The sequence below is a fragment of the Pseudomonas sp. S44 genome (assembly GCF_016624805.1).
In the GTDB taxonomy this organism is placed as follows: domain Bacteria; phylum Pseudomonadota; class Gammaproteobacteria; order Pseudomonadales; family Pseudomonadaceae; genus Aquipseudomonas; species Aquipseudomonas machongensis.
The window spans coordinates 1-51,676 of record NZ_JACVTY010000037.1; the positions used below are offsets into that span (position 1 = coordinate 1).

The following is a 51,676-nucleotide window of genomic DNA, read 5'->3' on the forward strand; positions in this document are numbered from 1 at the left end:
CGCGAAAAAGACACCGCGCTGCCTGGCACGGGCTACGCCCGTGTTCGCGGGGCAAGTCGCAGCGGCGAACCGCCGCTCCCACAGGGATTGGGCTGGCTTCTAGATTTTGAGCCAGACAGTTGCTCCACACGCACTCAGAACCCGATAAAGGCGTAGTACACCGGCGCTTCGCCGGTCGTCAGCAGCCCATGCCCCTGCAGCCCGTCGGCCAGTTCGGCATCTTGCACATGGACAGTCCATGGCACGTGCGCTTGATCGCTCACCTGATCCAACGCCGCGAGAAACGCCTGCATGTCTGGCAGCCAGGCGGTAAAACCGTTGCCCTTGAGCGCGCTGGTGGTCATGCCCAGCGCCTGGCAGACGGCAACCTTGGCGGCGATGTCGTCGCGGTCGGCCTGGCGCGAGGCTTCGATCAGTGCGGCCAGTTGCGGGTCGACGGCCCTGTTGCCGACGATCAGTTGCGGGCCTTGTTGCCAGGCTTCGGGTGGGCAATCCTTGGCTTCGACGCGCAGAGGCAGGTGCGGGTTGACCTCGGCCGGATAGATACGACAGACCAGCGGGCGTGTTTCATAGATGCCGCACAGGTTGTTGGCATCCAGGTTGCGACAGCGCCCTGGATTGAAGGCCGCGAAGGTCACGGAGACCCGCACCTCTGCACTCCCGCAAGGCACGGCGAGCGAACGGCGCAGCACATGATCGCGTTGCTCGACCGGCATGCCCGGTCCATCGGTGATGAAGCCTTCGATCAGCACCACGACCTGACCGCCACTGGCAGCCCACTGGCGGGACTCGGCGAGCGTGAGGGGTACGTGGTGGCCGGTGCAGCACTTGCCGCAGCCGGTGCAGGCGAAACGAATGCCGTCGCTCACTTGGCGCCTGGCTTCCATTCGGTGACGTAGGCTTGCTGCTGGGCGCGGTCGTACAAGCACAGTTCGGTGCCTGTCTGGTTCTTCATGGATTTTGGCTTGTACACGCCTTCGATCAGCAGGGCGCTGTAGGCGGTGCGGTCGTCGAATTCGGCGGGCTTGCCCAGGGCGTGGGCGTCCTTGAACTGGCTGGCGGCCAGGCAGCGCTTGACCATCTGCTGGCGGTACTCGTTCCAGGCGTCGGGGCTGGAGGCCTGGGCAAGACCACTGGTCATGGCGAGGGCAATCAGGGCAATGCGAAGAAGGGTCATAAGCGGTACCGGCAAGAAAACCTCGGAAGGGGAGTGATTATGCCCGAGTCCTCCCCACCATCAAGTGAAGGCATTGTGTCGCCAGATGTATCAGCGCTCGGCGAACCCGACCGCTCGCGCCGCGACGACGAGGCAGTCGGTCAGCTCGGGCGAGGAGAACTTGGTGAGAATCGCGTTGGCGCCTGCGACCTTGGCTTTTTCGGCGCTCATGGCGCTGTCCAGCGAGGTGTGCAGCAGCACGTAGAGGTGCTTGAAGTCCGGGGTCTCGCGCACGGTGCGGGTGAAGGCGTAGCCGTCCATCTCGGACATTTCGATGTCCGACACCACGATGTTGATTTCCTGGGCGGTGCCCTGCAGCTCCAGCAGGACGTTGATCGCATCCTTGGCGCTGCGCGCGGTATGGCATTCGACGCCGAGGTGGCGAAGGGTGTGCACCGATTGCTGCAGCGCCACCTGGCTGTCGTCCACCACCAGGATGTTGGCGGCGGCCAGCAGGCTGGCGTCTTCTGCGCTGAGCTCGCCGGGATGCGTTTCAGGTTCCGGCGGGGCGATGCCGTGGATGACTTTCTCGATGTCCAGCACCTGTACCAGCGTATTGTCGACCCGGGTCACGCCGGTGATGAAGGAGCGGTTGCCCGAGCCGTAGGGCGGTGGCTTGATGTCGGTGCTCAGGCAATGGACGATGCGGCTGACCGCCTGCACGTGCAGGCCCTGGCGGGTGCGGCTGATGTCGGTGACGATCAGGCAGCCACCGTCCGGGTCGGCCAACGGCATTTCGCCGATCGCCCGCGACAGGTCGATCACCGACAGCGAGTTGCCGCGCAGGGTCGCTACGCCTTTGACGTGGGGATGCGACTCGGGAAGCTTGGTCAGGGGCGGACAGGGGATGATCTCGCTGACCTTGAGCAGGTTGATAGCCATCAGCTTGCCGCTGCGCAGGGTGAACAGCAGCAGGGACAGCGAGTCCGCGCGGGCATTTTGCGTGGCCATGGATAACCTTCGGGCATGTCGGAAAAGGGAGTGGATGCCGGGTTATCGGCCTTTGCCGTTCAGGCTTTAGGCAAAAAAAGAGGGCCTCGCGGCCCTCGAAAGATTACCAGTTGTAACGCACACCCAGGTTCACTCCCCACGGTTGTTCGATGTTGTTGCCTTTCATGTAGTCGAAGCCTGCATTCACCTGCACGGTGTCGGTCACCTGCGCGGCCACACCGGCACCGAGTTCGATGCGGCTGCCCGAGAGGTCGTTGTCGAACTTGTTGCCGTTGACCTTGACCTGATTGTTGCGGGCGAACTCGTGGGCTGCTGCGACCTTCACGTAGGGCTGCACGAAGCCGCCTTTATCCAGAGGGAAGGTACGGCCGACATGGCTACCGACCTTGCCCAGCAAGGAATCGGCATTGGCGGCGCTGGCGCGCATGCCGTTGTCCAGGTTGTAGCTGGCACCGTCGACCCACAGCGTCGACACCTGGGTATAAGGTTCGACGAACCAGCCGTCGTCCAGCTTGATGTGCTTGCCCACTTCGACCGAGGCGCCAATGCCGTTGTTGTTGTATTCGCCCTTGGCCTTGCGGCCATCGCTCATGCGCACGTCAGATGTGTTCTGGAAGCGGTTGGCCTTGATCAATGCATCGACGTACAGGCCATCGTCCGCCAACCAGGTGCTGTAAACACCGATATGGAAGCTGTCGACCTTGCCGCTGGTGCCACCGGACAGGTCCAGGTCAGAGCGGCTGTAGCCACCGGTCACCCCCAGCAGCCACTGGCCGCTGCTCGACGGCAGCGGCGCGTCGGCACCGAACGAAATGCCCTGCTGTACCTGGTCATAGGCGGCACCGGCGCCGGCAGACACCTTGTACTTGTTGCCGTAGGTGCGCATCCAGCCGCCACTCTGGGTGTTGCCGTTGCGCAGTTCACCCATGCGCGAGCGCAGGGTGGTTGCTTCGCCGTACCATACGGTAGGTGCGGCGCTGAACAGACCGGTGACTGTGCGTGTGCCTGGGGTGGTGGTATCGCCCTTGCGCACCAGGAACCAGTCGTCGCCGCGCTGTTCCAGTTCGTAGGCGAAGGTACCGAAGTCCACTTGGCCGCCGATCAGGTCGAACTGCGAGGTGCTGCCCTCGCCGGTGTGCACGACCTGATGGTCGATCACTGCGGCGTTCGGATCGGTGCCGGTGTTTTCCACCAGCAGGTGATGCTCACCGCTGGCCTTGCCGCTGACATCGACGAGGTCGCCCTGGCCGGTACTCAGGTCGGCGCCGAGGACAAAGGTGCCCGAACCGGACAGCTCGCCGAGTTCAAGACGGTTGAGGCCTGCGCTGCCTTCGACGCCGCGCAGGTTCACGGTTCCGCCCTCGAGGTTCAGCTTGTCGACACTGGAGTCACCGGTCAGGGTCCAGATCGAGGTGCCGTCCAGAGCCAGTGAACTGGCGTTGGTGATGGTGCCAGTGAGGCTGGCGTGGTTGGCCAGGGCCAGGTCAAGATGAGAACCATCGCCCACCACGATGTTTCCATCGAGCTGGCTGTTGTTCACCGACACATCGGCAGTGGCCTGGTCTGCCACTTCCAGAATGACACCGTTGCCACCGATCAAGACCGAGCCGTTGTCGATCTGGATATTGACCTTCTCCTCTGTCCGATCCCTCGTCACCTTGATAGCGCTGCCTTCACGCCCGATGACGGTAGACCTGTCGAGTAAAAGATTGGACTCCTTGTTGGCCGCGCCAGTGGTCGCAGAAAAAATCACGATGCCATTGTTGTCGCCGCTGACCACGCTGTTTTCACGAATCCTGGCGTTCGCGCCTGCCACTACTACGCCAACACCTCCAGGGATCAGGTCCGCCCCTGGGGTTCCGGCCAGACCTTCCACTTGCGTATTGCTCAAATCCAGCAGGGCGTCGTTGGTTACATTGATCCCTCTGGCTATTCCCGAAACGAAACTGTTGCTGATGCGGGCACTCGAGGCTTGTTCAAAACCCGAGAGACGTATGCCGAAGGCCTGAGCGTTAGGGCGCGCAGGATCGAGCTTGGCGATGATGCTGCTGGCGTCGATGACGGTATGGCTGTTGTAGAGCGTGATTGCGTTACTACCAACAGCGTTTACGCTGGCACCGTCGATATTCACCTGAGCATGATTGAATGCCGTGATGGCGGCAGTGGATGCTCCGGGTCGTACGCTGAGGGTCGCACCCACGTGGACGAGGTAGGAATATTCTGGAAAACCAGGGCTGACAATGAAGCGAGTCCCTGCCGGGACACTCCATTGTTCAGCTGTTGATACCAGGGGAACTATTGCCAGGCCTAGCGTGGCGAGGCGCAGTGATACAACAGTGGGCTTCATGATGAGACTCGGCCGGAATTGAAGGGCCGATATTTAATGCGTACGGATACCTGGAGGGATGCAGGGTAATTCCCTTGGGGGCCAGGAAAAATCCTACAGCGACCACTGGTTTCGCATTAAAGAGCCTCACCAGCTGAAGCGTACCCCTATGTTCACGCCCCAAGGCTGCTCGATGTTCTTGCCGTTGCTGTAGTCGAAGTCCGCATGGGCCTGCAGTGCTCCACTGAGCGTGGCAGCTATACCTACGCCAAGCTCTGCGCGTCCACCGGACAGGTCGTCATGGAAGGTGGCGTTGTTTACCTTGATTTTATTGTTGCGAGCGAATTCGCGTACGGCTGCGACTTTGACGTAGGGCTGGACGAAACCTCCGGATTCCAGTGGCAGCGTGCGCCCCAGGTGGGTACCCACCTTGCCGAGCAGCGAGTTCGCTTTGTTGTTTCTGGCACGCAGGTCATTGTCGAGACTGTAGTTCTCACCGTCGACCCACAAGGCAGACACCTGCGTATAGGGTTCGACGAACCAGTTGTCGGCGAGCTTGATGTGGCGGCCGGCTTCTACCGAGCCTCCCATGCCGTAGTTGGAATAGTCGCCTTTGGCCTTCTCGCCATCGTTCATGCGAACGTCTGCTTTGTTTTCGAAGCGGTTGGCCTTGAGTACGGCATCGACATAGTAGCCGCCGTCGGTCAGCCAGGTGCTGTAGAGGCCCAGGTAATAGCTGTTGACACGACCATTGCTGCCCAGGCGCATGCTCAGTTCAGAATCGCTGTAGCCGCCCATCACACCGACCAGCCATTGCCCATTCTGGCTGGGCAGGGCGGTGTCCGCGCCAATCGATATGCCTTGCTGGGTCTGCTGGTAATCGACCTGATCGGCCGTCGAGATCCGGTAACGATTCGCATAGCTGCGTGCCCATACCCCGCCCTGATTGCCGCCTTGGCGCAACTCACCCAGGCGGCTGCGCAGCGTGCTCAGCTCCCCATACCAGACCGTTGGCGCTGCACTGAACACGGCGATGGCTGTTTGCGCGCTGGGCGAGATGATCGGCGTCTGGGCTTGCACCAGATACCAGTCGGTATCACGTTGCTCCAGAAGGTAGGAGTAGGCGCCGACATCCACGGTGCCGGTTTGGCTGAGAACGGCGAAGCGCGCATCTCCTCCTTCGGTATGCACGACACGTTGCGGCAAATCGCCCTGTACGGGCTCGGCACCGGTATTCTGGATCAGAAGCCCGTGCTGCCCTTGAGCCTGCCCCTGGATATTCACCAGATCGCTCAGGTGCCCTGCCAGGTCGGTACCCAGAACGAAGGTGCCCGAGCCCTGAAGGCTGGTGGCCGTCAAGGTGTGGAAGGGGCCCTGAGCGGGGCGCAGGTCGACGGTTCCACCGTTGAGGGTCAGGGCTCCGACACTTGAATCATCGATCACGGCCAAGCGGGATGAAGCATCCAGCGTGGTCTGGGAAACATTGCGCACGGTACCGGTGAACAGCGAGCCGTTGGTCAGGTTCAGCACACCGGGTGTTTGCGCATCCTGGATCATCTCGCCGGTCATGCGGCTGTTGTCAAGCGACACGCTGGCTGCATTGCTGACCGTACCGTCCAGTGTCGAGGCGTTGCGCAGGACGACTTCGGTCTGACTTCCTGCCGCAGAGATGACGTTTCCACTCACGCTACTGGCATCCAGGCTCAGGCTGCGCACGTTGTTGATATTGCCATTGAAACGCGAGCCGGCTGCCAAATCCGCGGTTGCGCTCGAGCCTAGGGGCTGGTTCAAGTTGCCGTCGACTGAGCTGGCGTCGAGTTGCAAGCTGCTGAGGTTGTTCAAGTCGCCTGTCAATTGTGCGGCGTTGATCATCCTTAGATCGGCGAGCCCACCTTGGGCAACTTGGATATTGCCCGTCAGCGTGCTCGCGTCGATCAAAATGTCTGCCTGAGCCACCCTGCCTGCCAGGTCGCCTGGTAATCCCACCTCGATCAGGGTCTGGTTGGCGGCAATCAGCGTCGATCCATTCGCGATGACGATCTCGGCGGACATGGCTTGAGCGCTCTGGTTGCTGACCACGATTGCACTGCCGTCCTGCGATGTCAGGCTGGAATTGTCCAACTCCAGGCGTGGCGCTGTATTGTCGCCCCCCGAACCGAATAGGCCTGCGCCACGATTGGTGCCCGTGGCGTTGCTGTTACGCAGGATCGCCTCGCCACCGACCAGCGTGATGCCCAGTCCATTACCCGCTACTGTACTGCCAACCACCCCTGAACCGATGATCGTCGAGTCGATGAGCGTAGCGCTGCTACCTCCCGACACGTTGAGGCCTCGGCCTGTGCCTGAAATCGTGGAGTTGGTCACCAGCACCGTCGAGCCCGGGGCTACGGCGCCTACTCCTCTGATGACCGAAAGACCTGTATCGCCCGTCGAACTCAAAGTGGAGTCCTTGATTGTTCCCGTGGACTCGGTGAGCACCACACCTCGTTGTGCGCCGCCTGTTACCGACGCTCCGTCCAAGGTCACCGTGGAGCCGGGTAGCGCAACGACACTCAACGTGGCGCCGCCAGGCGTCACCGAGAGTGCTGCGGCGTTAAGGGTCCAGGTTTCGGGGGGAGAGCCCGCACCGACTGTCGCGCTGCTGCCCGGCGCCAGACTCGCCGCCAGGGATAAAGGACTGATTGCAAGAAGCAGCAAGACCGATGGCGAGCGATAAGAAACGTGCTTTTCGATACAGTCCTTCCTCATGTGACTAGCTCCCTAGGTGCATGCATGAGTGCCCAATCCTTTGCAGCGATGCCGTGGCGTTACTGTAGACCACGTTGCGTTTTGTGCACCTGTTAAATTTGCTAGGTTACAGACGAGGCTTGCTTCATCAATATGGATCTCGCAAGTCATCCCGACGCCCTGCCATGGCGCTGTTGAGGTTTTCCGTCGGCTTAATATTGATGGTGCTTGATCCATATCAAGCACGTGCGAGAGGAATCTTTATGAACAGTAAAGTCACGATTGCTACCACCAGTAGAAAACACAGCGGTATTCGCATTCTCGCGTTGCCGGAATTGACCGTTCCCGCGCGTGATGCAACGCGCGGAATTATTCCCATTATTGAACTTGATAACGACTTGGAGGTGAAGGTTCCCAAAAGTAGCGATCTACGACCAGGTGACTTTATTCGCTTGTTCAACGCCGGAACCTGGTTCGGCGATGAATTGGAAATTACTCAGGCGGATCTCGATGACCCCACGCTCACCGAGTTCACGTTAATTTATCCTCAGAGTGAATTCCCCGCGCCAGGAACTGATGTCACCGTTGCACTGGACTACGGTATCTATGATCCCTTTTCCGAAAATGGGCAGCCCTCTCAGCGTGTAGTGAATACCCGTTTTGACCGTCGGGCAGCGGGAGGTGCGCAGTTACCGCCCATTGCCTTCACCGAGGAGCAACTTAGTGGTATTACCGAAGCGGACATGGTTGCTGATGTGCTGCCACTTGTAATTAGCCCCTATCACTACGGCGAAGCCGAAGACAAGATAGAACTTTGGCTGGGCACCTCTGCCGATGAAAGCTCCGGTACTTGGTTGGTGCCCACATTCGAGGTCACCAATCCCACCTTGAATGTGCGCGTAGAAATTACTCGCCAAGAGCTGGAAGACGCGGGAGATGGTCTGCGCTACTTTGCTTATCGCGTCACTGATTGGGCAGGCAACATCAGTGGGATTTCAAGCACCACTCCAATCGAGGTGTTCCTCCAGTTGCCTGCGTTGGATGCACCACTTGTACCGGAAGCCGACGATGGGCTGATCACCTACAATGATGCCAATCCCAGCGTCGGCGTCGCTATCCCCACCTATGACGGCGCCTCGGCGGGCGATTCTATCGTACTGAGCTGGGGGGCAGCGAGATTGGCGCCCTATGTCCTCACTCCAGCCGATGCGATCAACGATCCGCTGGTCACCCTGGAAGTGCCATATGCGATCGTCAGGCAGGAAGGCGATGGCAACATCAACGTCCGGTACCAGATGAGCCGCGCAGGGCAGCCCCCGATTACCTCTGGCGATACTCCTGTAGAGGTGAATCTGACCACCCCTGGCGGACCTGACCCCGACCCGAATCCGGAGCTGCCGGAGCACGGGAACATCAAGGCGCCAACGATCAAATGCGGGACCAGCCCTGATAACACGATCACGCCGGGAGATTTTGGCAAAGATGCCGTGGCCATCATCACGCGTCCAGGCGTTGACAACAAGCCGATCTGGCTGGTGGATGATGTGATTCAGTTGCACTGGCAGAATATTTCCAATCCGGAACTTACGCCCGTTACCGTCACGGTGAGCAATGAGCCGGCGAATATCAATTACCCGATTCCGTTCACCGGTGTTATCGATCAAACCGGATCTGGCGAGTTCGATGTGTACTTTACCCTCACTCGGGAATTACCTGCCAGTCCCAACCCTGTACCGGTAACGGTTCGTTCGCCGATTCAGCGTGTCAGAGTGACTGCCGGTGCTGAATTACCGGGCGATGGTAACCCGCTGAATCAGGCGAGTTTCCCTGATGCAAACTCGCGGAATATCATCACGCGCGCTGTCGGTATGGCAGGCACCGTGTTCCGTATTCCATTGGCCGGTGTCTCCAATATCGAACTGACGAAGAATCCAAGGGTAAGCTACGATTTCGTGGGTATCGAGACACCGTTAAACCAGGTGACTCCGCCACCACCGCCTTTCACACCGATCGAAGCATCGCGTATCAAGATGGCGGGTGTTGCCCTGACACAGAGTGACTTGGACACTGGTTATATTGATGTGCCGCTGCCGTACAGCCTCACGTACTATATCTGTCGAAATGGGGCCATTGTCGATTACACCATCGAAAACGATATCGGCCCAACTCAAGCCAGCCAAGGATATGTCTATTTTGCGCTGAATCAGGGGGGCGGGACCTGCACACTGCCTTGAGCTAAGCGCGGTGACTGTTTCTTCCCAATACAGCATTCATTGTAAGGTTGAATACGAAATGAACCAGATTTTAAAGATAGCTCCCCTGCCACCGATCAACTTCACCGACGATCAGCGCCAAGGGATTACAGACGAACTTTTGCAAGACGACAAGTTGTGGGTGAAAATCAACCCTTATTTTGGCGGCCAATCCGGCGATACGGTCGAGTTGTGGCTGGGCGATAGCCAGAATTCTGGGCGTTATTTGCAACCCGTCTATACCGTCGATGATCCTGCCGAGTTTACCGAGGTGGCATTTACGCGTGCCGAATTGCTTGAGCACAACCAAACACGCGCCTTTTTCGGATACCGCATCAACGAGAGGGAGCGGTCGTCGCTGGTCGGTATCAACATCGACCTGAGTTAACGCCCAACCTATGATGCAGGATGATCGTGTCCGGCCGCCGCTGCGTCCGGACGCGATCATCCGTGTGTCAGCGTACCCCCAGTCGGCGCGCCAGCCGACTCAAGTTGGCGCGGTCGATACCCAGTTCCCGAGCGGCCGCAGCCCAATTGTCTTCATGGCGCAACAGACACTCCTCTATGAGCTGGCGCTGATAGGCGTCCATCGCTTCGCGCAGCCCCCCTTCAGGCAATGGCAACGCTTTTATCCCCGCGATATCAGGTGAGTGTTCCTTGATGGCTGACGCAATGTGCAGGTCCAGGTCGACTGCGTCCAGGGTGAGTATGCGTGGACGTTGTGGATGCCGACCCAACGCCTTGAGCGCGGAGCGGCCAATGAGGTGCTCCAGTTCGCGTACGTTGCCTGGCCAGTCGTAGGCCAGCAACGCTGCCTGGGCCTCTGCGCTCAAACGCAGGCTGTCCAGGCCCAGCCGAGAGCGATTCTGCTCGAGGAAGAAACCGGCGAGCAGCAGTACGTCTCTGCCTCGCTCGCGCAACGGCGGTACCTGTAGCGGGTAAACGCTGAGGCGATGGTAGAGATCGGCGCGAAAATGCCCGTTGCGCACCTCGCTGGCGAGGTCTCGGTTAGTGGCGGCGATCAGGCGCACATCGACCCTGTGTTCTTGATCCGAACCCAGGCGCTGCAACTGGCCGCTTTGCAGAACCCTCAGCAGTTTGGCCTGCACTGACAGAGGCAGTTCGCCCACCTCATCGAGAAACAGCGTTGCGCCGTCGGCCAGTTCGAACTTGCCACGGCGCTCACTGTGCGCGCCGGTGAAGGCGCCTTTGACGTGACCGAACAGCTCGCTTTCCACCAAGGCTTCGGGCAGTGCGGCGCAGTTGAGGCTGACCAGCGGTTTGTCCGCACGTTTGCTGGCCTGGTGCAGCGCCAGTGCGACCAGTTCCTTGCCGACACCCGTCTGCCCGGTGACCAATACGGTCAGGTCGCTGCCCGCCACCAGGCGAATTTCTTCCAGCAAGTGCTTGTGCGCAGGGCTTTGGCCAATCAGTTCCCTGTGCTGATCGTTGACCTGTCGATAAACCTCGGCGCGTTGTTGCTCGGTTTCCACGCGCAAGGCCAGGTTCTCGATGCGTTCGGCCACGGTCACAGTGGCGGCAGCCAGGCTGGCGAAGGCCTGCAAGGCATCCAGTTCAAGGCTCTGGAACTGGCCCGGAGTAAGGGCATCGAGGGTCAGCAAACCCCATGGGCGCTCGTCGACCATCAGCGGGCAGCCCATGCAGTCGTGAACCTCCAGGCCTGCTTCGAGGGTGTTGACCAACCCATCGTAGGGGTCCGGCAGTTCGGAGTCGCTGGCAAAGCGAGTCGGCTGCGATCGGCTTAGCAATATCTGGAAGCGAGGGTGTTCGCTGACCTTGAAGCGTCGCCCCAGGGTGTCTGTGGATAAACCGTCGACGGCAAGCGGTACCAGCCACTCGCCATCCAGGCGCAGCAAGGCAGCGGCATCGCAGGGCAGCAAGCTGCGCATGGCTTGCAACAGACGGCGATAGCGCTCCTGGTCAGGCAGGTCGCGAGAGAGGTCGCTGACCAAGGGGAGGAGGGCGGTGAGCAGGGGTTTTGCGAACATGCGGGCGTCCTGGAGCGGCGTCTGGGGCATACGGTCGCGAGTTGTCTGCTTGACGTCAAGATCTGCCTGCCGCGTGACATGAGGTTACTCGGCATTCTTACCTGGTAAATCTGTCAGGTTACGCCCTCGTCGGTAGTGGATAGAGTTGGACGACACCTTATGCCACCCGTCCCGTCTGACGGGTAAGGCAACGGCTGGGTATCCTTTCAATCGGGCGAAGGTATTTTTCCAATGACCAAACAAGAGATATTTCTCAGCAAATTTCCTGTTTCAACCATGGCAGATGCATTGCACCCACTGGTTATCACGGATATGGACTCTGGTGGCCTACCGCGCGATGGCTTGGGTTGGAGTGAGTTGTTCGATCCTACCCGTGTCGTGTCGATGTCAGCCAAACTGCCGGACGTCGTTCGAGTGGGCGATGAAGTCAGCCTTTTCTGGACATCTGTCAAACCTTCCACGCAACCACCTCAAGCCCCTCCGACAGAGGAGCCGGTGCAGTTCTACCTATTGGATGCAGAAACCGAGGCGCGGGGCTGGTTGAGCTTTGGCGTGGTACGCGATGACCTGAATCTACCGGTAGACGATGATATTCCTTACCCATACTTCGGTTACGTCTTCTATAGGCTGTATGACCCGCTCGCCGATGAAACACGCTACTCGGAGTATCGGGAGGTGCTGATCGATCTTCGTGTGCCTGGAGGGCTCGATCCCAGGCCAGGATCTCCGGCCAATGAAAACCTTGTCGCGCCTATAGTGACGCCCTCCACGATCGACTCCCCTACCACCCCCGTGAGGGTTACGATCGAGGCATGGGATTTCATGCAGCCGGATGACCAGATCACACTGGTCTGGAACGGTGCTCGTCATGTCGGGAACCGCCTGGTCGCGGGTGATGTGGGTAAGCCATGGGTGATCAACGTTCCCGCTGAGTTGATCAGGGAGGGTGGGAGCGGTGAAAACCTGCTGGTGTATTACGAAATCCGTGATCGGGTGCAGAACTACTCGCGTCCCTCCCCGCCTACTTACGTGAAGGTCGAAGACCCCAACGCACTCGAGGCCCCTGAAGTGGAGGGAGCGGAGAATCCACCCTACAAATTGGACCTGGCAGCGTTGGACGGTGACGATGTGACCATCTACCTACCTGACTACGAGGGGTACGCGAGAGGGGATTCCGTCACCATGCACTGGGTTGGGCTAAGTGCCGAAGCCGATGGTAAGCAGGTGCCGTATGATTGGCCGGCCAGAACGATCAATGGGACCAGGGACAAGATCTTCATTCTGCCGTATATCTACGCGGCCCTCGTGGTGAACGGTCTCGCTACCGTGTATTACGAGTCCACACCTGCTGCCGGCGGTAATGCCAGACCCTCACGTCGGCGCTCGATCATCATCGTCGGTGAGGGCATTGCGTTGCAGCCCCCGGTTCTGCTCGAAGCGGTAGGTGACGAGATTGATCTGACCAGCCTGAGCGCCGAGGAGGTCCATGTGCGAGTGCCCGTTTACCCAGGGCAACGGGTAGGGGATGTAGTTACGCTGTTCTGGACTGGCAAGGTCGGTAACGGCGGTGGCATGACCTGGCAAACCGACCTGACGGTTCCCGTCGGTGGCGAAAAAGTCGAGCTTGTGTTCGAGGTGTCGTTGCCTTACCTGAGCCCATTGGTCGACGGTACCCTCACCTTGAGTTATTCGGTGCATACCCCCGAGTTCGATATCAGGCGATCCTCGCCCGAGAACGTCTACAACGTTGTGGACAGTGGGGCAGCCAATTTGCCGGCACCGACCTGCGCCCAGGTAGAAGGCAGTGGTGCCGGTGCGTCGATGCCCTCGGGTACCGAGAATGCAATCATCGAGATCCCGGAAAGTGCAAGTCTGCGTGTGAACGATGCAGTCACGCTGCATTGGGAAGCGGCTTCTGGGGGTACCCCGCCAGCTTACACCGAGACCAAGACGTTCACGGGATTCCCATTCAGCTTCACTGTGGGCAACGCGGTGATCAAGTCTTTTGAAGATTTTGATGTGTCGGTGACCTACTCGGTTCAGCGAGCTGCTGCGTGATCGATGTGTCATGAGGGGCGGGCCGTTGAGCCAGGGATCACTCACAGGCTCAACGGCTTGGTCATTTTGACTATTGCAGTCATTATGACTTCAATTGATTCAGGTCATATTGACTTCATTGATATCAAGTTGTTGATTTAAAAGAATTTAATTGTTGGCATTGTAATTGCGATTGGCTGGGTAGTCATTCGAAGCCCAAAGCTCAGGAGTCACTGCAATGCTCAATGCCGACCAACGTGCAATCATCAAGGCTACCGTCCCGCTGCTCGAGAGCGGTGGCGAGGCGCTGACCACTCACTTCTACAAAATGATGCTCAGCGAGTATCCCGAAGTGCGTCCGCTGTTCAACCAGGCGCATCAGGCCAGCGGTGACCAGCCTCGTGCGCTGGCCAACGGCGTGCTCATGTATGCCCGTCATATCGACCGGCTGGAACAACTGGGTGGCCTGGTTGGCCAGATCATCAACAAGCATGTGGCCTTGCAGATCCTGCCCGAACATTACCCGATCGTTGGCAGTTGCCTGCTGCGTGCCATCGAGGAAGTGCTGGGCAAGGACATCGCCACCCCGGAAGTGATCGCTGCCTGGGGCGCGGCCTATGGCCAGCTGGCCGATATTCTTATCGGTGCCGAAGAGGGCCTGTACAAGGCCAAGGAAGAGGCTGACGGCGGCTGGCGTGGTGCCCGGGATTTTCGTGTGGTGCGTCGTGAGCAGGAAAGCAGCGAGATCGTCTCGTTCTACTTCGCCCCCATCGATGGCAAGCCGGTACTCAAGGCCGAGCCTGGTCAGTACATCGGCCTGCAGTTGTTTATCGACGGTGCCGAACAGCGCCGCAACTATTCGCTCTCGGCATTGTGCGATGGCGAACAGTACCGCATCAGTGTCAAGCGCGAGGCCGGGGGCAAGGTGTCGAACCATCTGCACGATCAACTGCAGGTCGGCGACACGCTCAAGCTGTTCCCGCCGTCTGGCGACTTCACCCTGGCACCTGGCGACAAGCCGCTGGTGCTGATCAGTGGTGGTGTCGGCATCACCCCGACCCTGGCGATGCTCGAGGCTGCGCTGAAGACCGAGCGTCCGGTGCACTTCATCCACTGCGCACGCAACGGTTCGGTGCATGCTTTCCGTGACTGGATCGACAGCCTGGCGGCGCAGCATCCGCAACTGCAACGCTTCTATTGCTATGCCGAGGACGACGGCAGCCGTGACGCCAATGCGGTCGGCCTGCTGACCCAGGATCTGCTGGCCGAGTGGCTGCCGCGAGCGCGTGACGTGGATGCCTACTTCCTTGGACCAAAGGGCTTCATGGCGGCGATCCGTCGTCACCTCAAGGCCCTGGGGGTTCCGGATGCGCAGAGCCGCTACGAGTTCTTCGGGCCGGCGGCTGCTCTGGAATGATCTACTGACCAGGCTGGCGTCTTCGCGGGCAAGCCCGCGAAGGGGTTGGCCTGTCCATATATAAGGAAGGATGAACAGCGCCCCTCAGCTTTCATCTTTAATCCTCCTTTAATCACTGTATCCTTCACTCCCGGGTGTCGAGGGGCTGGTCCCTGCGCGACGCCCGGGCAGCCGCTTTTTTTACCGGCCAAGGTTGAACCGATGTTGCCAACGCCGGTCACAGCATCTCCGGATAGCCCTGCGCAGCGCTGTCTCGCCGCTTCCTCGACACGCTAAGAGACCATCCCTGCGTGTAGACTTGCGCCCAGGCAGGCGGAACACGCTGCCACCTATCCATCCAAGGAATCGGCAATGAACGAACAAACCCTGCGCCTGAATCGGGAACGGCGCTTCCTCGTGCTGTTGGGGGTAATCTGCCTCTCGCTGATCGGCGGCGCGCTGTACATGCAGGTCGTGCTAGGCGAGGCACCTTGCCCGTTATGTATCCTGCAGCGCTATGCCTTGCTGCTGATCGCGCTGTTCGCGTTCATTGCCGCAGCCATGCCCGGACGACGGAGCCTGACCTTCTTCGAGGCGTTGGTCGTGCTCAGCGCAATTGGCGGAATCGTTGCGGCCGGCAACCATGTGTATATACTCGCCAACCCGTACGCCAGTTGCGGCGTCGATGTACTGCAGCCGATAGTCGACGACCTGCCCCTGGCGCGGCTCTGGCCCCTGGCATTCCAGGTCGACGGTTTCTGCACCACACCGTACCCGCCCATCCTGGGTCTGTCGCTGGCGCAATGGGCGCTGGTGGCGTTCGTCCTCACTGCCATCCTGGTGCCGCTGGGCATCTATCGGAATCGGCGCCGGGCTTAGACAAAAGTCCCGATTTGATGCAGGTCTATTGCACGGTGAGATAACCGGCAAAATTTCCCCAGAGACTGATCCTGATCAACGTTGAGCCCTTGTAATACAAGGGTTTCAGGGCTATCAAGCCGGGTGCGACAAACTGTCGCGAAGTTGATTTTTCAGGCAGGATTATTACAAATCCTGTAAAAGACTGTTGCTCAATAAGTCATAGTCAAGGGGGGGCGACCTATCTACAATCGCCCCCAATTTCCGTTCGGCACTGCTTGCGAGTCGCAGGATTGAAGGAAGCCCCAGCGCTCCTTTTGCTGACTTCGACAAGTTTCGCCCAACGGCGATCCGGGCGGACACCCCTCCGCGTTTTCCCGCACCAAATGGAATTGGTCTGAAGTACAGGCCTTTAGCCTAAGAAAACCCCAAGCTCGTCCATACGCTCAACGCCCAGATCCAGCAGTCGGATCCCAGGCAGGCGCGGGTTCGAGCTCGAAATGCTAACGCTTGGCAGGACGAAGTGTTGGCGAACAAAACACATTGCATTGAAGCAAGCTGATCTAGAGGTCGTGAGATGAGTAAAAAGCGTTACCCCAGACTGTTTGGCATATTGCCCTTTTTAGGCATGCTTTTACTCAGTGGGTGCAACTGGACCCTGCTCGACCCGAAGGGCCAGGTCGGCATTGAGCAAAAGAACCTGATCCTCATCGCTACCGGCCTGATGCTGCTGGTCGTGGTGCCAGTCATCATCATGACCCTGGTCTTCGCCTGGAAGTACCGCGCTTCCAACAAGGCTGCCACCTACACCCCCGACTGGTCGCACTCGACCAAGATCGAAGCTGCGGTGTGGATCATCCCGATCCTGATCATCATCGCCCTGGGCTACGTCACCTACCACTCCACCCACAAGCTCGACCCTTATCGTCCGCTGGATTCCGATGTGAAGCCGGTGCAGATCGACGTGGTCGCCCTGGACTGGAAATGGCTGTTCATCTACCCGGAGCAGGGCATTGCCACGGTCAACAAGATCGTCTTCCCGGCTAACACCCCGGTCAACTTCCGCGTGACCTCCGACGCCGTGATGAACTCGTTCTTCATCCCTGCGCTGGGCGGCCAGATCTACGCGATGGCCGGCATGACCACCAAGCTGCACCTGATCGCCAACGAAAATGGCGAGTTCGACGGTATTTCCGCGAACTACAGCGGTGCTGGCTTCACCGGTATGAAATTCAAGGCAACCGCCACTTCGCAAGCCGACTTCGATGCATGGGTCGCGCAAGTGAAGGCTTCGCCGAAGAAGCTGGACAAGGCCGAATACGACGCCTTGGCCAAACCAAGCGAAAACAACCCAGTCGAGCTGTACAGCGAGGCTTCGCCTGACACGTTCCAGCTCATCGTCGACAAGTACGAAGGCATGAACCGTGGTCGTCCGAGCCACGAAGAAGCAGGCAGCAAAGACCTGGCCACTACCAAGGGTGTGGAAACGAGTATGCAACCAGCTGCCGGTGCAGAGGAGTAAGAGATGTTCGGTAAATTAAGCCTGGAGGCGATTCCCTATCACGAGCCGATAGTCATGGTGACGCTTGCCATTGTCGCGCTCGGGGGCCTCGCCGTCGTTGGTGCCCTCACCTATTTCCGCAAGTGGTCCTACTTGTGGACCGAGTGGCTGACCACGGTCGACCACAAGAAGATCGGGGTGATGTACATCATCGTCGCGATGGTCATGCTGCTGCGCGGCTTCGCCGACGCCATCATGATGCGTACCCAGTTGGCTGCCGCGACCGGCGGCTCCGAAGGCTACCTGCCGCCTGAACACTATGACCAGATCTTCACCGCCCACGGTGTGATCATGATCATCTTCATGGCGATGCCGTTCTTCACCGGCCTGATGAACCTGGCCCTGCCTCTGCAGATCGGTGCACGTGACGTTGCCTTCCCGTTCCTGAACTCCCTGAGCTTCTACCTGCTGCTGGCAGGCGTGCTGCTGGTCAACATCTCGCTGGGCGTCGGCGAATTCGCCAAGACCGGTTGGGTTGCCTATCCGCCACTGTCGGGGATCCAGTACAGTCCGGGCGTAGGGGTTGACTACTACATCTGGGCGCTACAGCTATCAGGCTTGGGTACGACACTCACAGGCGTGAACTTCCTGGTCACCGTCCTGAAGATGCGCGCACCTGGCATGAAGCTGATGGACATGCCGATCTTCACCTGGACCTGCACCTGGGCCAACGTGCTGATCGTCGCTTCCTTCCCGATCCTGACCGCCGCACTCGCCCTGCTGACCGTTGACCGTTATCTGGACTTCCACATCTTCACCAACGAGCTTGGTGGGAACCCGATGATGTACGTCAACCTGTTCTGGGCCTGGGGTCACCCTGAGGTGTACATCCTGATCCTGCCGGCGTTCGGCGTGTTCTCGGAAGTCACCTCGACCTTCTCCAGCAAGCGTCTGTTCGGCCACCACGCGATGATCTACGCATCGGGTGCCATTGCCGTACTGGGCTTCGCGGTCTGGCTGCACCACTTCTTCACCATGGGTGCAGGCGCCAGCGTCAACACCTTCTTCGGCCTGGCGACGATGCTGATCTCCATTCCGACCGGTGTGAAGCTGTTCAACTGGCTGTTCACCATGTACCAGGGTCGCGTGCGTTTCACTCCGCCGATGCTCTGGACCCTGGGCTTCATGGTCACCTTCTCCATTGGTGGCATGACCGGCGTACTGCTGGCCGTTCCAGGTGCTGACTTCGTGCTGCACAACAGCCTGTTCGTTATCGCCCACTTCCACAACGTGATCATCGGCGGTGCGGTGTTCGGCTACATTGCCGGCTTCGCCTTCTGGTTCCCGAAAGCCTTCGGTTTCACCCTCAACGAGAAGTGGGGCAAGGCGGCATTCTGGTTCTGGCTGTCCGGTTTCTACGTGGCCTTCATGCCGCTGTACGCGCTGGGCTTCATGGGCATGACCCGTCGTCTGAACCACTCCGACAACCCACTGTGGGAACCCTACCTGTACGTGGCCGTGGTCGGTGCGGTGCTGATCCTGTTCGGTATCGCCTGCCAGCTGATCCAGCTGTACGTATCGGTTCGCGACCGCAACCAGAACCTGGACGTCACCGGCGATCCATGGGGTGGCCGTACCCTGGAATGGTCGACTTCGTCGCCACCTCCGTTCTACAACTTCGCCCACATGCCCGAGAAGGTCGGCCTGGACGCCTGGCAAGAAGCCAAGGAAGCCGGTGTCGCCTACAAGGTGCCGGCCAAGTACGAAGCGATCCACATGCCGAACAACACCGCTACCGGTCTGTTCATGGGTCTGTTCCTGACCATCTTCGGCTTCGCTTTCATCTGGCACATCTGGTGGCTGGTGGGTGCGAGCCTGGTAGCAACCATCGCGGTCTTCGTTCGCCACGCTGCGCGTGACGACCAGGGCTACATGGTCCCTGCCGAAGAAGTGGCGCGCATCGAAGGCGAACGCCAGCGGGCCCTGCAGCTTGCCGGTGTACCTACCGGTGGCGCACGTGTCGAAACCTTTGAACGGGTGTAATCAATGTCCAGTCAAGTAATTCACGGCGATGCACATGGTCACGACCATGGGCACGACGATCACCACCACGACTCGGGCCAGATGACCGTCTTCGGTTTCTGGCTGTACCTGATGACCGACTGCATCCTGTTTGCGTCGCTCTTCGCCACCTACGCGGTGCTGTCCGGCAGTTTTGCCGGCGGCCCGTCGGGTCATGACATCTTCCAGCTCGACTTCGTGCTGGTCGAAACCGCATTCCTGCTGCTGTCCTCGATCACCTTCGGCTTCGCCATGCTGAAGATGTTCGCCGGTAACAAGGCAGGCGTACTGGGCTGGTTGGCAGTGACCTTCCTGTTCGGTGCAGGCTTCATCGCGATGGAAATCTACGAGTTCCATCACCTGATCGTTGAAGGCTACGGCCCGCAGCGCAGTGGCTTCCTGTCGGCGTTCTTCGCGCTGGTCGGTACCCACGGCCTGCACGTGACCTCGGGTCTGATCTGGATGGCCATCCTGATGTACCAGATCAACAAGCACGGCATCACGCCGACTGCCAAGACCCGCATGAGCTGCCTGAGCCTGTTCTGGCACTTCCTGGACGTGGTCTGGATCTGCGTCTTCACCGTCGTCTACCTGCTGGGGGTTCTGTAATGGCTAACGCACACGACACTCACCACGAAGGTAACCACGGCAGCGTGAAGTCCTACATGATCGGCTTCATCCTGTCGATCATCCTGACCGCGATCCCGTTCGGCCTGGTGATGTATCCGACCCTGCCGAAGAACCTGACCGTCCTGATCGTGGTGGCCATGGCCGTCATCCAGGTCGTGGTGCACCTGGTGTACTTCCTGCACATGGACCGCTCGAAAGAGCAGCGTTCCACTGTCTCGACGTTCCTGTTCACCGCTCTGGTAATCGCACTGCTGGTAGGCCTGTCGCTGTGGATCATGTTCAGCATCCACTACGAAATGTTGGCCAAGTGAGGTAAGACTGCATGTCCGTGAAGCACTTTATCCAAATCACCAAACCGGGGATCATTTTCGGTAACGTGCTTTCCGTGGCAGGCGGTTTCTTCCTTGCCGCGAAGGGCCATGTGGACTTCGCCCTGTTCCTGGCGGTGGTGGTAGGTACTTCGCTCGTGGTTGCGTCCGGTTGCGTGTTCAACAACTGCATCGACCGTGACATCGACCAGAAGATGGAACGTACCAAGAACCGCGTCATGGTCCAGGGCGGCATGTCGCTGCCCCTCGCACTGATCTACGCCACCCTGCTTGGGGTGGCGGGCTTCAGCCTGCTGTATGTCCAGGCCAACCCGCTGTCGGCGTTCTGCGCGCTGATCGGCTTCGTGGTCTACGTCGGCTTCTACAGCCTGTGGCTCAAGCGCAAATCGGTGCACGGCACCCTGGTCGGCAGCCTGTCCGGTGCCATGCCTCCGGTGATCGGCTATTGCGCAGTGAGCAACAGCTTCGACCTGGCAGCGGTCACGCTGCTGGTGATGTTCAGCTTGTGGCAGATGCCGCACAGCTTTGCCATCGCCATCTTCCGCTTCAAGGATTACAGCGCTGCCAACATCCCGGTCCTGCCGGTGGCTCGCGGTATCCTGGCGGCGAAGAAGCAGATCGTGCTGTACGTGCTGGCCTTCGTGCTCGCCACGCTGATGCTGACGCTGGGTGGGTACGCCGGTCTGGGTTACCTTGCCGTTGCGGCTGCCATGGGTCTGTACTGGTTGTACATGGCCTGGGGTGGCTACAAGGCCGAGGACGACAGCAAGTGGGCACGCAAGGTGTTCGGCTTCTCCATCCTGACCGTTACCGCGCTGAGCGTGATGATGTCGGTGGACAGCCAGACCGCTGCCGACGTGCTGATGACCTACGCACGCTGAAGCCTTCGCGTTTTACAAGAACCCGGCCTTTGGCCGGGTTTTTTGTTGGCAGATTTTCCGTCTGCGTGCAGGCGTTCGAACACACTAGTTTGGGCCTCCAAACCATCAGGAGGCATCCAAATGAGTGTTTTTACCGTCTATTTCTGTGGCACCGGGTCCCATCGTTTCGATGACAAGAACCCCAACTTCTGGAATGGTGAGCTGATCGCCACGCTGGCGAGCAATCACTCCGGCAGGGAATTCGTCGATTGGATCACAGTCGATGGCCCAGGCAGTGGCAATCTGCAGGACGATGCCCTGTTCGTCGATGACGGCGACTACTACAAAGTGACCGGCACCCTGTTCGGCAAGGGTTGGGATGAGAATGTGCAGCACGCCCTGCAGGTCATCAAGGGCAAGAGTACCTGGGCCCGCACCAAGCTCACCGAGCAGCAATACCAGAACCTGAAGAGTGCAGGCATTCCCATTCCTGATGCCGAGGCCGGCGGCTCGTGGTTCTGGCGCACTTACGACTACGGCGATCGCGCGGTGACTCCTCAGGCCTTGCAGGAGCAGTTGATCAAGCAACTGCGCAAACCGCTGATCCCGACCACGGTCAACCTGGTGGGGTGGAGCAGGGGCGGAATCAGTTGTCACATGCTTGCCAACGCCATGGCGCAAGACCCGGAGCTGTGCGATGTAAAGGTCAACATCTTTGCCATCGATCCGGTGCCCGGCGTGGGTAACGTGCAGTCTGAGCGTGTGCAACTGGGAGCCAACGTGAAGGAGTATGTGGGGTTCTACGCACGAGACGAGCGATCCAAAGGTTTCGCCTGTGTGGTGCCTGTCACTGCATACGGTACGCGTATGAGCGTTCTCCCGATGCCGGGCCGTCATGCAACGCTGGTGGGCAATGCTTCGATAGACGGCGCAGGTTCCGGCAAGGCACTGCCTGAACCGGGGATGATCGTGCGGCACTTCGCCGAGGTTTGCCTGAAGCGTTGGGGGGTAACGCTGGACAAGTGTCTGGATTTGAGCGATGCGGCGCTGATGACCTACCACAAGACCATCGACGCGAACGATGAGCTCTACCGCGCCATGCGCAAGAAGTCCTATACCGTACTGACCGAAGGCACTGCCGATGAACGTATGGTTCACCGCGGCAGCATTGCCACGGAGTTCACCCAGGTGCGTGGCGAGCACATGGACCCCAGCGATGGGTTGAGCATCCAGCGCTTCGACTTGAACGCCTACAAGGCTTTGCGCTGAGTTACACGCTTACCCGCCAACGAGCGAGTCTCGCTGGCGGGCTGCCAATCTGTCGGTAGCCCCTTTACAACGCCAGGGCAACCAGACTATTTTCTGCCTCGGCCACCGCAGTGGCCAACGTCGCTCGGACGGTTCCGGGCGCTTACGTCTCTCGAGGAAAGCATGGCCAACCCAGGTTCGCCGCGCCGCTTTGCGCGCATCGATCGTCTCCCCCCCTACGTCTTCAACATCACTGCCGAGCTCAAGATGGCGGCACGCCGTCGCGGCGAAGACATCATCGACCTGAGCATGGGCAACCCGGATGGCGCGACTCCGCCACATATCGTCGAGAAGCTGGTGCAGGTCGCCCAGCGTGAAGATACCCACGGCTACTCCACCTCGCGCGGCATCCCGCGCCTGCGCCGCGCCATCTCCAACTGGTACAAGGAACGCTACGAGGTCGAGATCGACCCGGACAGCGAAGCCATCGTCACCATCGGCTCGAAAGAGGGCCTCGCGCACCTGATGCTAGCCACCCTCGACCATGGCGACACGGTGCTGGTGCCCAACCCAAGCTACCCGATTCACATCTACGGGGCGGTGATTGCCGGTGCTCAGGTTCGCTCGGTGCCGCTGGTACCGGGCGTGGACTTCTTCAATGAGCTGGAGCGGGCGATCCGCGAATCGATCCCCAAGCCGAAGATGATGATCCTGGGCTTCCCATCCAACCCGACGGCGCAGTGCGTGGAGTTGGACTTCTTCGAGCGTGTGGTCGCCCTGGCCAAGCAGTACGACGTGCTGGTGGTGCACGACCTCGCTTACGCCGATATCGTCTACGACGGCTGGAAGGCCCCCTCGATCATGCAGGTGCCCGGCGCCAAGGATATCGCGGTGGAATTCTTCACCCTGTCCAAGAGCTACAACATGGCGGGCTGGCGGATCGGTTTCATGGTCGGTAACCCCGAGCTGGTCAGCGCCCTGGCGCGGATCAAGAGCTACCACGACTACGGCACCTTCACTCCGCTGCAAGTGGCGGCGATCGCTGCGCTGGAAGGCGACCAGCAGTGTGTGCGCGACATCGCGGAGCAGTACCGGCAGCGCCGCAACCTGTTGGTCAAGGGGCTGCATGAGCTGGGCTGGATGGTCGAGAACCCGAAAGCCTCGATGTACGTCTGGGCCAAGATCCCCGAAGCTTATGCGCACCTCGGCTCGCTGGAGTTCTCCAAGAAGTTGCTGGCCGAGGCCAAGGTCTGTGTCTCGCCCGGTATCGGTTTCGGCGACTATGGCGATGACCATGTGCGTTTTGCCCTGATCGAAAACCAGGATCGCATCCGCCAGGCCATCCGCGGCATTCGTCAGATGTTCCGCGCCGACGGCCTGACCAGCAAGTAAGCCCCAGGCTCAAGCCGCAAGCAGGTCTGCGATGGCAGGCCGTTTGCGGCTTGACCTGCCGCTGGCAGCATGGCGCTCGAAGGTCGCGACCAGCGGCCGTCTTTTTTTCATTTCCCCTCTATCCAGCCGCTCGTGCTTGGATTAAAAATGGCGCCGCGAGCGCCCGCTCGATAACAACAACTTCCCTTCCTGGCCATCATGTCCGAACAGAACCCTTGCCTGACCTGCGGCGCCTGCTGCGGCTACTTTCGTGTGTCTTTCTTCTGGGGTGAATGCCAGTCTTCGGGCGGGTTGGTGCCCGACGATCTGGTGGTGCAGATCAATCCGACCCGCGTGGCGATGATCGGCACAGACGCCAAGCCTTGCCGCTGTATCAGCCTGGACGGCGAGATCGGCAACAAGGTCGGGTGCACCATCTACGAGAATCGTTCCACCCCCTGCCGCGAGTTCGACGCTTCATGGGAGAACGGGGTGCACAATCCCAGCTGTGATGACGCCCGTGCCGCCTATGGCCTGCCACCACTGACACCTCCCGGTGCCAACGAGCCGCACTGGCCTGACGATGGGGCAGAGGTCGCGTGAAAGTGAACGGCCGGATCATTTGCGAAACGGCCAAGCCCATCACGTTTTGCCTGCCGGACACGACCGTTCGTCGGTTGGATCCAAGCGGCGCACCGCTGCAGCCCGCGAAATACGGGCTGCCTTGAAAAAGTATTAACACCATTTGACCGCCCCGGCGGAGCCTCACGCCTGCTCGCCAGCGGCTACACATTCCCAACAAGGAATCATGTAGCCATTGGTCAGGTGTTTCGTCGTCGCGTGTTCGACTAGCCGGCAACATTGCAGTGCGCGCGTTCAAGGACCGAACCACCTGATCCACGAAGGAGCTCTCCGTGGACAGAAGCGTCGCCTCCGTTTTGCCTACCCGTCTCTCCCATTTGTCGCTCGCTGTGAGCCTGGCTGTCGGAGGGCTGGCCTTCGGTCTTTCGAGCGAGCAGGCCCTGGCCGTGTGCAGCGCGGCCGGGTCCATCGTCACTTGCAGCGGTGCTGCCAACCCGCTGGCCCCGAGCTATACCAATGGCGGTAGCGGCCTGACGGTCAACGTGAACCCTGGCGCCAGCCTGGGTACCCTGCTGGGCGTGGGAGGCACGTCGCTGTCGCTGTCGGGCAACAACAATACGTTGAACAACTCCGGCACCATCGACCCTACGTTGCTGGGGTTGTTGAGCATCCAGTCCAGTGCTGTGCTGATCGGCAATACTGGTACCGGCAGCACGCTCAACATCAACAACAGTGCCACGGGGGTGATCAAGGGCACGGGTGCCTTGCTTGGCGCCAACCTTCTTAACCTGACAGGCATGGCGCTGGACGCGCGCAATGGTTTGGGCGGTACCACTACCATCACCAACGCCGGCAGCATCGGTTCCTCGGCGTTGCTTGGCCTCACGCTGCTCAGCGAGGACACGCCGGTCATCGCTGTGACCGGCGGGAGTACGGTTAACTTCACCAACACCGGCACCATCCTTGGACGGGCAGCGTTCGAGGCTTCTGCTGCGGGCAACACCTTCACCAACGCCGGCACCTTGACCGGCAGCTTGTCGATGGGGGCCAACAGCACCAACCGCTTCAATGCCATTACCGGTTCGAGTGTCGGTGCCGGGCTTGGTGTCAGCGTTGCACTGCTGGTCACCAGCAATCCCAATCTGGGTTTCGCAGCCGCCGGCAAGATCGATGGCGGTGCCGGTGGCAACAACACCCTGGCCTTGCAGAATGCCATTGGTGGCGGTAGCGGAACCACCGGCTCCGGCACGATCAACGCCAACAACTACATCAACTTCAACCGCCTTATCGTCGACAGCGGCACCTGGAGCCTGATCGGCCAGGTGCTCAACGGCACCACCCAGACCACCCTCAATGGCGGTTTGATCAACTTCGACAATGCCAGCGCCTTTGGTACCGGCGGCATCACCGTCAACGGTGGCGGGCTTGCCGGTACCGTCGCAGGTCTGAGTCTGGCCAACGCCCTGACGCTCAACGCCGGCATCAACGTCGGCGGTGCTACCGACATGACCCTCAATGGGGTCATCTCCGGTGTTGGCGGCTTGACCAAGACTGGCGCCGGCCTGCTCACCCTTGGTGCCACCAACACCTATAGCGGTGGTACCACCCTGGCCGCTGGCGGCCTCAACCTGACCAGCGCTGCGGCGCTCGGCAGTGGTGCGCTCACCGTCAGTGGCGCGGGCAGCCTGCAAGGCAGCGTGCCACTGGTATTGAACAATGCCGTGGCGCTGAACGCGGCGCTGACCTTGCCCGGCAGCAACGCCCTGACCCTCGGGGGCGTGCTCAGCGGCACGGGCTCGCTGGTCAAGAGCGGCACCAGTAACCTGACCCTCAACGGCGCCAATACCTTCTCCGGCGGCACCAGCCTCGGCGGCGGCACGCTCACCCTCGGCAACAGCGCTGCCCTGGGCATTGGCGCGCTGACCCTGACCGGCAGCGGCGTGCTGGACACCACGGCCGCCATGACGCTGGCCAACGCGGTCAACCTCGGTGCCAACGCCCTGACCCTGACGGGCAACAACGCCCTTACGCTGGGCGGCGTGATCGCCGGCGCGGGTGGCAGCTTGATCAAGAACGGCGCCGCCGACCTGAACCTGAACGGCACCAACACCTTCAGCGGTGGCACCACGCTCAATGCCGGCAAGCTCACCGTCGGCGCCAATGCCGCGCTCGGCACCGGCGCCCTGACCCTGGGCGGCAATGCCAGCCTCGACGCCAGCACCGCAGTCAGCCTGGGTAACGCAATCAACCTCGGCGCCAACACCCTCAACCTGTTGGGCACCAGCGCCACTACCCTGGGCGGGGTGATCAGCGGCACCGGTGTGCTGGTCAAGAACGGCGCCGCCGACCTGGCGCTCAACGGCAACAACACCTTCAGCGGCGGCCTGACCCTCAACACCGGCAAGCTCACCGTGGGTAACAACAACGCCCTGGGCGGTGGTGCCCTGACCCTGGGTGGCAACGCCAGCCTCGATGCCAGCACCGGGGTCAGCCTGGGCAATGCCATCAGCCTGGGCGCCAATACCCTCAACCTGCTGGGTACCAGCGCTACCACCTTGGGTGGAGTGATCAGCGGCACTGGCGCGCTGGTCAAGAACGGCGCCGCCGGCCTGACCCTCAACGGCGCCAACACCTTCAGCGGTGGCACCACCCTCAACGCCGGGGTGCTGACCGTCGGTAACAACAACGCCCTGGGCACCGGTGCTTTCAGCCTGGGCGGCAATGCCAGCCTCGACGCGGGCGTGGCGGTCAACCTGGGCAACGCCATCAACCTGGCGGGCAACACCCTGAGCGTGGTGGGTAGCAACGCCACCACCCTGGGCGGTGTGATCAGCGGCACCGGTGCATTGGTCAAGAATGGCGCCAGCAACCTCACCCTCGGTGGCACCAATACCTTCACAGGTGGCCTGACCCTCAACGCTGGCACCTTGACCCTGGCCAGTGCCGCGGCGCTGGGCACCGGCGCGCTCACCGTGGGCGGTGCATCCACACTCGCCAACAGCGCGGCGATGACCCTGAACAATGGCGTCAACCTCGGCGCCAACCTGACCCTGGCCGGCGCCAACAACCTGAGCCTTGCAGGCAACCTGAGCGGTACCGGTGGCCTGATCAAGAACGGGGCGAGCACCCTGACCCTGAGCGGCAACAACACCCAGAGCGGTGCCACCGCGCTCAACGCCGGCACCCTGGTGGTCGGCAGCGCCACTGCCCTGGGCACCGGCGCACTCAACGCCGCCGCCAACACCACGCTGGATTCGTCGGTCGCCGGGCTGACCCTGGGCAACGCGCTTAACCTGGCCGGCAACCTCAACCTCGCCGGCAGCAACGACCTGACCCTGGGAGGCGTGATCGCCGGTGTCGGTGGCCTGACCAAGAACGGCAGCGCTACCCTGACCCTCAACGGTGCCAATACCCAGATCGGCGCCACCAACCTCAACGCCGGTACCCTTGTGGTCGGCAGCAACACGGCCTTGGGCTCTGGCGCGCTGAATGCCGCTGCCGGTACCCACCTGGACGCCAACGCCGCAGTCAACCTCGGCAACGCCGTGAACCTGGCCGGTGCCCTGACCCTCGACGGCACCGCCAACCTCGGCCTTGGTGGCGTGATCGCCGGTGCCGGTAGTCTGGTCAAGAACGGTGCCGCCACGCTGACGCTTTCCGGTCCCAACACCTACCTGGGCGGCACGACCCTCAATGCCGGTGGACTGGTGCTGGGCAATGGCGCCGCACTGGGCGCCGGCAAGCTGACCGTGGCGGGGGCCGGTAGCCTGGATACCTCGGCTGCGCTGACCGTTGGCAACGCCGTCACCCTGGATGCCGACCTCACCCTGGCTGGCAGCAACAACCTCAACCTCACCGGTCTGGTCGACGGCACCGGCCGGCTGATCAAGAACGGCACCAGCACGCTCACCCTCGGCGGGCTGAACACCTATGCCGGTGGCACGCTGCTCAACGGTGGCGCCCTGGTGCTGGGCAATGGCAGTGCCATCGGCACCGGCGACCTCACCGTCGGTGGCGCCGCGAGCCTGGACAGCAGCGCTGCACTGAGCCTGGGCAATAACATTGGCCTGAACGCCGACCTTACCCTCACCGGCAGTAACGCGCTGACCCTCGGCGGTGTGGTCAGTGGGGCAGGGCAGTTGGTCAAGAACGGCAGCGCCACTGTGACCTTGAACGGGGCGAACACCTATGCCGGTGGCACCACGCTCAACGCGGGTGGCCTGGTGATAGGCAATGGCAATGCCCTGGGGACCGGCGCCCTGACCGTGGCCGGCGCCGCCAGCCTGGACAACAGCGCGGTCGCTACCCTGGGCAACGACATCGCGCTCAACGCCAACCTGACCCTCGGCGGCAGCAACGACCTGACCCTTGGCGGCATCATCAGCGGCACCGGAGGCTTGATCAAGAATGGCCTGGCCGACCTCACGCTGACCGGCAACAACACCTTCAGCGGCGCCGTCGACTTGCTCGGCGGCACCCTGACCACCGTTGGTACCGGTGCGCTGGGCAACGCCTCGGCGGTCAATGTCGGCGCTGGCGCCAACCTCAACCTTGGGGCCAGCACCACGGTCGGCGGGTTGAGCGGTGCCGGCGCGGTGAGCGTGGCGGGGGGCAGTGACCTGACGGTCGGCGGCAACAACCTCAACAGCGTGTTCAGCGGCGCCCTGGCCGGTAGCGGTGGCCTGATCAAGACTGGCACCGGTGCTCTGGAACTGTCCGGCGTGAACGTGCTTGGCGGCGCCACCACGGTCAATGGCGGCCTGCTCAATGTCAGCGGTTCGCTCGCCAGCTCCGGCGTACAGGTCAATGTCGGCGCCAGCCTGGGCGGCACCGGCAGCGTGATCGGCCCTGTGGACATCGCCAACGGGGCGCACCTGGTGGCCAACAGCGGCGCGACCCTCAACACCGGTGCGCTGACCCTGCACAGCGGCTCGATCCTCGACTTCGGCCTCGGCTCGCCCTCCACGGGCGGCACTGCCTTGGTCAACGTCAACGGCAACCTGACCCTCGACGGCACCCTCAACGTCACCGATCTGGGTGGTTTCGGCACCGGTATCTATCGGCTGTTCGACTACACCGGCGCGCTGGTCGACAACGGCCTGGTCGTCGGCGCGTTGCCGGGTAGCGTACTGCCGGGCGATGTCCAGGTGCAGACCGCCATCGGCGCGCAGATCAACCTGCTGGTGGGCGGTGCCACCGGCACCGTGCAGTTCTGGGACGGTGCGCAAAGCGTGCCGAACGGCGTCATCGACGGTGGCGCCGGCACCTGGGATGGCAGCAATACCAACTGGACCGATATCAACGGTGTGCTCAACGGCAGCTGGGCCAGCGATTTCGCCGTGTTCCAGGGCACCGCTGGCGATGTCAACGTGGTGGGCACCCAGGCTGCCACCGGTCTGCAATTCGTCACCAACGGCTATCGCCTGATCGGTACCGGTGGCCTGAACCTGGTCAATGGCAGCAACGGTGCATTCGCCGTGCGTGTCGATCCGGGCGCTACTGCGACGATCAACGTCGGCCTCTCCGGCAGCGGCCAACTGGCCAAGCTCGACACCGGAACCCTGGTGCTGAACGGCGCCAACAGCTACACCGGTGGGACCTTGCTCAACGGCGGCACCCTGGTGGTAGGCACCAATACCGCCCTGGGTACTGGCGCGGTCAGCGCCGCAACGGGCACCACGCTAGACAGCAACACCGCAGTCACCCTTGGCAACGCCCTGGCCCTGAGCGGCGCCCTGACCATCGCTGGCAGTGCCGACCTCGGCCTGTCTGGCGTGGTTTCGGGCGCCGGCAGTCTGGTCAAGAACGGCGGGGCCAACCTGACGCTGGGCAGCGCCAACACCTACAGCGGCGGCACCACCCTTGCCGCTGGCACCCTGACCCTGGGTAACGACCTGGCCCTCGGCACGGGCGGCCTGAACGTCACTGGCGCCTCCAGCCTCGCCACCACGGGTAACGCGGCGTTGGCCAACACCGTTGCGCTGAACGCCAACCTGACCGTGCCAGGCACTGGCAACCTCACGCTCAACGGCGCACTCAGCGGCACCGGTGGGCTGATCAAGAACGGCACTGGCGTGCTCACCCTGAACGGCAGCAACAGCCAGCAGGGTGTTACCAGCCTCAATGGCGGCACCCTGGTGGTTGGCAGCAACACCGCCCTGGGCACTGGCACGCTGAATGCCGCGGCTGGCACAACCCTGAGTGCAGGCGCCAACGTGACCCTGGCCAATGCGCTCAACCTGGCGGGCAACCTCACCATCGCCGGCGCGCAGGACCTGGTGCTGGGCGGCAACATCAATGGCGTCGGCGGCCTGATCAAGACCGGCAGCGGCACACTGACCCTCAATGGCACCAATGGCAACCTGGGCAACACCAACCTCAACGCCGGCACCTTGGTGCTCGGCAGCGCAAGCGCGCTCGGCCTCGGCCAGCTCAACGCGGCTGCGGGCACCACCCTGGACAGCAACTCGGCGCTCAATATCGGCAACACCGTCAATCTGGGCGGCAACCTCACCATCGCCGGCAGCAGCGACCTGGGCCTGGGTGGGCTGGTCACGGGCGTTGGCAGCCTGACCAAGAATGGTGCCAGCAACCTCACCTTGAGTGGCCCCAACACTCTGTCTGGTGGCGTGACGCTCAACGCCGGCACCCTGACCCTGGGCAATAACTCGGCCCTGGGAGTCGGCACCCTGACCGTCGGCGGCGCCAGTAACCTGGCCACCACCAGCCCCCTGGTCTTGGCCAATCAGGTCACGCTCAACGACACTCTGACCCTGCCCAGCAACAACGACCTGGCCCTGAACGGCGTGATCAGCGGTACCGGCGGGCTGACCAAGACCGGCACCGGCAACCTGACCCTCGGTGCCGCCAACACCTATCAAGGCACCACCACTCTCGGCGCTGGCACCCTGACCCTGGGCAACGACAGCGCGCTGGGCGCGGGCAACCTCTCGGTGACCGGCAACAGCACCCTGGCCACCACCGGCGTCCTGCAAGTGGCCAACGCCATTGGCCTGGGAACCGGTGCCACTCTGGGCGTCAACAACGCCCAGACCCTGACGCTCGGCGGTATCATCAGCGGCGGCGGCAGCCTGAACAAGACTGGCACTGGCCAACTGGTGCTCAACGGCGCCAACAACTACACCGGCGGCACCTCGCTGCAGGCGGGCAGCCTGCTGCTGGGTAACGCCAGCGCCCTGGGCAGTGGCGCCCTGAACGTCACCGGCGCTGCGGCCCTGGACGCCAGCCAGGCCCTGGCGCTGGTCAACGCGATCAACCTGAGCGGTGGCAACCTCACCCTCGGCGGCAGCCAGGCTCTCACCCTCAACGGCGTGGTTTCCGGCACCAACGGCCTGGTGAAGAACGGCGCCGCTAGCCTGACCCTCAATGGCAACAACACCTACAGCGGCGGCACTACTCTCAATGCCGGCACGCTGACCGTCGGCAGCAGCACCGCGCTGGGCACCGGGGATCTGAGCACAGGCGCCAATACCTCCCTCGATGCCAGCGTGAGCGCCGCACTGGCCAACAATGTGCACCTGGGTGGCACGCTCAACCTGCCAGGCACCGCCGACCTGACCCTCAACGGCGTGGTCGACGGTGTCGGTGGCCTGAACAAGGCTGGCGCCAGTACCCTGACCCTCAATGGCGCCAACAGCTACCTGGGCGGCACCACCCTGGGCGCCGGGCAACTGGTGGTGGGTAACGACAACGCGCTGGGGCAGGGCGCCCTTACCGTCGCGGGGGCCTCGACCCTGAGCAGCGGGGTCGCCAGCACCACATTGGCCAATAACGTCACCCTCAACGCTGGCCTCACCGTCGCCGGCACCAACGACCTGACCCTCAACGGAGTGATCAACGGGACCGCCGGGTTGACCAAGAACGGCAGCGGCAACCTCACGCTCAACGGTAACAACGGCTACCAAGGCGGCACCCAGCTCAATGCCGGGCGCCTGACCCTCGGCAGCAGCGGCGCCCTGGGCACGGGCGCCCTCGACGTGACCGCCGACGCCACCCTGGCCAACAGCGCGTCGATGGCCCTGGGCAACACCATCGCCCTGAGCAACGGCGCCAACCTGACCGTCGACGCCGCCAATGCCCTGATCCTCAGTGGCGACCTGGGCGGCACAGGTAACCTGGTCAAGGCCGGTGCCGACGACCTGACCCTGGTCGGCGTCAAGACCTTCACCGGCAACGTCGATATCCAGGCCGGCTCGCTCACTACGCTCGGCAGCGGCGTGCTGGCCAACGTCGACACCCTCAACGTCGGCGCCAGTGGCCAGCTCAACCTCAATGGCAACACCAGCCTTGGTGCCCTCACCGGCAGCGGCAACGTCGATGTCGGCGTTGGCAGCACCCTGAGCCTGGGCAGCAACAACGTCAGTACGACCTTCGCGGGTGCCCTCAATGGCTCGGGCGGCCTGGCCAAAGATGGCACCGGTACCCTGACCCTCACCGGTACCAGCAATCTGGCTGACAACACGCAGGTCAACGCTGGCACCCTGAAAGTCGATGGCAGCCTGGGCAGTAACCTGCTGACCGTCGCCAGCGGCGCAACCCTCACCGGCAGCGGCTCTGCCAATGCCTCGGTGGTGATCGACAACGGCGGCCACCTGGCAGGCCAGAGCGGCGCCACCCTGGGCCTCGGTTCGCTGGTGCTCAACAGCGGATCGATCGTCGATGTCGGCCTGGCTTCGCCAGGCACTGGCGGCACCGCGCTGTTCAATGTCGGCGGCAACCTGACCCTCGACGGCACCCTCAACGTCAGCAATATCGGTGGCTTCGGCAACGGCGTATACCGCTTGTTCGACTACGCCGGTGCGCTGACCGACAACGGCCTGGACTTCGGCACCCTGCCGCTGGGCGTTAGCCTTGGCGATGTGTCGCTGCAGACCGCCCTGGCCAACCAGATCAACCTGCTGGTCAGCTCCAGCGGCCTGAACATCCAGTTCTGGGACGGCAGCCAGACTGCCCCGAACGGCCAGGTCGATGGTGGCACCGGCGTGTGGAACGCCGGCAACACCAACTGGACCGACCTCAACGGCACCGTCAACACCACCTGGGGCAGCACCTTCGCGGTCTTCCAGGGCACGGCAGGTGACGTCACCGTCGACGGCAGCCAGAGCGTCAATGGCATGCAGTTCGTCAGCAACGGCTATCGCCTGCTGGCCGGGACCGCCGGCCTGCTCGACCTGGTCAACGGCAGCGGTGGCGATACCAGCGTGCGGGTCGATCCCGGCGTGATCGCGACCCTCGATGTTGGCCTGGGTGGTGTCGGCAAACTGAACAAGCTCGACACCGGCACCCTGGTGCTCAACGGCAACAACAGCTACAGCGGCGGCACCCAGCTCAGTGGCGGCACTCTGGTCCTGGGCAGCAATACCGCGATCGGCACCGGCCTGCTGGACACTGCCAGTGGCACCACCCTGGACACCAACAAGAGCGTGAGCCTGGCCAATGCGATCACCCTCGCCGGCCCGCTGAACCTGACCGGCAACAACGACCTGGCGCTCACTGGCAACATCGGCGGCGCCGGCAGCCTGGTCAAGGCTGGTAATGCGCAACTGGCCTTGTCCGGCAACAACAGCTACAGCGGCGGCACGGCGCTGAACGGCGGCACGCTGGTGGTAGGTTCCAACACTGCCCTGGGTACCGGCGTGCTCAGTGCGGCGGCAGGCACCAGCCTGGACAGCAGCCAGGCCGTGACGCTGGCCAACAACGTCAACGTCGCCGGCAATCTCAACGTGCTCGGCAGCAATGACTTGAGTCTTGGCGGCACCGTCGCCGGCGCTGGCCGTCTGATCAAGTCCGGCATCGCGCGGTTCAGCCTGCTGGGTGCCAATACCTTCAGCGGCGGCACCGAGCTGCAGGCCGGCACCCTTGTGGTCGGCAACAACGGCGCGCTCGGCACTGGTGGCCTCGACGTGACCGGCAACGCCAACCTCGACAGCAACACTGCGGTGACGCTGGCCAATCCGGTCAATGTCACCGGCGTCCTCAACGTGCTGGGCAGCAACGACTTGCAACTGGCCGGTGTGCTCAGTGGCAACGGCGTGCTGAACAAGAACGGCCTGGCCGACCTCACCCTGTCGGGCAACAACACCTTCAGCGGTATCCTCAATATCCTCTCCGGCAGCCTGAGCACCATCGGCACCACCGCGCTGGGCACCCAGAGCGAGTTGAACGTCAGTACCGGCGCGAGCCTCAACCTCGATGGCAACACCACCCTGGGCGAGATCGGTGGCACCGGCGCGATCCAGATTGCTGCAGGCAACAGCCTCAACGTCGAAGGCGGCGTGTTCGATGGCAACATCAGCGGCACCGGCACGCTCAACAAACTCGGCACCGGCACCCTGGCCCTGAGCAGCAGCAACAGCCATACCGGCAATACCAACGTGCAGGCCGGTGGCTTGAAGGTGGATGGATCGCTCGCCAGCAGCGCGGTCAACGTTGCCAGTGGTGCGACGCTGTCGGGCGCGGGCAACCTCGGTGGGGCGGTGACGGTCGCCAGCGGCGGTAGCCTCGCTGCCGCCAGCGGCGCGACCCTGAACGCGAGCAATCTGGCGCTGGATGCCGGTTCGAACTTCAACGCCGCGCTTGGCACGCCGACCGGCGGCAATTCGCCGCTGGTCAACGTCGCCAACAACCTGACCCTCGGTGGCACGCTCAACGTCACCGACATCGGCGGCTTCGGTGCAGGCGTCTACCGCCTGTTCGCCTACGGCGGCAGTCTGATCAACAACGGCCTGGCCTTTGGCACCACGCCCGTTCCAGTGACCGACCTCACCGTGCAGACCGCCGTGGCCAATCAGGTCAACCTGGTGGTTGGTGGTGCCAGCAACGTGCTGTTCTGGGACGGTAGCAACACCGTCGCAAACGGTGTGATCGAGGGTGGCAGCGGTGTCTGGGATGCCACCAACAGCAACTGGACCGATGCCAACGGCGTACTCAACAGCACCTGGAACGACACCTTCGCAGTCTTCCAAGGCACTGCCGGGACCGTCACCGTCAACGGCAGCCACAGCATCACTGGCCTGCAATTCATCACCGATGGCTACGTGCTCAACGCAGGTGCAGGCGGCGAACTGCTCACCAGCACCAGCGGCACTACCAACCTGCGGGTCGATAGCGGCGTCACGGCAACCCTCAACGTTGCCCTCAACGGCACCGGCAACGTCGCCAAGTACGATGCCGGCACCCTGGTGCTCAACGCTGCCAACGGCTACAGCGGCGGTACCGCGCTCAACGGCGGCACCCTGGTGGTCGGCAACGACAGTGCGCTGGGCAGCGGCACGCTGACCGCCGCAGCGGGCACCACCCTGGACAGCAACACTGCCGTCACCCTGGCCAACGCCGCAGTCCTCAACGGCGCACTGGCCATCGGCGGCAGCAACGCGCTGACCCTCAACGGCGATATCAGCGGTGCTGGCGGGCTGGTCAAGAATGGCGCAGGCCTGCTGACCCTGGGCGGCAGCAACAGCTACAGCGGCGGCACCCAGATCAACGCGGGCAGCGTGGTCGGCAACACCACCAGCCTGCAGGGTGCGATCCTCAACAACGCGGCGCTGACCTTCGAGCAGAACGCCAACGGCAGCTACACCGGCAACCTCACTGGCAGCGGTACGTTGACCAAGAACGGCAGTGGTGAACTGCTGCTGACCGGTGTCAACGGCTTGACCGGTGCCACCACCGTCAATGCCGGCAGCTTGCTGGTCAACGGACGCCTGGACAGCGCCACGGTACAGGTCGCTACCGGCGCTCGCCTGGGCGGCAGCGGCACCTATGCCGGGGCTGTGCAGATCGCCGACGGCGCCACCCTGGCCGCGGGCCAGAGCAGCACACCGTTGACGGTAGGCAGCCTGAACCTGAGCTCCGGCAGCGCCCTGGACTTCTCGCTCGGGGCGCCAGCGGCGTCCACTACGGTAGTCAAGGTCGACGGCAACCTGGTGCTCGACGGTACGCTGAACATCACCAATGCCGGCGGCTTCGGCACCGGCGTCTACCAACTGTTCAACTATGGCGGCGCACTGACCAACAACGGTCTGGTCTTCGGCGCCATCCCCGGCAGCGTGGCACTGGGTGACCTGAGCCTGCAGACCGCCATCGCCAACCAGATCAACCTGGTGGTGCAAGGGGCGGGCGACCAGTTGCAGTTCTGGAACGGTGGCAAGACCAACCCGGATGGCAGCATCGGCGGCGGCAGCGGCACCTGGGGCCCTGGTACCAACTGGACCAACTCCAACGGCACCACTGGCGAAACCTGGAGCGATGCCTTCGCTGTGTTCGGTGGCCAACCTGGCACCGTCACCGTGGTCGGCAACCAGTCCTTCAGCGGCATGCAGTTCCTCAGCGACGGCTACCAGGTGGTGCCGGGCACAGGCGGCAGCCTGACCCCGGTCAACGGTGCCGATGGCAGCCTGGCCCCGGTACGGGTCAACGCAGGTGCCAGCGCCGTGATCAGCGCGCCACTGGTAGGCACTGGCGGTATCGAAAAACTCGACGCTGGCACGCTGTTGCTGACCGGAGCCAACACCTACACCGGTGGCACCATTGTCAGCGGCGGTACCTTGGGCGGTAACACCACCAGCCTGCAGGGCAACATCACCAACAACGCCAACCTGGTGTTCGCGCAGGGTACCAACGGCACCTTCAACGGCATCCTCAGCGGTACCGGCACCACCACCAAGCAAGGGGCGGGCAGCCTGTTGCTGACTGGCAACCAGCCGTTCAGCGGGGCCTTCAACGTCAACCAGGGCACGCTTCAAGTCGGCAATGCCGACAACCCGGGCACCAACCTTGGCGCCCAGGTCACCGTGGCCAACGGCGCGGCGCTCACCGGCAACGGTACCGTCGCCAGCCTGACCAACCACGGCACCGTGCTGCCAGGGCCTGCGGGCAACCTCAATGTCAGCGGCAACTTCACCAACGCCAGCGACGGCAATCTGGTCATCGACCTGGGCACCGCGCCGGTGAACTACCTGAATGTCGGCGGCACGGCCAACCTGGGCGGCAGCCTGACGGTGGCCAACCTCGCCGGTGGCAACGGGCAGTACACCGTGGTCAGTGCAGCTGGCGGCATCAACGGCACCTTCGCCAGCAACAACCTGATGAACTCGGCATTCCTCAACAGCTCGCTCGACTACGGCGCCAACCAGGTGACCCTGTCGGTCAGCCGCAACGGCAACGCGTTCGCCGATGTCGCGGCCTCCAGCAACCAGCGTGGTGTCGCCACGGCCCTGGAAAGCGCCGGTGCGCCGACCAGCCTGCGCGACAACATCCTGCCGCTGGACCGTCAGGCCGCGCAGTCGGCGTTTGACAGCCTGTCCGGGGAAATCCACGCCAGCACCGCGACCGTGCTGATCGAGGATTCGCGCTACATCCGCGATGCGGTCAACGACCGTATGCGTCAACCGGATTGCAGCCGCGAGGACGATCCACGCCGCACCCTGGCGCCGACCGCCAACCAGCAGCTGACCAGCGAAGGTTGCCAGGGCCAGGCCGTGGGCTGGATCCGCGCCATTGGCGGCTGGGGTGAATACGACGGCAGCAGCAGCCATGCCAGCGTCGACCGTGACCTGTCGGGCTTCATGCTCGGTGTCGACCGCGCCCTGGACGATCAGTGGAAAGTCGGTATCGCTGCCGGATACACCCGCAGCAGCATCGATGCTCACCGTCGTCAGTCGGACGCCAGCGTCGACAGCTACCACCTGGCCACCTACCTGGGTTACCAGATGGATGCCTTCGCCGCACGCCTGGGCGCCAGCTACACCTGGCATGACATCGACACCAAGCGCGATGTCCAGGTGGGCAGCTACGACGACCGCCTGAAGGCCAAGTACAAGGCGCGCAGCGCCCAGGTGTTCGGCGAGGTGGGTTACGCCATCGACGCTGGCGGTATCGCCCTGGAACCGTTCGCAGGTCTGGCCTACGTCAACTACGACAGCGACAGTGCCCGTGAGAAGGGTGGCGATGGCCGCCTGAAGGCCAGCGTCGATCAGGACGTGACCTTCTCCACCGTCGGGGTGCGCGCCGGCAAGCGCATCAAGCTGGACAACGGCAGCGAGATCACACCACGGCTGTCGGTTGGCTGGCGGCATGCCTTCGGCGACACCAAGCCCGATGCCGACGCTCGCTTCATTGCCGGTGGCGCTGGCTTCAGCACCGAAGGCGTACCGATCGCCCGCGATGCTGCGGTGGTCGAGGCCGGTGTCGACCTGGCTGTCGGCCAGAGCGGCAAGCTGGGTGTGGGGTACTCCGGGCAACTGTCCAGCGAGAACCGCGACCATGGCGTGGTGCTGAGCTTCAGCATGGGCTTCTGATCGGCTGAACCGCGGTGGGCTGTTCTGCAGCCCTATCACGGAACAAGCCCGCTTCCACGGATCTGGTGGACGCGGGCTTGTTGCGTGATAGGCCCCTCACTGACGCCCGGCTTACTTTCATCACGCCGCTGACGCTAGACTGTCATCTTCCCAAAAGTCGGACAGGAGTCCCTGCGTGACCCACCCCCGCAGTTTCCCCAGCGACCTGTGCCTGGACAGCCCGCGCCTGCAACTGCGCCCCATGCGTCATGGCGATGCGGCGCAGTGGCTGGCGATCATGGCTGATCCTGAGGTCATGCGTTTCTGGCACCACGCCCCTTGGCAGGAACTGGCCGAGGCCGAAAGCGCCCTGGCCGCCGATCGCGAAGCCTATGCTGCCGGCAATCTGCTCAAGCTCGGCATGTACCGTCGCGACAATGGCGAACTGATCGGCATGGTCCAGTTGTTCAATCTCGATGACGATTCGCGTCGCGGCGAGATCGGCTACTGCCTGGCCAAGGCCGTGCAAGGCCGGGGTTACATGGACGAGGCGCTGACCTGCTTCATCGACTACCTGGCCCATACCCTGCACATGCGCCGCCTGGAGGCGGAGATCGACCCGCGCAACCAAGGCTCGGCGCGCACCCTGGAGCGCCAGGGCTTCGTCCTCGAAGGCACCTTGCGCGCCCGTTGGTGCGTGGCGGGCGAGTTGTCCGACTCGGGGATCTACGGGTTGTTGCTGGAACCGCCTGTCGTCTGAGGCGCGGGTGCGGTAAGGTCGGGGTTTCGCCCGATCCGATGGAGCTCCGGTTGCCAGCCTACTACATCAGCATCAGCCTGCTGCTTTACCTGCTTGGCCTGTTTTTCGATGGCGCCCTGATGGGCGCCGAGCAGCATATGCCTGCTTTGCAGATGCTGCTCTACGGCCCCTGGGGCGTGGCATTCGAGCTGTATCAGTGGTTCGCCAATCCCCTGCTGGCGCTGGCGATCCTGAGCCATCGGCGCTTGCGGCGGCTGTCGCTGCTGTTCGGTCTGCTGGCGCTATATCTGGCGGCAAGCAGCCTCGGCGTTGAGCGGCTGCCCGACAACCGCAGCTACGCATTCCACGATGTCACAGGTTTCGGGGCCGGGTTCTACCTGTGGTCGCTGTCGATCCTCACCTTCTGCGCAGGTCAGGCCTGGTGGTGCTGGAAGGCCCGAAAGGCCGACGACATGCCGGGTTGGAACTGGCTGGACGTGGCCCTGATCGCAGCGCTCGGCATGATGCTGTATGCCGCCACGCAGATGCCCTCGCTGCGCTTCGAGGTGGATCAGGTGCTGATGCCCCCCGAGCCTGCACACAGCCTGTAGCGGCCTGGGCTCAGGCGCTGCGTGCCGTGCCCCACTGCACCACCAGCATGCCCCCGACGATCATCGCCACCCCCAACAGCCGTGGCAGGTTCACGGGTTTCTCCGGCAGGCCCATCAAGCCGAACTGGTCGATCAGCAACGATGACAGCACCTGCCCGGCGATCACGCAGACGATGAACCCCGCCGCGCCCAGGCGTGGCGTCAGCACCAACGCGGCGGTGATGTAGATCACCCCGGCGACGCCCCCCAGCCAGGCCCACCAGGGTGCCTGGGCCAGGTTCTGCAGCTGTGGCATGGGCGCGCGCATCAGCAACAGTGCTGGCACCAGCATCATCAGGCTGACCAGCAGCGAAACCCCCGCTGCCCACAACGGGTGCCCGAGCAAGCGCCCCAATGCAGCATTGCTGCCAGCCTGAAAAGGCACCGCCGCCCCGGCGAGCAGGGCGATGAGCAAGGGAAGGATGGCGGACAAGGCAATGACCTTGGGCATGGCGTGAGCTCCTGTGGATAACCTTGGTCCAGTCTCTTGTATGCGCTTAAATGATGGAAATTCGAATTCTGCACAGGCCTTATTCGTCACATGGATGATTTGCGTCGCATCGACCTCAACCTGCTGCTGACCCTGCATGCCCTGCTCAGCGAGCAGCACGTATCCCGGGCAGCAATTCGCCTGCACCGCAGCCAGCCGGCGGTGAGCCATGCCTTGGCGCAACTGCGCGATATCTTCGCCGACCCGCTGCTGGTGCGTCGTGGCGCGCGCCTGGTACTCAGCCCCCGCGCCCAGGCCCTGCGCGACCCATTGCAGCAGGCACTGGCGCAGCTCGACGGGCTGTTGGGCAGCCCGGGGTTCGAGCCGGGCAGGGCTCGCCGCACCTTTCGCCTGGCGATGTCCGACTATGGCGCCCAGGTGGTTCTGCCTGCGCTGATGCGCGAGTTGCGCACCCTGGCACCGCAGATCGATCTGGTCGTCTCCCAGGGCAGTCGCGAAGCGATGCTCGGGCAGTTGATCGACGGGGAGGTCGACCTGGCGCTTGGGGTGTTCCCCGAGTTGCCGTCGGAGATCCATGAGCAGGGTTTGTTCGACGAGTCGTTCGTCTGCGTGGCCGATCGTGGCACCTTGCCGGTGCGCGGCAGCCTGACCCTCGACGCCTGGCTGGCGCGTCCGCATGTGCTGGTGGCGGTACGCCCCGGTATCGACAACGAGATTGACCAGGCACTCAAGGCCCTCGGCGTCCGTCGGCGCATTGCCCTCACGCTCCCGCACTGGGGTGTGGCCCAGACCGTGCTGGCCGGGACCGACCTGGTGTTGACCGTGGCCCGGCGCAGCCTGGCAGCAAGCCCGCCAGACAAGGCCCTGCGCGTATTCGAGCCGCCGCTGCCGATCAGCGCGTTCAGCTTTGCCCAGGCCTGGCATGCCCGACGCGAGGGCGATGCTGGGCATCAGTGGTTGCGCGAGCTGATCCTTGTCCATTGTCGGGGCTGGCATTCGCGCGCGTAGGACAGGTCCGATTTCACAGGGTCACAGGGGCCTTGCGGCGCACTTGCTGCTAGGCTGGCAATCTTTCTGATCAGAGGGTTCTCTTCGATGTTCAAGCATTCCCTGGCAGCCGTCGTTGCCGCGCTGGTGTTCGCCTCTCAGGCCCAGGCCGACGAGAACTCCCCCACCTATACCAAATGCATGGACAAGGCCTCCAGCACCGTTGCGATGAGCGCCTGCATCAAGGATGAAACCAAGCTGCAGGACGACCGCCTCAACCGTGTCTACAAGCAGTTACTCGGCAAGCTCGATGCGCCGCAGCAGAAAAGCCTGCGTGAAGTGCAGCGCGACTGGATCAGCTTTCGTGACAAGAACTGCAAGTTCCATGTCCAGGCCAGCGGCGGGACCATGGCGCAACTCGAAGGCGGCATGTGCGTACTGGACATGACCCGCGAGCGCGCCGCGGAGCTGGAGCGGATTCTCAGCCCCGGACAGTGAACGGTCTCGAACCCTGTAGGAGCGGGCTTGCCCGCGAAAAATACACCGCGCTGCCTGGCACGGGCTACGCCCGTGTTCGCGGGACAAGTCGCAGCGGCGAACCGCTGCTCCTAGAGGTACCGCACCGGCAAAGCCGGTGCCATGCCCCGCGGAGCAATCAGCGCCGGCGCATCGCCCGTGCTTTCAAGTACTCCCGCACCTCGAGTGCATCACCGGCAAACTCGATCCTGCCCGACTTCGCCTCACGCTGGTACGCATACATCGGGTCGTAGTACTCGTTGAGCAAACCCTCGATCCAGCCTCGGTGCAGGTCCACCTCACCGCTGTGCAACTGCACCTGCAGCGCCTGCTCCAGCAGCGCATACAGCCGCTGGAAGCGTTCGCCCCCCAGACGCTTGTGGATATTGCCCATGCTCTGACGCAGGCGCTCGGCAAACAGGCGGCGCCCATCCTCTTCGCCATGCAGGGCAACGAATTCGGCACACAGGTTGATCACGTAGTCACGCAGGATGCGCTCGACGCGATTGGCAAAACTGTCCTCCAACCACACCAGCGGATACTGCTGCATGCCTTGGTACAGCGCCAGCGGCACCGAGCAGCTGCCGACCATCCGCCCCTCGTCCTCCAGCACGAACTGCTGCACGCCCCGCGCGCGTTTCTTGAGCACATCGATGGCCAGGCGGTTCTCGAAATCGATCGGTGCCGGTTGCACGGTGGCGCGCTTGCCGAAGCTGGAGCCGCGGTGGTTGGCGTGGCCTTCGAGGTCGAGCACGTTGTCCAGTTGCAGCAGCACGTCGGTCTTGCCGGTGCCGGTCAGGCCGCCCAGCAGCACAAAGTCACATTGCTCGACTGCCTGTTGGGTGGTGTCCATCAGGAAGGTCCGCAGGGCCTTGTAACCGCCTTTGACCCGCGGATAGTCAATGCCCACCTCTTTCAGCCAGCCCTGGACGATCTGCGAGCGCAGGCCGCCACGAAAACAGTAAAGATACCCCTGGGGATGGGCCTGGGCGAATGCGGCCCAGGCTTCCAGGCGCGCCTGCTTGACCGCGCCGCTGACCAGTTGGTGCCCCAGGGCGATGGCTGCGCTTTGGCCCTGGTGCTTGTAGCAGGTGCCAACTTTCTGCCGCTCCTGGTCGTTCATCAGCGGCAGGTTGATGGCGCTGGGGAAGGCGCCCTTGGCAAACTCGACCGGTGCGCGCATGTCCATCATCGGCGCATCGTCGAGGAACAGCTGTTTGAAATCGGTGCAGTCGGGGCGCATCAAATCACCTCGACTGCGTAGGTCTGTCGCTCGACCAGCGTGCCGATCGGCGCCAGATCCAGGCCCAGTTCAGCGGCGACCGCCAGAAACTCCGCCTGACCCTCGGGGCTCACCGCCACCAGCAAGCCACCGCTGGTCTGCGGGTCGCACAGCAGGTGCTTCTGTTCATCGCTCAGGGCGCCGATCTTGTGGCCATAGCTTTCGTGGTTGCGCAGGGTACCGCCGGGGATGCAGCCCTCGGCCAGGTAGTGCTCGACACCCGGCAGGCGCGGTACTGCATCGAACTGCAGGCGCGCGGTGAGAGCGCTGCCTTCGGCGACTTCGACCAGATGGCCGAGCAGGCCGAAGCCAGTCACGTCGGTCATGGCCTTGACCCCGTCGAGCTTGCCGAAGCGGCTGCCGGGTGTGTTCAGGGTGCACATCCAGTCGCGCGCCAGGCCTTGGTCCTGTTCACGCAGCTTGGATTTTTTCTCGGCAGTGGTAAGGATGCCGATACCCAGAGGCTTGGTCAGGTACAGCGTGCAGTCGACGGTCGCGGTGTCGTTGCGCTTGAGATTGCGCTTGCCGACCACGCCGGTCACCGCAAGGCCGAAGATCGGCTCGGGCGCATCGATGGAGTGGCCGCCGGCCAGTGGAATGCCCGCTTCGGCGCAGACCGCACGGCCGCCACGGATCACCTCGCGGGCAACCTCAGGCGGCAATACGTTGACTGGCCAGCCGAGGATGGCGATGGCCATCAGCGGGTCGCCGCCCATGGCGTAGATGTCGCTGATGGCGTTGGTCGCGGCGATACGGCCGAAGTCGTACGGATCGTCGACGATGGGCATGAAGAAGTCGGTGGTCGAGACCACCCCACGTTCGTCGTCCAGGGCGTACACGGCAGCGTCGTCACGCGAGGCGTTGCCGACCCAGAGCTTGGGGTCCAGCGCCTGGCTGCCGCTTTCGGCAAGGATCACATCCAGCACCTTGGGGGAGATCTTGCAGCCACAGCCTGCGCCGTGGCTGTACTGGGTCAGGCGAATCGGCTCGCTCATAGGTACCTCGGGTCCAATTGTTGCGCGATTGTAGCAAAGCTGGCCTTTGCGCCATCGGCTCTTATAATTCCCGCAGTCGGTGCGTCGCCGGCACTTTCCCCGCTATTGAACCGGAGAACTCCCATGCTCAAACGCCCCTTGGCGCTCGCCGCCGGCCTCGTGCTGTCCTGCTGCGCCGTCATCGCACAGGCCGCCGACACTTTGCGGGTCAGCGCGATTCCCGACGAAGCGCCGACCGAATTGCTGCGCAAGTTCAAGCCGCTGGGTGAATACCTCGAGCAGCAACTGGGCATGAAGGTGCAGTTCGTACCGGTCGCCGACTACCCGGCGGTGGTCGAGTCGCTGGCCAGCAATCGCCTGGACCTTGCCTGGCTGGGTGGCTTTACCTTCGTCCAGGTGCACCTGAAGGACCCGACCGCCACACCGCTGGTGCAGCGCGAGCAGGACGCGCAGTTCACCAGCAAGTTCATCACCGCCAACCCGGACGTGAAGAGCCTGGCCGACCTCAAGGGCAAGACTTTCGCCTTCGGTTCGATTTCCTCGACCTCCGGCAGCCTGATGCCGCGCTATTTCATGCTCAAGCAAGACAACATCAAGCCTGAGAGCTACTTCAGTCGGGTTGCCTATTCCGGCGCGCACGACGCCACCGTGGCCTGGGTTCAGGCGGGCAAGGTCGATGCCGGCGTACTCAACGCCAGTGTCTGGCAGAAGCTGGTCGATGCGGGCAAGGTCGACACCAGCAAGGTGAAAGTGTTCGCCACCACGCCGACCTACTACGACTACAACTGGACGGTGCGCGGCAACATGGACCCGGCCCTGAAAGACAAGATCAAGCAAGCCTTCCTCGCCCTCGACCCGGCCAAGGCTGAGCACAAGGCGATTCTCGACCTGCAGGCGGCCAGCCGCTTCATCGAGACCAAACCCGAAAACTACGCCGGCACCGAACAGGCTGCCCGTGAGGCCGGCTTGCTCAAGTGAGTATCCAACTGCACGCGGCAGGGCTTCGGCACGGCCAGGTACGCGCCCTCGAAGACGTGAGCCTGCGCATCGACAAGGGCGAGCGGGTGGCGGTGATCGGGCCGTCGGGGGCGGGCAAGTCCAGCTTGCTGCACCTGATGGCCACGGCCGTGCAGCCCGGCGCCGGGCACCTGGAATTGCTTGGCGAACGGCCCTGGGCACTGTCGGCGGGCGCGCGGCAACGCTTGCGGGCGCGGGTCGCGCTGGTGCACCAGGCACCGCCGTTGCCGCCGCGCCAGCGGGTGGTCACCGCCGTATTGGCCGGGCGTCTTGGCCAGTGGGGCACCTTGCGCGGCCTGCTCAATCTGCTGCACCCCAGCGATGTGCCGGGCGCGCGACAGGTGCTGGCGGAGCTGGGGCTGGCCGACAAGCTGTTCGTGCAGTGCGGGCAGTTGTCCGGTGGCCAGTTGCAAAGGGTGGGTATCGCCCGTGCGCTGTACCAGCAACCTGAAGTACTGCTGGCCGACGAACCGGTCTCGGCGATGGACCCGGTGCTGGCTGATCACAGCCTGGCCCTGCTCAATCGCCACGCGCAAACCCATGGCGTGACACTGGTCGCCAGCCTGCATGCGGTGGAGCTGGCGCTCGCGCATTTTCCCCGGGTGATTGGTATCCGCGAAGGGCGCGTGGTGTTCGATTGTCCGGCAGGGGCGGTGACCGATGCCTTGCTCGACGCCCTCTACGCCAATGAGCAACTGGCCTCGCCGACGACCGTGGGGCCGACGCTGACGGTGCAGATTCCGCGATGCTGAAGACCGATGCCCGCGACCCCGCGGCGCTGCCACGCCTGTTGCTGACCCTGTTATGCCTGGCCCTGTTGTGGCCGGGGTTGCAGTTGAGCGAACTCGACCCCGGGGTGCTGTTGCAGGCCGAGAACCGTCAACAGATGGCAAGCTTCGTTGGCGCCTTCTGGCCACCTGCCCATGATCGGGAGTTTCTGGCGTTGCTGTTCGAAGCCACCCTGCAGACGCTTGCCGTGGCCACTGCCGGCATGACCCTGGCATTGCTGCTGGCCATCCCGGCCAGCCTGGTGGGCAGCCGGGCATTGTCGTTAAGGGCGGCATCACGCGCCGGCCGCCCGGGGCCTTGGTCGCGGCTGGTGCGCATGCCGGTGCGCGGCCTGCTGGTGTTCCTGCGCAGCGTGCCGGAGATCGTCTGGGCGCTGTTGTTCGTGCGCGCCGTGGGGCTGGGGCCGACGGCGGGGGTACTGGCCATCGCCATCACCTACAGCGGCATGCTTGGCAAGGTCTATGCCGAGATCTTCGAGTCGGTGGACCAGCGCCCGGCCCATGCCTTGATGCAGGCCGGCAGCGGACGGTTGAGTGCGTTCTGCTATGGCATCCTGCCGGTGGCGGCGGCGGAGGTGGTGTCTTACACGGTCTACCGCTGGGAATGCGCGGTGCGAGCTTCGGTGGTGATGGGCTTTGTCGGTGCCGGTGGGCTGGGGCAGCAGATCGACCTGTCGATGCGCATGTTCGCTGGCGCCGAGGTGGCGAGCATGCTGCTGGCGTTTCTCGTACTGGTCACCCTGGCCGATGTGTTGAGCCGCGTGTTGCGTGGGAGGCTGACATGAACCGGGCGATCAACCTGCTGGTGATCGTCGCCATCGTTGCGGCGGTGGTGTCGTCGTTCGCCTACCTGGAACTCGATATTGCGTCGGTCATCGGCAATGGTGGCCTGGCGCAGATGGGCGGGTACGCCTCGCGCTTCCTGAGCCCCGATCTTTCTTCCGAGTACCTGCGTGCGGTGGCGCGGGGTGCTCTAGAGACCCTCGCCATGTCCGGGCTGGGCACCTTGCTGGCGATGCTGCTCGGCCTGCTCTTGGCATTGCCTGCGGCCGGGCGCTTCGGCTGGCCGCTGCAGGGTGCGGCGCGCTTGCTGCTCAATGCCCTGCGGGCTATCCCTGAGCTGGTGTGGGCGGCCTTGACCGTGCTGGCAGCCGGGCTCGGGCCCAATGCCGGCACCCTGGCCCTGGCGCTGCACACCGCAGGCGTGCTGGGGCGCCTGTTCGCCGAGGCGCTGGAGAATGCCCCCGCCGAGCCGGCGGCGGCGATCCGCTTGCAGGGCGGGAGCCAGGTCGCGGCGTTCTGCTTTGGCACCTTGCCCAATCTGTGGCCGCAGTTGCTGGCCTACAGCCTGTATCGCTGGGAGAACAACATCCGCATGGCCAGTGTGCTGGGCTTCGTCGGCGCGGGCGGGCTGGGGCAGATGCTCTACACCACCCTCAGCCTGTTCCAGGAAGCCCAGGCCAGCACGGTGATCATCGGCATGCTGGTGCTGGTGTTGCTGGTGGATGCCTTCAGCGATGTACTGCGCCAACGGTATGTGCGGGCGTAGGTGAACGGGTCGGCCTCAGTCCACCCACTCCCCACACTGCGCTTCGCGCTGCATCGATTCCAGATTCCGTTCGATGGTCTCGCAGATCGTGTCCATCGGAATCTGGTGCTCGCTGCGTCGGAATGGGCTCTGCAGGTCGGTGCCGATCCGCTCGATCGCCAGCAGCATGAACCCCACCACTGTCGAAGCCAGCGGCGTGAACCACTCCAGCGACTCCACCAGCCCGATCGGCACGATCACGCAGAACAGCGTGATGAACAACCGCGGAAAATACACGTAGGGGTAGGGCAGCGGTGTATTGGCGATCCGCTCCATCCCGCCCTGGGCGTTGGACAGGTCTACCAGCGTCGACTCCAGCCGCGCCAGGCGAATGCTGTCCAGCCGCCCAGCCTTGTATTCGCCTGCCAGCAAGGCGGCGGAGCCGGCCAGAATGTCATTGGCGAAGTTGTTCGAACCATTGCGCCGCTCGAACTCGTGATGGGGGATGAACGCCATCAGTTCCGGCGGGCACGGCTCGTTCTTCAGGTGCGCCGCCAGGCAGTTCACATAGGCCACATGCCGACGCAGCAAGGTCGCCTTGACCGGATTGAGCCCGTCATCCGGATCGTCCACCAGCGTCAGCACCTGCCGCGCGAAGCTGCGTGAACTGTTCACCATCGCCCCCCACAGCGTGCGCGCTTCCCACCAGCGGTTGTAGGCACTGCTGTTGCGAAAGCTCACCAGCACCACCAGCGCTGAACCCAGCAGCGTCAGTGGGATCAGCGGCAGGCTGAACTTGCTGTTGAAGAACAGCATGAAATCGATGGTGACCAGGATGTCCCACACCAGCAGCCACAGCAGCGACCAGCCGATGTAGTTGAAGGTCTTGAGGACCAGGCGGTACTTGCGCACGAGGTAGTTTTTCACGCAGGGATCTCTTCGTGGAGCGGATGAAGGATCCGACGTCGGGGGCGGGGCAAGGTTCGGTGGGCAGGCTGGTTGGATGTTACTGGACGTGTTTTGTTGTGGTTGCGTCGGAAACAGGCCGCATATTTATCAGACGGTTCGTTAGGTGAGCCCCATTAGAATATCGGCGACCTTGGACAATCCGACGAAACGGAGATCTTGGCGATGATGCTCGAATTATCCACTTTCAGCTTCCCTGAGCTGCTGGACAGCGAGATTGCAATCGCCGAGTACTGGAGGCAGGTTTTGGTAGACGGAGATGCGGGCGAGATAGCCCGAGCGCTCGATCACATTTGCGCCGCCCGGCTCCGCATGTCTAGTGAAGCGTCTACCGTATCTGCTGAGTCGCGACGCAATTAACCCGACGGTTAGTGTATTTCGTCCAGCACGTTTGAAGTCCTGTTTTCGATAGTGGCACAATGCTCGAACGCCGACCCCCAGGGCATTTTCCCGCCTGGCTGCCTGTCCGGTGCATTCAAGGACAGTCCATTTTTTCGGTGAGCCCTCGATGATCGAGCGAACGGGTAAGGGTCTTTCCTTCGCCAAACGCATGTACCCACCCCGCGCCATCGGCACCGGGCTTGGGTTCTTCTGTGTGCTGATCGGCATCTGGCCGCTGCAGCCGGCCTGGTGGACCTGGGCCTTGCTCGCGCTGCACGGCTTCGTCTGGCCGCACGTCGCGTATCAGCTGGCCCGGTTGTCGAAGCAGCCCTTTCGCGCCGAGCAGCGCAACCTGGTGTTCGATGGCTTCGCCGGAGGCTGCTGGGCTGGTGTCATGGGGCTCAACCCGCTGCCGAGCGTGATCATCCTGTCGATGATCGCCATGGACAAGATCGCCGCAGGCGGCTGGCACATGCTCGGCAAGACCTTCCTCGCCCAGGCGCTGGGCATTGGTCTGGGGCTCTGGTTGTACGCACCACCGCTATTCCCGCCTACCAGTCAGGCACAGATGCTTGCATGCCTGCCGATCCTGCTGATCTATCCCATGGCCATTGGCCTGATCTGCTATCAGGTCACCGTCCAGCTCGCCCAGCATAAACGCACTCTCTCGCGCCTGAGCCAGACCGACAGCCTCACCGGCCTGATCAACCACGGCGCCTGGAAAGACCTGCTGCTGCGCGAATTCCAGCGTTGCCGCCGCGACAATCAGGCCAATGTGCTGGCACTGATCGACATCGACCATTTCAAGCAGATCAACGACCGTCACGGCCACCTGATGGGCGACGACATCCTGCGCACCCTCAGCGCCTTCCTGCCAACCCACCTGCGCAAGAGCGACCCGGTGGCCCGCTATGGCGGTGACGAGTTCTGCGTGATGCTGCCCGGCGTCAGCGTGGCCCAGGCCGAGGAAGTGCTCGAGCGGCTGCGCGAGGCGGTGGAGTGTTATCGCCATCCTGAATTGCCGGAGCAGGGGTTGAGCCTGAGCATCGGCATCGCGCCTTTTGGTGGGCATCTGCAGAGCGCCGAGGCCTGGTTGCATGAGGCGGATATGGCGCTGTACCAGGCCAAGAGTGCGGGGCGGAATAGGATTGTGGTGGCGGGGCGGTATGGGGCGTTGGTGTGACACCCGCACTTGCGTAACTGCTATGTGTTGGTTTTGAGTTCGCTCAGCAGGCCGACCTCTTTTGACCTACGCCAGCGAGTCGGGACGGGCAGATGGATTAGCGCGTTTTCACTCATCTCAGCGCCGCGCAACTCACAAATAAACGGATATAATCGTCCGTTTATTTCAATTAGTCGGACAGATTGAGCCGCTTATGGAAAGGTTTTTTCCGGTGGATTGTGACGCAAGCCTCCAGCGCATAGGGCTTCTAGTCAAAACAGCGCGCCTGGAGCAGGGTGTCCGGCAACTGGATGTGGTCAGTAGACTCGGCGTTACCGAGAAGATGCTGCGTCGAATCGAGCTTGGGGATCCATCGGTCAGTGTTAGATCGTTGATGCTCGTGCTGTGGAAGCTTGGTCTCACAGACAAGGTTTTTCGTCCTCTGGAGGACGCTTCAGTCTCCTTCTCTGAGTTGAAGGAAGAGACCAGCGGTCGCCGAGCGCGCAGACGTCGCGCCAAGCCGGAGGACTTCTGATGCGCAGTGCCTGCATCTACATGGAGCCCCTCAAGACCGGTGGTAAGTTTCTGGTACTTGGGCGTCTGACCTTGCATAGCAATCAATCCGGTGAGTTCGTGTGTTCTCCCGCTATGGTGTTCTGGCCTTGATGAATTATCGGTTTCGGCGATTTACTCAATTATCTTGGGGTGCGATGGATGCGCTCATCATTGTGCTCTACGCAGTCGCCAGTATTCGCCGTGGTCGGATTCCATTTTGGGATGATCTGCAAAGCATTGTTGCCTTGTCACGTGAGCATGGTGAGTTGGCATTGTTTATCGGCCTTACAGGCGTAGCGGTGCATCTCTCGGTAGTCGCCAGTGGTTTGCTGTTTATCAAAGGCGTGCGTGCTGCGGCCTATGTCGGCCTGGCCCAGGCGCCATTTCGAATGATCCTGCTTCCCTCGATACCTATCGCCTTCCTATGGCCCAACGTGCTTGTTACGCCAGCACCCTGGCTGCTTTTTCTACTGGGAGTTGGTGCGGAAGCCGTCAAAGTGTGGAGTTTGGTGCTGCTGGTGCGAAGCCAGCGGTTCGCCCAAGCGACTGAATCACAGCCTGTGTAGCCGATTCGATTCAATAGGCCGGGGCCACGTGCAGCCCCAGCCTATCGACAATGCGGCTCTGACCTAGCGGCTTTCCCGCCCGCGTCCTATCTCCACGTCGTCCATCACCGCCTTGACCATGTCGCACAGCAAGTGCGCGGCCCAGCCCAGGTCGGCCTCGCCATCGGTGGAGGCGAGCAAGGTCATGCGCTTGGCGCAGGCCATCATCGCCGACGCCTGTTCCATTGCCAGTTTCGAATCATGTCCGGGCTCGACCCGGAACAGCGGTTTGTCGCCATCTCCATATCCGAACCCGGTGACGCCTGCAGTGGTATCGCTCATGTTCGATGCTCCTTCAGTGACGGACCTGGATCCTGCTCAGTGCGGTTTCTGCCAGCGTCAGGGCGGCATCGACTTCGTGGGCGGTGGTGATGGTCAGGGGCTGGGCGGGGGAGCCGAGGGT

General features: G+C 62.6%; 36 protein-coding genes. 25 read left to right on the top strand and 11 right to left on the bottom strand.

The features are described from left to right. Window positions 1-134: 134 nt before the first annotated feature. From IAE40_RS22190 to IAE40_RS22210, 5 genes are all read right to left on the bottom strand, one after another. A complete protein-coding gene (locus tag IAE40_RS22190; protein WP_153774763.1) occupies window positions 135-869 on the bottom strand; it encodes a YkgJ family cysteine cluster protein in 735 nt (244 codons plus the stop codon). Further along, a complete protein-coding gene (locus IAE40_RS22195; protein WP_054892507.1) occupies window positions 866-1,177 on the bottom strand; it encodes a hypothetical protein in 312 nt (103 codons plus the stop codon). The genes IAE40_RS22190 and IAE40_RS22195 overlap by 4 nt, the downstream gene beginning before the upstream one ends. A 90-nt stretch (window positions 1,178-1,267) precedes the next feature. Next, window positions 1,268-2,167 carry a chemotaxis protein gene (locus tag IAE40_RS22200; protein WP_054892508.1) on the bottom strand — a complete coding sequence of 300 codons (900 nt, stop codon included), beginning with the start codon at window positions 2,165-2,167 and terminating at the stop codon, window positions 1,268-1,270. Between the two features lie 103 nt (window positions 2,168-2,270). After that, window positions 2,271-4,298: an autotransporter outer membrane beta-barrel domain-containing protein gene (locus IAE40_RS22205; protein WP_200603872.1), complete on the bottom strand. Its 2,028-nt coding sequence runs from the start codon at window positions 4,296-4,298 to the stop codon at window positions 2,271-2,273. A gap of 342 nt (window positions 4,299-4,640) precedes the next feature. After that, complete coding sequence (locus IAE40_RS22210) at window positions 4,641-7,241, bottom strand: autotransporter outer membrane beta-barrel domain-containing protein (RefSeq protein WP_200603873.1); 2,601 nt, start codon at window positions 7,239-7,241, stop codon at window positions 4,641-4,643. Window positions 7,242-7,483: 242 nt separating this feature from the next. Between IAE40_RS22210 and IAE40_RS22215 the strand changes: the two genes are divergently transcribed. Beyond that, complete coding sequence (locus IAE40_RS22215; protein WP_153774767.1) at window positions 7,484-9,454, top strand: hypothetical protein; 1,971 nt, start codon at window positions 7,484-7,486, stop codon at window positions 9,452-9,454. Window positions 9,455-9,512: 58 nt separating this feature from the next. Then, complete coding sequence (locus IAE40_RS22220) at window positions 9,513-9,860, top strand: hypothetical protein (protein ID WP_153774768.1); 348 nt, start codon at window positions 9,513-9,515, stop codon at window positions 9,858-9,860. A gap of 67 nt (window positions 9,861-9,927) precedes the next feature. Here IAE40_RS22220 and norR read toward each other — a convergent pair whose 3' ends face one another. Further along, complete coding sequence (norR, locus tag IAE40_RS22225) at window positions 9,928-11,481, bottom strand: nitric oxide reductase transcriptional regulator NorR (protein ID WP_200603874.1); 1,554 nt, start codon at window positions 11,479-11,481, stop codon at window positions 9,928-9,930. Between the two features lie 231 nt (window positions 11,482-11,712). Here norR and IAE40_RS22230 point away from each other — a divergent pair, with 231 nt between their 5' ends. The 14 genes from IAE40_RS22230 (at window position 11,713) to IAE40_RS22295 (ending at window position 40,001) form a co-directional block, all read left to right on the top strand. After that, window positions 11,713-13,539 (top strand): hypothetical protein, encoded by a 1,827-nt coding sequence (locus IAE40_RS22230; protein ID WP_200603875.1) that lies wholly within the window; start codon window positions 11,713-11,715, stop codon window positions 13,537-13,539. A gap of 217 nt (window positions 13,540-13,756) precedes the next feature. Beyond that, window positions 13,757-14,935 carry an NO-inducible flavohemoprotein gene (gene hmpA / locus IAE40_RS22235; protein WP_200603876.1) on the top strand — a complete coding sequence of 393 codons (1,179 nt, stop codon included), beginning with the start codon at window positions 13,757-13,759 and terminating at the stop codon, window positions 14,933-14,935. A gap of 351 nt (window positions 14,936-15,286) precedes the next feature. Beyond that, window positions 15,287-15,793, top strand: coding sequence for a disulfide bond formation protein B (locus tag IAE40_RS22240; RefSeq protein ID WP_054892511.1), 507 nt, complete (start codon window positions 15,287-15,289; stop codon window positions 15,791-15,793). 556 nt (window positions 15,794-16,349) lie between these two features. Then, window positions 16,350-17,294, top strand: coding sequence for a ubiquinol oxidase subunit II (gene cyoA / locus IAE40_RS22245; protein WP_054892512.1), 945 nt, complete (start codon window positions 16,350-16,352; stop codon window positions 17,292-17,294). Between the two features lie 3 nt (window positions 17,295-17,297). Further along, window positions 17,298-19,316 carry a cytochrome o ubiquinol oxidase subunit I gene (cyoB, locus tag IAE40_RS22250; protein ID WP_063546100.1) on the top strand — a complete coding sequence of 673 codons (2,019 nt, stop codon included), beginning with the start codon at window positions 17,298-17,300 and terminating at the stop codon, window positions 19,314-19,316. 3 nt (window positions 19,317-19,319) lie between these two features. Then, window positions 19,320-19,943: a cytochrome o ubiquinol oxidase subunit III gene (locus IAE40_RS22255; protein WP_054892514.1), complete on the top strand. Its 624-nt coding sequence runs from the start codon at window positions 19,320-19,322 to the stop codon at window positions 19,941-19,943. Continuing rightward, window positions 19,943-20,275 (top strand): cytochrome o ubiquinol oxidase subunit IV, encoded by a 333-nt coding sequence (gene cyoD / locus IAE40_RS22260; protein ID WP_054892515.1) that lies wholly within the window; start codon window positions 19,943-19,945, stop codon window positions 20,273-20,275. Before IAE40_RS22255 ends, cyoD begins: the two co-directional genes overlap by 1 nt. 11 nt (window positions 20,276-20,286) lie before the next feature. Then, window positions 20,287-21,174 (top strand): heme o synthase, encoded by an 888-nt coding sequence (cyoE, locus tag IAE40_RS22265; protein WP_054892516.1) that lies wholly within the window; start codon window positions 20,287-20,289, stop codon window positions 21,172-21,174. Window positions 21,175-21,294: 120 nt separating this feature from the next. Further along, a complete protein-coding gene (locus IAE40_RS22270; RefSeq protein WP_153774772.1) occupies window positions 21,295-22,422 on the top strand; it encodes a hypothetical protein in 1,128 nt (375 codons plus the stop codon). A 162-nt stretch (window positions 22,423-22,584) separates the two neighbouring features. Further along, the gene (gene alaC, locus IAE40_RS22275) at window positions 22,585-23,793 is read left to right on the top strand and encodes an alanine transaminase (RefSeq protein ID WP_054892518.1); all 1,209 of its coding nucleotides are present in this window, start codon (window positions 22,585-22,587) and stop codon (window positions 23,791-23,793) included. A gap of 198 nt (window positions 23,794-23,991) precedes the next feature. Then, window positions 23,992-24,375: a YkgJ family cysteine cluster protein gene (locus tag IAE40_RS22280; RefSeq protein WP_054892519.1), complete on the top strand. Its 384-nt coding sequence runs from the start codon at window positions 23,992-23,994 to the stop codon at window positions 24,373-24,375. A 311-nt stretch (window positions 24,376-24,686) separates the two neighbouring features. Then, window positions 24,687-38,672 carry an autotransporter-associated beta strand repeat-containing protein gene (locus IAE40_RS22285; RefSeq protein ID WP_200603877.1) on the top strand — a complete coding sequence of 4,662 codons (13,986 nt, stop codon included), beginning with the start codon at window positions 24,687-24,689 and terminating at the stop codon, window positions 38,670-38,672. Window positions 38,673-38,847: 175 nt separating this feature from the next. Continuing rightward, window positions 38,848-39,411, top strand: a complete 564-nt coding sequence (locus IAE40_RS22290) for a GNAT family N-acetyltransferase (RefSeq protein ID WP_054892521.1) — start codon at window positions 38,848-38,850, stop codon at window positions 39,409-39,411. Between the two features lie 50 nt (window positions 39,412-39,461). Continuing rightward, on the top strand, window positions 39,462-40,001 hold the full coding sequence (locus IAE40_RS22295) for a hypothetical protein (RefSeq protein WP_200603878.1): 540 nt from the start codon (window positions 39,462-39,464) through the stop codon (window positions 39,999-40,001). Window positions 40,002-40,011: 10 nt separating this feature from the next. Here IAE40_RS22295 and IAE40_RS22300 read toward each other — a convergent pair whose 3' ends face one another. Beyond that, window positions 40,012-40,491: a DMT family transporter gene (locus IAE40_RS22300; RefSeq protein ID WP_151924415.1), complete on the bottom strand. Its 480-nt coding sequence runs from the start codon at window positions 40,489-40,491 to the stop codon at window positions 40,012-40,014. A 90-nt stretch (window positions 40,492-40,581) separates the two neighbouring features. Between IAE40_RS22300 and IAE40_RS22305 the strand changes: the two genes are divergently transcribed. Both IAE40_RS22305 and IAE40_RS22310 read left to right on the top strand, forming a co-directional pair. Continuing rightward, the gene (locus tag IAE40_RS22305; RefSeq protein WP_200603879.1) at window positions 40,582-41,499 is read left to right on the top strand and encodes a LysR family transcriptional regulator; all 918 of its coding nucleotides are present in this window, start codon (window positions 40,582-40,584) and stop codon (window positions 41,497-41,499) included. An 87-nt stretch (window positions 41,500-41,586) separates the two neighbouring features. Further along, window positions 41,587-41,976 (top strand): lysozyme inhibitor LprI family protein, encoded by a 390-nt coding sequence (locus IAE40_RS22310; protein WP_054892525.1) that lies wholly within the window; start codon window positions 41,587-41,589, stop codon window positions 41,974-41,976. Between the two features lie 157 nt (window positions 41,977-42,133). Here IAE40_RS22310 and mnmH read toward each other — a convergent pair whose 3' ends face one another. Beyond that, the gene (gene mnmH, locus IAE40_RS22315) at window positions 42,134-43,237 is read right to left on the bottom strand and encodes a tRNA 2-selenouridine(34) synthase MnmH (RefSeq protein ID WP_200603880.1); all 1,104 of its coding nucleotides are present in this window, start codon (window positions 43,235-43,237) and stop codon (window positions 42,134-42,136) included. Continuing rightward, entirely contained in the window at window positions 43,237-44,271 is a 1,035-nt protein-coding gene (selD, locus tag IAE40_RS22320) for a selenide, water dikinase SelD (protein WP_200603881.1), read from the bottom strand. Before selD ends, mnmH begins: the two co-directional genes overlap by 1 nt. Window positions 44,272-44,394: 123 nt before the next feature. Here selD and IAE40_RS22325 point away from each other — a divergent pair, with 123 nt between their 5' ends. From IAE40_RS22325 to phnE, 4 genes are read left to right on the top strand one after another with little or no spacing between them, the layout of a single operon-like run. Further along, entirely contained in the window at window positions 44,395-45,249 is an 855-nt protein-coding gene (locus IAE40_RS22325) for a putative selenate ABC transporter substrate-binding protein (protein ID WP_153773250.1), read from the top strand. After that, window positions 45,246-46,040 (top strand): phosphonate ABC transporter ATP-binding protein, encoded by a 795-nt coding sequence (locus IAE40_RS22330; protein ID WP_200603882.1) that lies wholly within the window; start codon window positions 45,246-45,248, stop codon window positions 46,038-46,040. Before IAE40_RS22325 ends, IAE40_RS22330 begins: the two co-directional genes overlap by 4 nt. Then, window positions 46,034-46,861 carry a PhnE/PtxC family ABC transporter permease gene (locus IAE40_RS22335; RefSeq protein ID WP_200603883.1) on the top strand — a complete coding sequence of 276 codons (828 nt, stop codon included), beginning with the start codon at window positions 46,034-46,036 and terminating at the stop codon, window positions 46,859-46,861. Before IAE40_RS22330 ends, IAE40_RS22335 begins: the two co-directional genes overlap by 7 nt. Then, a complete protein-coding gene (phnE, locus tag IAE40_RS22340) occupies window positions 46,858-47,625 on the top strand; it encodes a phosphonate ABC transporter, permease protein PhnE (protein WP_200603884.1) in 768 nt (255 codons plus the stop codon). Before IAE40_RS22335 ends, phnE begins: the two co-directional genes overlap by 4 nt. Before the next feature lie 15 nt (window positions 47,626-47,640). Here phnE and IAE40_RS22345 read toward each other — a convergent pair whose 3' ends face one another. Beyond that, on the bottom strand, window positions 47,641-48,531 hold the full coding sequence (locus tag IAE40_RS22345; RefSeq protein WP_054892532.1) for a bestrophin family protein: 891 nt from the start codon (window positions 48,529-48,531) through the stop codon (window positions 47,641-47,643). Between the two features lie 207 nt (window positions 48,532-48,738). Between IAE40_RS22345 and IAE40_RS25890 the strand changes: the two genes are divergently transcribed. The 3 genes from IAE40_RS25890 (at window position 48,739) to IAE40_RS22355 (ending at window position 51,234) form a co-directional block, all read left to right on the top strand. After that, window positions 48,739-48,930: a hypothetical protein gene (locus IAE40_RS25890; protein ID WP_325167292.1), complete on the top strand. Its 192-nt coding sequence runs from the start codon at window positions 48,739-48,741 to the stop codon at window positions 48,928-48,930. A 148-nt stretch (window positions 48,931-49,078) separates the two neighbouring features. Beyond that, window positions 49,079-50,134 carry a diguanylate cyclase gene (locus IAE40_RS22350; protein WP_197892326.1) on the top strand — a complete coding sequence of 352 codons (1,056 nt, stop codon included), beginning with the start codon at window positions 49,079-49,081 and terminating at the stop codon, window positions 50,132-50,134. Between the two features lie 614 nt (window positions 50,135-50,748). Then, window positions 50,749-51,234, top strand: coding sequence for a hypothetical protein (locus tag IAE40_RS22355; RefSeq protein WP_197892319.1), 486 nt, complete (start codon window positions 50,749-50,751; stop codon window positions 51,232-51,234). 63 nt (window positions 51,235-51,297) lie between these two features. Here IAE40_RS22355 and IAE40_RS22360 read toward each other — a convergent pair whose 3' ends face one another. Beyond that, window positions 51,298-51,555 carry a DUF3077 domain-containing protein gene (locus IAE40_RS22360; protein WP_054892538.1) on the bottom strand — a complete coding sequence of 86 codons (258 nt, stop codon included), beginning with the start codon at window positions 51,553-51,555 and terminating at the stop codon, window positions 51,298-51,300. Between the last annotated feature and the right edge of the window lie 121 nt (window positions 51,556-51,676).

What these genes read in the sequence shown, in the direction of transcription:
- cyoE (WP_054892516.1), top strand. Translation starts at nt 20,287, where the DNA reads ATGTCCGTGAAGCACTTTATCCAAATCACCAAACCGGGGATCATTTTC.
- cyoB (WP_063546100.1), top strand. Translation starts at nt 17,298, where the DNA reads ATGTTCGGTAAATTAAGCCTGGAGGCGATTCCCTATCACGAGCCGATA.
- selD (WP_200603881.1), bottom strand. Translation starts at nt 44,271, where the DNA reads ATGAGCGAGCCGATTCGCCTGACCCAGTACAGCCACGGCGCAGGCTGT.
- cyoA (WP_054892512.1), top strand. Translation starts at nt 16,350, where the DNA reads ATGAGTAAAAAGCGTTACCCCAGACTGTTTGGCATATTGCCCTTTTTA.
- IAE40_RS22210 (WP_200603873.1), bottom strand. Translation starts at nt 7,241, where the DNA reads ATGAGGAAGGACTGTATCGAAAAGCACGTTTCTTATCGCTCGCCATCG.
- hmpA (WP_200603876.1), top strand. Translation starts at nt 13,757, where the DNA reads ATGCTCAATGCCGACCAACGTGCAATCATCAAGGCTACCGTCCCGCTG.
- IAE40_RS22270 (WP_153774772.1), top strand. Translation starts at nt 21,295, where the DNA reads ATGAGTGTTTTTACCGTCTATTTCTGTGGCACCGGGTCCCATCGTTTC.
- IAE40_RS22300 (WP_151924415.1), bottom strand. Translation starts at nt 40,491, where the DNA reads ATGCCCAAGGTCATTGCCTTGTCCGCCATCCTTCCCTTGCTCATCGCC.
- IAE40_RS22350 (WP_197892326.1), top strand. Translation starts at nt 49,079, where the DNA reads ATGATCGAGCGAACGGGTAAGGGTCTTTCCTTCGCCAAACGCATGTAC.
- mnmH (WP_200603880.1), bottom strand. Translation starts at nt 43,237, where the DNA reads ATGCGCCCCGACTGCACCGATTTCAAACAGCTGTTCCTCGACGATGCG.
- IAE40_RS22360 (WP_054892538.1), bottom strand. Translation starts at nt 51,555, where the DNA reads ATGAGCGATACCACTGCAGGCGTCACCGGGTTCGGATATGGAGATGGC.
- cyoD (WP_054892515.1), top strand. Translation starts at nt 19,943, where the DNA reads ATGGCTAACGCACACGACACTCACCACGAAGGTAACCACGGCAGCGTG.
- IAE40_RS22240 (WP_054892511.1), top strand. Translation starts at nt 15,287, where the DNA reads ATGAACGAACAAACCCTGCGCCTGAATCGGGAACGGCGCTTCCTCGTG.
- IAE40_RS22310 (WP_054892525.1), top strand. Translation starts at nt 41,587, where the DNA reads ATGTTCAAGCATTCCCTGGCAGCCGTCGTTGCCGCGCTGGTGTTCGCC.
- IAE40_RS25890 (WP_325167292.1), top strand. Translation starts at nt 48,739, where the DNA reads ATGCTCGAATTATCCACTTTCAGCTTCCCTGAGCTGCTGGACAGCGAG.
- IAE40_RS22305 (WP_200603879.1), top strand. Translation starts at nt 40,582, where the DNA reads ATGGATGATTTGCGTCGCATCGACCTCAACCTGCTGCTGACCCTGCAT.
- IAE40_RS22220 (WP_153774768.1), top strand. Translation starts at nt 9,513, where the DNA reads ATGAACCAGATTTTAAAGATAGCTCCCCTGCCACCGATCAACTTCACC.
- IAE40_RS22325 (WP_153773250.1), top strand. Translation starts at nt 44,395, where the DNA reads ATGCTCAAACGCCCCTTGGCGCTCGCCGCCGGCCTCGTGCTGTCCTGC.
- IAE40_RS22230 (WP_200603875.1), top strand. Translation starts at nt 11,713, where the DNA reads ATGACCAAACAAGAGATATTTCTCAGCAAATTTCCTGTTTCAACCATG.
- phnE (WP_200603884.1), top strand. Translation starts at nt 46,858, where the DNA reads ATGAACCGGGCGATCAACCTGCTGGTGATCGTCGCCATCGTTGCGGCG.
- IAE40_RS22280 (WP_054892519.1), top strand. Translation starts at nt 23,992, where the DNA reads ATGTCCGAACAGAACCCTTGCCTGACCTGCGGCGCCTGCTGCGGCTAC.
- IAE40_RS22215 (WP_153774767.1), top strand. Translation starts at nt 7,484, where the DNA reads ATGAACAGTAAAGTCACGATTGCTACCACCAGTAGAAAACACAGCGGT.
- IAE40_RS22195 (WP_054892507.1), bottom strand. Translation starts at nt 1,177, where the DNA reads ATGACCCTTCTTCGCATTGCCCTGATTGCCCTCGCCATGACCAGTGGT.
- IAE40_RS22335 (WP_200603883.1), top strand. Translation starts at nt 46,034, where the DNA reads ATGCTGAAGACCGATGCCCGCGACCCCGCGGCGCTGCCACGCCTGTTG.
- alaC (WP_054892518.1), top strand. Translation starts at nt 22,585, where the DNA reads ATGGCCAACCCAGGTTCGCCGCGCCGCTTTGCGCGCATCGATCGTCTC.
- IAE40_RS22255 (WP_054892514.1), top strand. Translation starts at nt 19,320, where the DNA reads ATGTCCAGTCAAGTAATTCACGGCGATGCACATGGTCACGACCATGGG.
- norR (WP_200603874.1), bottom strand. Translation starts at nt 11,481, where the DNA reads ATGTTCGCAAAACCCCTGCTCACCGCCCTCCTCCCCTTGGTCAGCGAC.
- IAE40_RS22200 (WP_054892508.1), bottom strand. Translation starts at nt 2,167, where the DNA reads ATGGCCACGCAAAATGCCCGCGCGGACTCGCTGTCCCTGCTGCTGTTC.